Below are 44,707 nucleotides of genomic sequence, written 5' to 3' on the forward strand. Positions count from 1 at the left end.
CGGCAGGGTTTGGCAATGCATGCAGCGTTGCCGGCCAGCGGCCGCCACTACCGTGATGCCAGGTACAGCGTTGCCGGCCAGCGGCCGGCATTACCGTGATGCCAGGCGCTGTTTCACTTCCGCCGCCACCCGCGCGGTCTCGCGCAGTGGTTCGATGCGGTCGTACTGCCAGTCCAGCCAGTGCGCCTGCAACCGCCCACGTTCGCGCAGCTGCTGCTGGAAGCGCGCCAAGCGGCCCTGCGCTGTGTCGGCCAGCGCCACCATCACCGGCATGCGCGTGGCGCAGGCCTCCGAGAGCAGGTTCACCGAATCGGGCGAGACCACCACGCGGTTGGCCCAGCCGAGCAGGCCGCCATAGGGATTGGTACCGTCGCCACCATCGCCCCAGATCACGTGCGGCAGGTCGGCGAATTTCGCGCGCAGGATCTCCGCCAACGCCGGTGGGGTGCGTCGCGAGGTGGTGGCCAGCAGGCTGCCGCCTTCGCTGCGGATCTGCTCGGCCAGCGCCTGGAACACGCCGACCATCGCCGTCTCGTCCCAAGGCGCCAGCGGCGTCGGCCCACCGACCAGCAGTGCTGTGCGCGGGCCGGGCAGGGTGCTGAAGCCGGCGAACGCAGCGCGGCCCCAGGCCAGCCAGTCATCGTCCACCGGGTTGAGGCTGCCGAGCAGGGTGAGCACGTTGCTGCCGCGCAGGGCGTCGTGTTCGGGCACCACCACCACGTCCCAGTGGCGCGCGCCAATGCGCGGGTCGAGGATCTGCACCACCTGGGTGCCGCGTGCGCGCAGCACGCGCAGGGCGCCAGCGGCCTGGCGGCCACAGCCGATCGCCAGCGCCGGGGCGTCGGCAGCCAGCGTCGCGAAGGCCTCGCCGTAGCCGTTCACATCGCCGGGCAGGCGGCGCGGCGACAGCCAGCGCCAGGGCGCGCGCGGTTGCAGCAGCAGCGGTCGGTGGGTGCCCTGGCGCAGTGCCGAGGCCAGCGCAACCGCCTGGCGGACATTGCCCGCGCGGCCGTCAGTGACCGTCCAGGGCGCGCTCGATCGTTTCACCATTGGCATTAATTCGTTTCAGTCCTGCTGGGTGTTGCAACAGTCGCGACACTCTACACTGCGGCTCGTCGATTCGCCCCGCGCCGCCCGCGGGCACTGACTCCCTTTCGCCGCCCTGGAGATCCACCGATGTCCCACGCGCTCGACGCCGCCGCCCTCGATCAGCTGTTCCGCACGGCCCGCACCCAGAACGCCTTCCTCGACAAGCCGGTCCCCGAGAGCCTGCTGAAGGAACTGTACGACCTGGTGAAGTGGGGCCCCACCGCGGCCAACACCACGCCGGCCCGCTTCGTCTTCGTCACCTCGAAGGAAGCCAAGGACAAGCTGGCCCCGGCGCTGTCCGAAGGCAACCTGGCCAAGACCATGGCCGCGCCGGTCACCGTCATCATCGGTTTCGACCTGGACTTCCACGAGAAGCTGCCGTACCTGTTCCCGCACACCGATGCCAAGGCCTGGTTCGACGGCCCGCAGGAAGGCCGCCACGAAGCCGCCATCCGCAACGGCAGCCTGCAGGGCGCCTACCTGATCCTGGCCGCGCGCGCGCTGGGCCTGGATGCCGGCCCGATGTCCGGCTTCGACCCGGCCAAGGTCGACGAAGCCTTCTTCGCCGGCACCTCCATCAAGTCGAATTTCCTGGTCAACCTGGGTTACGGTGATCCGGCGGGCCTGTTCCCGCGCCTGCCGCGCCTGTCGTTCGACGAAGCGGCGCGCATCGCGTAAGTCGCTGTATCGGTTTCGGGCCCGCCGTCGTGCGGCGGGCTCTTGCTGCACCGTGTACCCACCCTACGATCCGGAGAGTTCCTCAGATGAGCGCCACCCGTAAACTGCTGCTGCCGCTGGCCCTGACCCTGGCCATCGCCGCCTGCTCCAAGCCGGCCGACACCGCTGCCCCGGCCGCCGATGCCGCCGCCCCGGCCACCACCGAGCAGGCCGCCACCCCGGCGGCTGATGCCGCTGCTGCCGCGCCGGCCGCCGAAGCGATCAAGATCGCCTCGGGCACCTACAAGCTGGATCCGAGCCACACCGACGTGCTGGCGCAGTGGAGCCACTTTGGCTTCTCCAACCCGAGCGCGCACTTCGGCAACGTCGAAGGCACCCTGGTGTACAACGCCGAAGACGTGACCAAGTCCACCGTGGAAGTGAAGCTTCCGCTGAGCGGCCTGAACAGCTTCACCGCCAAGTTCGACGAGCACCTGAAGAGCGCCGACTTCTTCGACGCCGCCAAGTTCGCCGATGCCACCTTCAAGAGCACCAAGGTGGAAGCGGCCGGCACCAACAAGCTGACCGTTACCGGCGACCTGACCATCAAGGGCATCACCAAGCCGGTCACCCTGGACGTCACCGTCAACGGCGGCGGCGAGCACCCGATGGCCAAGGTTCCGGCCGCCGGCTTCGATGCCACCACCACCCTGAAGCGCAGCGATTTCGGCGTCGGCGCCTACGCTCCGAACGTCAGCGATGAAGTGAAGATCCGCATCACCACCGAAGCCACCGGCGAAAAGCCGGCCGCTTGATGCACCCCGCTCACTCGTCGTGAGAAGGCAGAAGGCCCGCTGAAAAGCGGGCCTTCTTTTGGGGTGCCGGGGAACACGCGCTGGTTGACACACTGGCACTCCGCAGGCCAACCAAGGTTGGCCACTACCGGGTACGCGCCCTCAGCGCAACGCGCCCAGCCACGCCCCACATGCTTCGCTCGGGCTCTGCTTGGCCTTCACCGCCAGCCCGCTCACCCGCACGAACGTCTGCGCGGCCTGCGCCACCACCTGGCGCGCGATCAGCGCCGCCTGCTTGGTCGCGGCCTGTTGCTTGCGCAGCTGCACGATGTTGATCGAAGGCCGGCCCACCGGCGCGTACTTCTGGTCGCGGCGCAGCACGTCGGCCACCTGGGCCACTTCGAATTCGGCCTGCAGGTAGCGGTGCTGTGCCGCCACCAGCTCGCGCAGCGGCGCGCGCAGGTCAGCGGCGTCGGCGAAGGCGGCCAGCGCCGCATCGCAGGCGGCGTCATCGGCAAAGCGGGTACGCAGCGCATCCACGCTGGCCAGGGTCAGTTTGGCCATGTGGGCCTCGTTGCTGCAGGAAAGGAGCGCGATTGTCGCATTGCTTGGCGGCTGATGCGTTGAACCGGGTGTCGGAATCCGTGTAGAGCCGAGCCCACGCTCGGCTCATCGCGCGCAGCGCGAGGGTTTTCCGATGGCGGAGCGGAGAGCAGCCGAGCGTGGGCTCGGCTCTACAATGGCCCGCTGTATCAGCCACGGATGGAAGACCCATGCAGGACGCGCAGTACTGGTTGAACGAATTCTGGTCGGGCCTGAGCGTGCTCGATCTGCTGGGCGGCAGTGTGCTCGGTACGCTGCTTGGCCTGGTGCTGGGCATCCTCGGCTGGCGCTGGCTGCACAGCCGGGGTTGGTTGCAGCGGCGCAAGCGCTGGCATCACTGGCTGCTGGCCGGCTACGTGGTGCTGCTGCCGCTGGCCACGGCCTTCTTCGGGCTGCAGCTGGGCTTCACCGCCGGTGCGCACCGCGCGCTGTTCAAGCAGCTCGATCATTTCCAGCCGCACCTGCAGACCCTGGTGGAAGGCTGGAGCGAAGGCTTCACCGACTCGCTGGACGACCCGCGCATGCGCGAGGCGTTGCGCAGCCAGGGCACGGTGGGCGATGTGGCCGACACCATTGCCTCTGCCTACCTCAGCGAACATCCGTTGCCCGGCCTGGACCGTCTTGGCAACGGCCCGTTGGCGCGCGGTACCGGCTGGGTGATCGGCAAGGTGCGCGAAGGCCTGCTGCGCGGCATGGTGGAAGACACGCTGGTGGACAAGGCCGGCACCCTCGGCCTGGAACCCAAGGTGGTGCGCGAGGCGCTGACCATGCATGTGGATGAGCTGCTGCACACCCGTGGCGTGCTGCGGCTGGTGAAGGCGCAGATCAACGGCATGATGCCCGGCGTGTACTTCGGGCTGCTGTTGCCGCTGCTGGTCGTCGCACTGCTGGTGGCGCTGGAGATCTGGGCCGCGCAGCGGTTCGGGTGGACGCGGCAGATGGTAGTGCCGGCCGCGGTCCCTCCTGTAGGGCCGAGCCCATGCTCGGCTCATCGCGCGTAGCGCGATGGGTCCATCGGTGGCCGAGCGGAGAGCAGCCGAGCGTGGGCTCGGCTCTACACAGTCAAAGGCGTGCGGACCAACGGTCCGCACCCACCAGGCAGGTTCTGGTGCATGGGGTCAGATCCCTTTTCCACAGGAAAAGGGATCTGACCCCGAGCCGGTCAATCGCCGTCGGCTTCGTCCGGGTGGGCCTTCCAGTAGCCGGTCGAGCGGATCCAGTCGCGCGGCACGCCCAGGTGGCCTTCGATGAACTTGCGCATCATCCGCGCGCGGCGCGATTCGGTGGCGATCCAGTAGAAGACATCGCCGTCCGGGGCCTCGAAGTCGGTCAGCATGTCTTCCAGCAGCGTGCTGCTGGCCGCCGGGAAGCCGTTGCGCTCCAGCCAGTGGATGCGCACGTTCTCGTACTGCGGCAGGTCCTGGCGTTCGGCCTCGTCGCGCACTTCAATGAAGGCCTGCACCTCGGCACCGTCGGGCAGCACGTCCAGCCAGCGGGCGATGGCCGGCAGCGCGGTTTCATCGCCGATCAGCACGTAGGCGTCGTAGCTGTCGGCCACCACGAACGAGCCACGTGGGCCGCCGATCACCAGCGTGTCGCCCGGCTGCGCGCGCTCGGCCCACGGCCCGGCAATACCCTGGTCGTGCAGCACGAAGTCGATGGCCAGCTCGCCGGATTCGTGGTCCCACCAGCGCGGGGTGTAGTCGCGCGACGGCGAGGGCTCCTTGCCGGCCGGATAGCTGCGGCCTTCGGCGGTCAGCACCGGCAGCACCATCTCGCCGCTGGCGTTGGGGAAGAACAGCTTGATGTGGTCGTCGGCGCCGGGAGAATCGAAGCCGGTCAGATCGTCGCCACCCAGCACCACGCGGCGCATGTGCGGGGTGACTTCTTCGGTGCGCAGCACGGTCAGTTCACGGAAGCGCACATCCAGGCGCAGGCGCGTGTTGTTGTGTTCGGTCATGGGGGTTACCTGTAAAGGTGTCGCGCGGGGCGCGCGGCGTAGGGGAGACCTGGCTGGCGTCAGTCTGGCTGGGTCGTTGAAATCGGTGGTTGCTCGTTACCGGCGGTACCGTTGAGCAGGGCCGAGGCCCGCGTCAGTAGCGCCGCCACTTCGTCCGCCTCGCCCTCGGCCCAGCGGCCGTGGTGATGCACCAGCGCCCGCTTGAATTCGCGCAGGGCAGTGGCCAGCGTCGGCGGCAGCGAAGCCTTGGTGATCTCGCGGGCACGGTCGAAGGCACGCCGCTGCGCCAGGCGCACCTGGGTGCGCTGCACCTTCAGCTCGAACTCGCCTGCGGCGGTGATGCGGAAGATCCGCTTGCCATCCACTTCCTCGGCCTCGATCCAGCCAGCCTGTTCGAAGCTGGCCAGCAGCGGGTACATGGTGCCGGCGCTGGGCGTGTAGGCCTGCATGAACTGGTTGCTGATCAGCTGCATCAGCTCGTAGCCATGGCGCGGCTGCTCGCCGATCAGGGCCAGCACCAGCAGGCGCAGGTCACCGCGGCTCAGCACGCGTGGCTGGCCGTTGCGGCGGGGCACCGCCGGATCGGTGGAACGGGCTCTGGGGGAAGGGGGGCGGCTCATTTCGATATATCGGTAAACGAGTGTGCAAACGATATATCGATATATCGAATCCGGCAATCACCGATCCGGCCACAAGCAGGTCCGTTTTGGGCCACGGGCGGCCGCGTGCACAGCAAAAGGGGCGCCCCTTGCAGGGCGCCCCGGCGAACCGTGGAAGGGAGCAGGGCCGCCAGGCCCCTCACTCGCGGCCCACGCTGGACCCGCCGCCGGCACCGATCCAGAGGCAGATGCGACATGTTGTCGCCGGTTCAGTACCGTTGCCCGAACCGCCCCTACAGCGGTGCCGGAGTTGCCCTACAACCGTCATCGGCAGCGGTAACACTGCGTCCTGCACATGGGCGCAGCGGCCCGCAAGCGACAGCCCGCGCAGCCGCCAAGGCCCGCCGCAGGGCCGTCAGCGGGCGCGGCAAGCCCCTTGCGGACACTGGCCGGTTGCATCCATACGCCTGCGTAGCCAAGTGACGAAAGCCCTTGGTGCGCTACACTTTGCGGTCTAGAAATCTATACAACAGTCGCGCGCGTGCGTGCGGTTATGGGAGCGCTAATGAACTGGTTGAACGAGGTGCTGAACAACGACCCGAATCCTGTGGAAACCCAGGAGTGGATCGAGTCGTTGAAGGCCGTTATTGATGTCGAGGGCTCCGAGCGCGCGCATCAGCTGCTGGAAGGCATGGTGGAACTGACCCGTCGTTCGGGCGCCTACCTGCCGTTCTCTCCCACCACCGAATACGTCAACACCATCGAACCGCAGTTCGAGGCCAAGAGCCCGGGCAACGCCGAGCTGGAATGGCGCATCCGTTCGATCATCCGCTGGAACGCGATGGCCACCGTGGTGCGCGCCAACCGCAAGCCGGGTGACCTGGGCGGCCACATCGCCTCGTTCGCCTCCGGCGCCACCCTGTACGACGTGGGCTTCAACCACTTCTGGCGCGCCCCGAGCGAGAACCACCCGGGCGACCTGCTGTTCATCCAGGGCCACAGCGCCCCGGGCATCTACGCGCGTTCCTTCCTGGAAGGCCGCATCAGCGAAGAGCAGCTGGACAAGTTCCGCATGGAAGTGGACGGCGGTGGCCTGTCCTCGTACCCGCACCCGTGGCTGATGCCGGACTACTGGCAGACCCCGACCGTGTCGATGGGCCTGGGCCCGCTGGCCGCCATCTACCAGGCGCAGTTCATGCGCTACCTGGAAAACCGTGGCCTGATCGAGAAGTCCGACCGCAAGGTGTGGTGCTTCATCGGCGACGGCGAGAGCGACGAGCCGGAAACCCTGGGTGCCATCGCCCTGGCCGGCCGTGAAGGCCTGGACAACCTGATCTTCGTGGTGAACTGCAACCTGCAGCGCCTGGACGGCCCGGTGCGCGGCAACGGCAAGATCATCCAGGAACTGGAAGGCGTGTTCCGTGGCGGCGGCTGGAACGTGATCAAGCTGCTGTGGGGCGGTTACTGGGATGCCCTGCTGGCCAAGGACACCAACGGCGTCCTGAAGAAGCTGATGATGGAAACCGTCGACGGCGAATACCAGAACTGCAAGGCCTTCGGCGGCGCGTACACCCGCGAGCATTTCTTCGGCAAGTACCCGGAAACCGCTGCGATGGTCGCCGGCCTTTCCGACGACGACATCTGGCGCCTGAACCGTGGTGGCCACGACCCGCACAAGGTGTACGCCGCCTACCACCAGGCCGTGAACACCAAGGGCATGCCGACCGTCATCCTGGCCAAGACCGTGAAGGGTTACGGCATGGGCAGCGCCGGTGAGGCACTGAACCCGACCCACCAGACCAAGAAGCTGGACGACGAAGCGGTGCGCCACTTCCGCGACCGCTTCAACATTCCGGTGACCGACGCGCAGCTGGCCGACGGCCAGGTGCCGTTCTACCACCCGGGCCCGGATTCGCCGGAAGTGCAGTACCTGCAGGAACGCCGTGCCGCGCTGGGTGGTTACCTGCCGCAGCGCCGCCGCAAGGCCGACAAGACCTTCGTGGCGCCGAAGCTGGAAGCCTACGAGCGCCTGCTGAAGAGCAGCGGCGAGCGCAGCTACTCCACCACCATGGCCTTCGTGCAGAGCCTGAACATCACCCTGCGTGACAAGGAACTGGGCCCGCACATCGTGCCGATCGTGGCCGACGAAGCCCGTACCTTCGGCATGGAAGGCCTGTTCCGTCAGATCGGCATCTACGCGCCGTTCGGCCAGAAGTACAAGCCGGTCGACGCCGACCAGCTGATGTTCTACCGCGAAGACCAGAGCGGCCAGGTGCTGCAGCAGGGCATCAGCGAGCCGGGTGCGATCAGCTCGTGGATGGCCGCTGGTACCAGCTACTCGGTCAGCAACGTGCCGATGCTGCCGTTCTACATCTACTACAGCATGTTCGGCTTCCAGCGCGTGGGCGACATCGCCTGGCAGGCAGCGGACATGCGTACCCGCGGCTTCCTGCTGGGTGGCACCGCCGGCCGCACCACGCTGAACGGTGAAGGCCTGCAGCACGAAGATGGCTTCAGCCATCTGGTGGCCGGTGGCATTCCGAACGTGCGCAGCTACGACCCGACCTTTGGCTTCGAAGTGACGGTGATCCTGCAGCACGGCACCAAGCGCATGATGGAAGACCAGGTGGACGAGTACTACTACGTCACCCTGATGAACGAGAACTACACCCACCCGGAAATGCCGGAAGGTGCGGCCGAAGGCATCGTCAAGGGCATGTACCTGCTGACCGACGCCGGCAAGCCGAAGAAGGGCGAGCTGCGCGTGCAGCTGCTGGGTTCGGGCACCATCCTGCGCGAAGCCATTGCTGCTGCCGAGCTGCTGGACAAGGACTTCGGCGTGACCGCCGATATCTGGAGCTGCCCGAGCTTCAACGAACTGCGTCGCGATGGTTTCGACGTGGAACGTGCCAACCGCCTGCATCCGGAAGGTGAGCAGCGCAAGGCCTACGTGACCGAGCTGCTGGAAGGCCGCCAGGGCCCGGCGATTGCCGCCACCGACTACGTGCGTGCGTATGCGGACCAGATCCGCGCGTTCGTGCCGATGTCGTACACGGTGTTGGGTACGGATGGGTTTGGCCGTTCGGATACGCGTGCGAACCTGCGTCGGTTCTTCGAGGTTGACCGGTACTACATCGCGCATGCCGCGATTGCGGCGCTGGCGAAGGAAGGGAAGATGACCGCGAAGGATGTGGCCCGGGCGATCAAGCAGTACAAGATTGATCCGGAGAAGGCTAATCCTGTTGGGGTTTGATTCGAATTCTTGAGGACATTAGTGAATGGCGACCCTAGGTCGCCATTCTTTTAGTTGATAGTGCGATACGTACTTCTGCTTCGAGTGTGCTGTCAGGCGCTGAATAATAAGAGGAAATGGAATTATGGAAGAGCGCAAGTCCACTGCTAGTCCGTTGTTTATTCGGCGCATTGTCGTTGAGGGGCTTCATGGGCAAATGGATGTCGATATGACGCTGGGCCCAGGTCTGAATGTCATCTATGGCAAGAATGGTCGTGGCAAGACGACAATGCTGCACCTTCTGGCTAATCTTCTTGAGCTCGATTTCAACAGATTTAGATACATCAAGTTTCAGCGAATCTGCGTTTGGACGTCTGCAGATGACAAGGTCGAAATTGAAAGGGATGAGGATAGTTCGGCGATCAGAGTATCTGTTAACGGGGCTTTGACCGGATCTTCTATAGACGCGCTATCGCCGCTAGAGCTGACTTCTCTCAGAACTGTTCTCGGCGGCCGCGCGACATATCTTCCGGCTTTCCGCTCGGTTCTGGAGCGAACAAGGCGAGATGGATATGGTGTTGGCAGGTACAGTGAAGCACGATCTGAAGAATTGGAATCGCTTCAGAAATTGGAATTCATAGCCTTGAGGGAGGGTTCCAGAGAAAATCTGTCCCCCCGGCAGGTGCACGAGGAAGCACTCTCCTCGGTAGAAAAAACACTTGTTTGCCGCCAGTGGTTTGGCGAATTTGTTCCTGTTATTCGCTACCCAAGTATTTCAGATGTCGAGACTTCCTTAACTGAAGAGTGGCGCCGCGCGCAGTACGAAATAACTGCCAAAGAGCAGCGAATGTTCGAGGAAACATTCGTAAAGGTATTTAGAGTTAGTGCTGGGCTAGAAAGCACTGAATCCAAGGATTCCAATGAAGGTATTCTTCAGGAGATATCCGATCTTCTTGAGGCTCAGGAATTGGCTTCGGGTGTCGAGAATTCCAAAGAAATAAATCAGGACCTTCTGCGGTCCGCACGTCAGCTTGGCTCGTCACCTCAACCCTCTGGGGTCAATAGATATCTTCTTGATATTTATAGGAAGGCATTGTTGGAGCGAGAGGGGACTCGAAGAAATGCGCTTCGCAAAACGCGAGAGTTCGAGAATTCAGTTAACAAATTCTTGGATGGAAAACAGCTGAAGATTGGCAGGAACATTGAGGAAAAGCGGCCGACGAAAAGACTTGTTTCAATTTCGACCGGGGCAGGTCATTCATATGGAATGAATGCGCTCTCCTCGGGTGAGAGGCAAATTATAACGATGCTGTACTGCGCGAGCCGTACCAAGTTCACGTCTGGAATGTTCCTGATTGACGAGCCGGAGCTTTCGCTCCATATCGATTGGCAGCGCATAATTCTCAACGAGTTGACCCGCCAAGCACCGGATCGACAAATTGTCGTGTGCACTCACTCGCCTGAAGTTGGGGCTGAGCATTTGTTCGATGTTCAAGATTTTGAGCCTAATGCTTCTGCGCGAAAGCAGCCTTCACTTTTTGACGATGTTCAGCCTGATGACGTGGATGAGGCATAAGAAATGGGATCGAAATACAGCATAAATGGATTTATTAATGCAGCCCTGCGGAGGAGTGGCAAGACGCTCCTTGTAGAAGGGATATCCGACCGGAATGTTATTCTCAGGCTGCATGCTGAAAGGGATTGTGACGCAGTATTTACGGTTGATCAGGCCGGCATTCTTGAGGGTGAATGCTGTGCTGGAATGGGTAATAAAGAAAAAGTGAAGGAAGTGGTAAGAGTGGCGCAGCAGCTCGCGAATAATTTGCCGAGGATCAATGATGTGCTCGCGGTGCTGAAAGATCGGGAATGGGATGGATTGCCCCCGGGTGAGTTCCGACTTTCTAATGCTTGGGTCGCGCCTGTCCAGGGAGCCAGAGAATTCTCCACGCAAGGTCATTCTATTGAGAACTACAATTTTCGACGGGATCATGTCGTCGCCTATTTGAAGATGGCGTTTAGTGGGTCACTGAAGAATGGATTCTTCTCATTAATTAATGATGAATTTAAAAAAATCCTTGTAGTCTCCTCGTGTCTTTCGCTTGCACTGCAGGAGGAGGGGGTTTTATCAAGGGTAGGGGGGTTATTGAGGCACGAGCACTTTGAGCCCAATTCAGATCGTGTTGTGATCGCCACTTCCTTGATTTCTTCACTTGAAAGTCGAGGATGTGCCGAACCTCGAGCGAAAATGATCGTCGATCGTATAAATGGGCTTGTTGAGAATCATGAGGATTCCCTCAGCACAAATATCTCAATTCAATGGCTTCCTCATGGTCACGCGGGAGAGGAGTGTATCTGGGCGTGTATAGGTGCATACGCTCGCCTTTCGGGGGTTGATAGTGTGGTCTGTAACAGCATTGTGAGTTTTGGGCGGGATGAGCGGCAACGTTATATGGCAACTTTGTTGGCTAAAACAGTGCCTGAGGATATTTTCCCCCTGCCTGAGATAGTGGAATGGCTTGCGGCTTAGGTTTTGCCACACACGCTCCGTGTTTGCCAAGTTTCACACTTTGAGTCTGCAACGCTGTTCCTGCATCATTGCAGGCTCAATTGCCTCTTCCCATTGATTTTCCTCAACAATCATTTGGCTACATGTGTGCGTGAACGCTCATCTTTATCGGTGAACCTGCAATCGCTCAGCCACCTGCGCAGTCAACGCCACACACGCCATCTTCAACCCCTCCATCACCCGATCCCCCAGGTACTCCTCGGGCGCACCATTCTGCCTAGTCCGCTCCGCAGCCAGCATCAGCTCCGCCACCACACGCAGCCCCGCCAACGCGCAATCCGCATCCGCCAACTGAAGACATCGCCCAGGCAGTTGATGCCGTTCCGGCCAAGGCTGGCCATCCGCAGCCGCACCAGATCCGATACGGCGCAGCGTGGCGACGAAGGCGTTGGGATCGACGGACGGTTCGCGCTCGGGTTCGGCGTTGTCCGGATCGTATTGCGCGTGCAGGGAACGGAAGTCCGATGTGTTCATGGCAATGCTCCGTACAGGACAGATAGCAACGCCACCGATAGAGGCGGCGGACGGTGCGTGGTTCGAAAGCCGGACAGTAACCAAGCCGGTGGGTCCGAAGACCCCCACGCACCGCCCGCCATGGAACGCGAACGGATTGCCAGCCGGCGCCACCCCAAAGGTGACGCCGGCTGACAAGCGCAAAACACAAGGTTACTGAGCGGGCTTTCGAACCCCGCGCCACCCTTTCCCGGTGGCATGCCAAGGTGTACTCGCATGGTTGCGAGATGCCAAGAAACCGTAGACCTCAGAGGCCGTAAATGCTGACGCTTACGGCATTGTTGCATGGCGCAGGCGTGGCAGAACCCTTGCGGTGCCGCGGTTTCGGCCGATGTTAAGTTACCGCCCGAATGCGCATTGAAAAGCACGGTTTGCAGAGGGTCGGGGTCTCAAAAGCGACAGTCCGCCCGCAGGTCTGAGATCCGAAGCGTGCTGATTGCGACACAGCTTAACTTTCCGACGCCACGCCCGGCCGTGGCCACAGCGCATCGTCGCGCTCCAGGTCGTAGTCGCTGCCGAACGCCAGCGCCGCTTCGCGTGCCGGCAGGTCTGCGTAACAGCCCAGCAGGTACTCATCCATGCCTGCGTCGCCATGATCGATGGCGAACAAGTAGAGAAGCTCCTTGTCGAAAGCTTCCAGCCATGCAGGGTCGATCTTGGTCATGGTCATCCTCCCGAAGCAGGGGAGGATGATCTGGGGAGGTCTCAGGGGCTGCGACCTCTGGCCCCGAGGGAGGCTGCCTCAGCCTGCGCGATCAGCCCATGCGCATGGCGTGGCTTTGCTGTTCCTGCGCACGTGCATCCAGCGCCTGCTGCTCATCTTGGCGGGCGAGCTCGCGCTGATCGCCCACCACAGTCAGTTGCTGCAGCGACTCAGCCACCGGCGTTTGTGCAGCCACGGCAGTGGGCATTCCTGCACGCAGGTGGGCAGGGTCAGATAGCTCGCCTTGTACAACAAAGATGGTGTGCCCCGCCGGCTGATTGGCCGTGGCGTTGCTCAGCACCACATGGTCCACCTGTTCCAGACCCTGCTCGCGTGCCCTCACTGTCAGGCTGGCGGCGAGGTTCTCACTGGTCGCGTCGAAGGGGCGGCCGTGCTTCTCGTCCAGTGCAGCGACGCCCTGGCGGATCTGCTGATGGAGCGCGTAGTCCGGGCTGCCTGGCGCTATCGCTGCGATGCGGCGTCCTTCCGTATGGAGAGGCTCGGGTTCCTGCGTAGATACCACGCGTGGGCTCTTGGCGATCTCTCTGTAGGGATCTTCAGGATGAAACTGCTTCGCCTTGGTCTCGCGTTCCAAGCGAACTTCGCGGGTCTCGTTCAACGCGGAAATCTCGGCGGGATCGGTCTCTTTGGTTGTTCTATCCAGCGGGGGAACGCCCACTGTGTGGTTCCAGCTGCCGTCCTTGGGGTCGTAGCTGTGGTAGTCGAACTTGGTACCAATCACGTTCGGATCGACGGCGTCGCGCTGCAGGAGCGCTGCGCCCTCGAACTTGCTCAGCTCAACGAAGTAGAAATGCCCAGCGGGCTGCGGCATATCCAGGTGCACGCTGACTGCCGTCCTGCCGGCACGGAATGCGCCGGCAGCGCTGTTGTCGAGCATGTTCTGCCATACCTTTTCGGCTGCCTGCTCGCCGCGTTTGTGCTCCGTGGACACCAGCAGCAAGCGCGGCGTCCAGCAGTTCACATTGAGGTTGTTAGCTTCGAAGGAAACATCGTGGGACTTGAGCGTGCTCGTATAGGGCAGGTTGAGAGCAAGATCGGGCCTGCCGGCCTCCACCCAACTTCTGCGCTCCGCCAGGTCGTTTCTGATCAGATCCTGGCCGAAGGTTTCCTGCCTGCGTTCGGTGAACGCTACGTTCTTCTCGTTGCCGAACAGCGTGGCCTGTTGCTCGGCAACGGCGGTTGCAAAGCTGTTGGCCACCCGGCCGGGGAGGCTGTCGTTGCGCACAACACCCAACGCCAGCAGTCCATAGCCATCATTGTCGGGAAGCTGCGCGAGATAGTTCCAATACAGCTCGCGATTTCCCTCCTTCGCGTAGGAGGACAGGACACGAATATCCTTATCGGTAAGTCCGCTCATGATTCATCCTTGAGATGCGGTTTACGGCTGAACGCGATAGCGGCTCAGAAGATCACGCACGCTGGTTTCCAGACGCTGCCAGTCGCTCAGCATTACGCGTGCATAGTTCATCTCGATGGCGATGCTGTCGCCCACATCCACGATGGAATGGCGGCACATTGCGATCTGGCCTTCTCCGACGCGTTCAAGTGTCTTTCCCTGAGCTACAAGTCCGTCAGGAATGCGATCTGCCGGGTCGCAGCTGATGAACGTTGTCAGTTGCCCCTCCGCCGAGCGGGCCACATACCAGTCTGGCTCCATCCCCGGGTTGTGCACGTAAGGCCTGCCCAGCGCAGCCTCTGACTCCTTCGCATAGGCTTCCATCAACGATGGGTCGATCGAATAGGGCGTCAGGCCCCATCGCTCGGGTTGTGCAACGCGTAGCGCAAGATTCTCTACCGGGTCTCTTCGCTCCAGCGACCCCGGCGCGCTGGTGGCCTCACTGCTGGACCGACGTGCCAGATAGTTCTGGATGGGAACGCGATCGATGTACCTAAGCTCGACCAGTACCTGCCGCCGGCTGTCCTGCGTGCTGCGCACCGGGCGATCACCAGGAGGCGCTGCATCGAAATCAGGCCAGAACACAGTGAGCATGACGCCCCCATCGGCCAAGGGGCCCGTCTGGTTGTAGTAGAGGTTGGCCGGGAACATGAAGCGGTGCGGGCCAAGCCGAGCTTCCACCGGCTGCATTGTGTAGGTCTGTCCGCCCACCGTACGTGGGCTGGTTGCGGTTTCGGACATGGGGGTTCCGTTCGGGTCCTTTTCCGTGGATGGGGCCTTCGCGCAGGCGGTGGTGCTGAGCACGGCCACCAGGGCGAAGGAGGCAAGCCGGCAAGCCGGTGCTCTGCTCATGGGCGATTCCCTTGCATGATCGAAACGACTATAGAACGGTGGGATGGCAAGCTCCAGTCGCAGCCGGGACCGCGGCCACCGCGGGGTCATTACTGCATGCTGGCTCACATATTCAGCAAGTCGCGATCGGCGTCCTCTCTTCCTCCACCTGCCCGCCATCCCACCTATGCCATCATCCGCTCAGGACCGCAGTACCCAACAAGGCTGAGCAGGCATGGAGCAGGCAACACGCTACACCGCAACCCTTTATCTGGCCGCCCCCGGCACCCCGCTGAAAAGTGGAGGCGTCTCGCCGCGCGGCCATATGTACTTCCAAGTGGCCGCGGGCGACGAGGCCCACAGTTACGGCTTCGCACCGCCGCGCCAGGCGCCGGGCGAAACCCCCACCGGCGTGCAGTACGCGCAGGTGCGCCACGACGATGCCGATGAGCATCTGGACCCGTACTACAGCCGTACCCTGGAAATCACCGAAGAGCACTACGGCTGCCTGCGTGACTTCGCCGAGGAACCGGCCGAGTTCGAATTCGACGTTGATCGCCCGGCCACCATCAACCGCTGCAGCGATTTCGTCTGGGCGGCGCTGCACTACGCCGGCCTGCATCCGCTGCCGGCGCCGCTGGATGGCGGCAGCAACCTGGGCGAGTTCGCGGTGTTGTTCAACCTGCCGGAAATCCAGTGCATTGCCGCGCCGTTCCCGGGCAGCGATCTGAATGCCGAAACCCATCATGCGATGCCCGAGCGCGAGGCCGAGCACCATCGCCAGGGTGACCGCGCCAGCGATGAGCCGCCGCCGACGCCGATTGAAGTGGCCGGCACGCTGCTGGACCCTTCGCATCCAGACCATCGCCTGTTCTCGCAGCTGATCCAGAAAGTGGCCGAACTGGATGCCGCGCATGGCCGCCCGTTCGATGCGGCCAGCCAGCGCATCAGCGCCAGCCTGCTGGTGCTGGCCAAGCAGAACAATCTCTCGCGCGTGGACCACGTGCTGCTCAGCCAGCCGACCAAGAGCAGCCATGCGGCAGAGAGCATCTTCATCGTGCAGGGCGACCGCAACGACCCCGGGCACCGCCGCGCCAGCATCGCCACTGAAGTGGCGGCCAAGACCGATGTGGCCGATTCGCTGCGGTTGAAGGAGCAATGACGCGGCCACCGCGGCGGGGGGCCGTGGTACTGGCGGTGCTGGGCGCGCTGGCGGCATGCCGTGCGTCACCAGCGCCTGAGGTTGCGCCGCCCCTGCTGACGCGCGCACAGGCCGAGTCCCGCACGGTTGTGCCGTTCACGCGGGCCGTGCAGTTGCAGAAGGCCGGTCGGATTGCCGAGGTCACGTTTGATTTGCCGGCACCCCAGAAGCCGGCCATTCCGATTCTGAACATCGGGTTGCGGCTGCAGGATACCGACGCGCGACGGCTGCTGGATGCTTCGGAGAAGATCACTCTCGGACGTTTGCCAGCGCGGCTGCGCCTGGAGCGGATTGATGGCAGCTCGGCTCGTCATGTACAGCTCTGGCAGCGTACCCGCGATGGACGCGACTCGCAGAAGATCGCCGATGATGGCGTGGTCACAGACCTGACGACGGGGAGTGTGGACATCAGCAGCTTGGCCGAGGCCGGGTTGTACTCTGAAGACGTGCTCTATCGCACGCTGCAGCTGGCGCAGGTCGGAGGCATTGCACCCGGGCGCTACGTTCTGCTGGTCGACCTTGTGGAGGATCGACCCCAGCTGGATGGCCTGAAAGCAGAATTGATCGTTGGCTACCAATCACTAGGAAAGTAGACATGCACAAGGACGATGCCGAACGCTACAGCGTAACCATCCATCTGGCGGCCCCCGGCACGCCGCGCTACGGCCGTGATGCCGAGGGAAACAGGTTTCTGCTGGAGCCTTCGTTCGCGGGGCACATGTTCCTGTCGCTGCGCCGTTCGGGTGAAGCCTTGCCGGAGAGCATTGGTTTCACCCACGCAGGCACCAAGGACGAGCCGAACAGGGGCAAAGTCGATGACATGGACGTGTCGGTCTACGACAAGCCCCGCTTCGAGCGCACGATCGAGATCAGCAAGGCGCAGTACGACCGCATCCTCGAGTTCTCGGCAGACCCGAAGAAGCACGGCTTCGACATGAACTACGACTTCTTCTCCAACGCCTGCACCGATTTCGCCTGGGGTGCCCTGAACCACGCAGGCCTGCGCCCGGTCGGGCTGGCCGGGGAGATCACCAACTACGAGGGCGCCACCAGGGTCCTGGACAACATCCGCGCCGTCAACGCCATTCCGCAGCAGGTGAAGGGCAGCGAGCTGGACAGGGTGCAGTGGAACCCGATGCCGAAGCAGACGTTCCGCGAGTGGATGTTCACCGAGAACGGCGAGCAGTGGCGCGGCAACAGCACCCTCGCGGCAAGCGGCACGCCCGCAGACCCGGCGCACGGGGATCATGCCCGCCTCAACCAGATCCACCAGCAGGTGGCCGACCTCGGTGCTTTCGGTGCACGCAACGGCAATGTCAGTGCCAGCCTGCTCGCGCTGTCGAAGGAGCAGCAGTTCTCGCGTGTAGACGAAGTGGTGCTGGGCGAGCCACGCGGTGATACCGCGCCGAAGCTGTTCATCGTGCAGGGGGACCTCGGTGACCCGGCACACCAGCGCGCCAGCATGCCTGCGGAGCTGGCAGCGCAGGCACCAGTGGAGGCCTCGTTCGAACGGGTCGCGCAGTTGCAGCAGAACCCGCCGCAGCGCGATGTGCAGCGCCTGCAGGAAGAGCAGCAACTGCAACAGAGCCACGGCCCACGGATGGCATAGCCGGCGGACGCGGTTCCAAAGTCGAACGTCTGCCATGCCCGCGCCGGCGCACGCCACGCCCCCCCACCTGCTACCATTCCCCCGCAACCCCAGCCAGCCCACCCGCGCAGACAGATGCAGGTCGGGCCGTCGCAGTACGGCCCAGCGAGCCAGGACACCTTCCCGTGCCCATTCAAGGACGCTCGCATGTTCCGTAATCCTCTCTTCCGCTCGGCCGCCCTGGCCCTTGCTGTATCGCTCAGCCTCGGCGTGCCTTCGGCGTTCGCCGATAACGCGCCCGCCGCCAGCGCCACCACCGCCGTGCAGCGCCAGGCCGTGGCCAAGGGCCTGTACGAGCTGGCCTATAGCCCGAAACAGAACGCCGTGTTCGTGGCCTCCTCCGGCGGCTTCGGCGATGACGCCGGCCCGGCCCAGGTGCTGCGCCTGAACCCGGCCACGCTGGCCGTGGAAACCCGTATCCCGCTGGAGCGCAAGGCGTTCGGTGTGGTGCTGGATGACGCTCACAACCGCCTGTACGTAGGCAACACCGTGGACCTGTCGGTGACCGTGGTCGACACCGCGCAGAACAAGGCTGTCGGCACCATCCAGCTGATGGAGAAGAAGACCGGCAAGGATGGCAAGGCCGGCTACACCCACGACCTGCGCGAGCTGGTGGTCGACAGCGCGGCCAACCGCCTGTACGTGACCGGCCACAGCAGCCAGCCGGACGTGAGCAGCGTGCTGTTCGTGATCGATACGAACACGCTGAAGGTGATCAACACCATCGACGGCCTGGGCAATGCCAAGGCACCGGGCCTGGCGCTGGATGCCGCCAACAAGCGCGTCTACACCAGCAACCTGCTGGCCGACCTGGTGGTGGTGGGCACCGATTCGAACAAGGTGGTGGCGCAGCACAAGATCGCCGCCGAGCAGCCGATGAACATCGCGCTGGACCCGGCCGGCAAGCGCCTGTTCGTGACCGACCAAGGCTCGGAATTCCTGCGTGGCTACCAGGCCAAGAGCAGCGGCCTGGTCAGCAAGCATCCGGGCCAGCGCGTGCTGGTGCTGGACCGCAGTACCGGCAAGGAACTGGCCAGCATCCCGACCGATGCCGGCCCGCTGGGTATCCTGCTGGATGCACCGCGCAAGCGCCTGTACGTGACCAACCGCGAAGCCGGTACGGTGACCGCATACAACAGCGACAGTTACCAGAAGGTGGGCACCTACAAGGTACCGACCCACCCGAACAGCCTGGCGCTGGATGCGAAGAACAACGTGCTGTTCGTGAGCATCAAGAACGGCGAGAAGGATGACAAGGGCGCTGACGAGAGCGTGGCGCGCATCCAGCTGTAAGGCGCTGACGCAAGGCCCCGCGCCGTCGCGCGTCGCATGAGGAAGGCAGGGCGCAGGCTCTGCCTTTTTCTTTGCCCGGTTGCAGTGCAAGAGGCTGCCCGCTAGGGTTGAAGCCCATGGCAGGGAGCCAAAGGATCTGAATCATGCTGGGTATCCGCCGCTGGCTGCGCGTCGGCCTGGTCTTCACGCTGGTGGGTGCACTCGGCGCCTGCAGCAGCCGCGTACCGGATGCGCCGGAGCCGCTGGATCTGGTCAAGCCGATCAACGTGACCCGGTCTGGCCAAGCGGTGCGGTTCGAGTTCGAGACGAATGCCCGCAACTTCCACCCGGGTCGCACGTATGCGCTGGAGCTGGAGTTGCAGCGCCAAGAGACGCGAAAGCCCGACGAGCCTGACGTGGGCACAATGCGGATCCCGTTCGAGGTGATCCTGCAGCAATGGGGTGCTGATGCCTGGAAGGATGTTCCCACCTACGACAGCTATCAAGCCGGGGTGCTCAATGCTGGTGAGCAGCTTCCGGAATGGCATGCATCCAGCGAATGGCGGTATACGTCGCCGCACGTGGGCAGTGATGGCCAGTACACGCTGAGCCTGGTTGCTCTGCCACTGGAAATTGACTCCCGCTACCGCGTGGACGTGCGCACGGTGCAGAGGACCGAGGCACTGCAGGATTACTCGGCCCGTTTGCGGATCCATGCCGCCCGTCCCGCCGGAAAGTAATCAATCGCCTGGTTTCGGCGCCACTGGTCGCTCGCCACGATAGGTACTTCATGGCAGGACGCCAAAGGGTCTTCATCATGCTGGGTATCCACCGCTGGCTGCGCGCCGGCCTGATCTTCACGCTGGTGGGTGCACTCGGCGCCTGCAGCAGCCGCATACCGGATGCACCGGAGCCGCTGGATCTGGTCAAGCCGATCAACGTGACCGAGCCCAGCCAAGCGGTGCGGTTCGAGTTCGAGACGAATGCCCGCAGTTTCTATCCGGGGCGACCCTATGTGCTGGATCTTGAGGTGCAGCGACATGCTCCCGGGCCTGACAGTGGGCTTGACATGGACACTGTTCATGTTCCCTTCCAGCTGTCCCTGCAGCGCTGGGTCGCAGGTGCCTGGCAGGACGTTGCAACGTCTGATGTCTATCAGGCAAGGGCGCGCAATCTGGGTCAGCCGCTCCCCGAATGGCATGCATCGGCAGCCTGGCGCTACGCGCATCAGGTATCGATGGACGCCAGCCGATACAGGTTGAACATCGTCACCCTGCCGATGGAAACCGATGCCCGCTACCGCCTCGATGTGCGCACGGTGCAGCCCACCCTCTTGCTCCAGCATTACCCGGCACAGCTGCGGGTCCACGCGGACCCTCTGTCGGGAAAATGATCAGAGACTTGCGCCGCTCCGCCAACAACGCTGGAGGCGGCTCAGCCCAGACGGTGTGCCGGGTTCTGCTGCTGCTCCTGCTCACGGGCCTGCTGTTCGGGCACTAACCCCACGGCCGGCTGCTGCGGGGCCAACCCCAATTTCTGCATCGACTGCTCCACCGGCGTCTGTATCGCCACAGCCGTCGGCATCATCGCGCGCAGGTGCGCCGGATTGGCCGGGTCGCCCTGCACCACGAAGACGTTGTGCCCGGCCGGGTGCTGGGCCGTGGCGTTGCTGACCAGCACGTGGTCGACCTGCTGCAGGCCCTGCTCGCGGGCCAGCACAGTCAGGCTGGCGGTCAGGCGTTCGCTGGTCTGGTCGAACGGACGTCCATGCTGGGCGTCCAGTGCGGCCACGCCCTGGCGGACCTGCTGGTTGAGGCCGTAGTCGGGGTGGTTGGGGGTGATCTCTGCCATGGCGATCGAACGGTAGCGGTGGGTCGGGGTCAACCCCGCCAGTATAGGTCCGGCCGGTGAAGGGCGCCGGAAAGGTCAGTCCGCCGGCCGGTGGTCATAGCTGATCACCCGTTCGGCCAGCCAGTGCCCGTCCACGCGGCGCCAGACCTGGATGAAACGGGCCTGGCCGACCCAGTGCTCCACGCCGTCCTTGCCGCGCTCGTGGAAGCGGTGGTCGCCGATTTCCAGCGCCCGCTCGTCGTGCAGCGGGAATACCTGCAGCGAGGAGTCCACCAGCTCGCGCCGCAGGCGCCAGCCGTCCTTGCGCGCGTTGTCGCACAGGTTGGCCACGCTGCGGCGGAAATCCTCGCGGTTGCTGGCCGACTTGCCGTCCTTGTCATGGAAGAACTCCATGTCTTCGGTGGTCATCGCGGCGGCCTTTTCGGCGTCGCAGGCCTCGAAGGCCACAGCAAACAGCTGGGTATCGGCCTGGCGGATCTGTTCGCGCAGGTCATCGGCGGGCGACGGTGCGGTGGCGAGGCCGGCGGCCAGCAAGGGCAGGGTGAGCAGCAGCATGGCAAGACTCCCGGGGATGGTCTGCGCAGGCTGGCATGCCGGTGACCACGGCGGTACGGCGCTGCGACGAAACCGGGAAGGCGGGGTGCGAAGGCCGCGAATGCCGGTGCGGCTTCGCGTTGCGGCATGTGCAGGCGATGTCACGGGCGGGCGTGATTCCCTCACGGCTGCCACAGGACGCGGCCGCTAGCCTGCACTCCTCCCCTTCCACAGGAGCGCCCATGCCTGCTTCCCGCATCCGCCTGCATGTTGAAGATACCGGTGGCGACGGCCGCCCGGTGATCCTGATCCACGGCTGGCCGTTGTCCGCCGATGCCTGGAAGACCCAGGTTGCGATCCTGCGCGATGCCCAGTATCGGGTCATCAGCTACGACCGGCGCGGCTTTGGCCGCTCTGACAAGCCGACCGGCGGCTATGACTACGACACCCTGGCGGCAGACCTGGCGGGGGTGATCGAGGAACGTGACCTGCGCGATGTCACCCTGGTCGGTTTCTCGATGGGCGGTGGCGAGGTGGCGCGCTACGTGGCCAACCACGGCCAGGATCGCCTGCACAGTGTGGTGTTCGCTGCGGCGGTGCCGCCGTTCCTGCTGCGCAGTGACGACAACCCGGAGGGGCCGCTGACCCAGGACAAGGCCGATGAAATGCGCAGCGGATTGGAGAAGGACCGCGAGGCGTTCTTCGACGGCTTCACCCGCGACTTCTTCAGCGCCAATGGCCAGTTGATGGTGACCGAAGAGACGCGCCAGGCGGCGATCGCACTGTGCCATCAATCCGACCAGGCAGCGGCGCTGGGCTGCATGAAGGCGTTCGCCACCACTGATTTCCGGGATGACCTGAAGAAGATCACGGTGCCGACGCTGATCCTGCACGGTGACAGCGATGCCATCGTGCCGTTCGAGGGTTCCGGCCAGCGTACCCACAAGGCCATCAAAGGTAGCGAAGTGGTGATCCTGGAAGGCGCGCCACATGGCTGCAACACCAGCCACGCCGACCGCTTCAATCTGGCCCTGCTGAACTTCCTGAAGCGCTAAGCTGCGGCCATGCGCCAGACCAGAACACCCCCGTGGAAGAAGCCCAACCCCAAGGGCCAGACATCGCAACCGCTATCGGATGCGCAGAAGGCGGCGGCACGGCAACGTGCCGAGGAGAACGGGCGGCGCTATCCCAACCTGGTCGACAACATGTGGGCGGCGAAGCTGCCGCGTGGGTCGTGATTCAAAGGCTGGCTGTGGGCCTGGTGTAGCGCCGAGCCGATGCTCGGCTGGCGCGCGGGGCGCGTGCCAGCCGGAGAAGGGGCAAAGGGCAGCGGAGCATGGGCTCGGCGCTAAGGGCCGGGCAGTGGCTGCCAGCCCGACTCCCTCCATGGCGCAACCTCGCGTTGCTGTACGTCAATGGCCTCGATTGGCAACCCGGCCAGCCGTGCCAGTTCCGCACGCAGCATTTCGGTGTCCAACGGCAGCGCGATGGCCACCTGCAGGCGGTCGCCCTGCTGCCGGACCTGCACGGGCACGACCGCATGGGCTTCATGCTCACCGCCGGAGCGACCGATCGGGTAGCGCATCGCCGTGGGCCGCCCCAGCTGTGCGAGCGCGGGTTGCCATGCCTCCAGCACGACGGGCTGTGCGGCCACGGGAACCTGCGCCTCGACGACGGTTCCCGCATAACCGGTGAGATTGTCCACCATCACCTGCAAGCGTGCGCCATCGGGGATGACCAGCACGGTGGCGATCAGCGCCATCAGCGAGAGGATGGCCGCGGCGACGTGCCAGCTGCGGGGTGCGGTGGCGGCGCGGGTTGCCGTGCGCAGGCCCGGCTTGCGCCGCAGCTTGCGCGCGTAGATGCGTCGATCCTTCCTGCGGGGGCTGCTGCTGTGCTCCGGCAGGTTCAACGGGACGCGTGGCATCCGGGCGACGCGCGCATTGATCAGGCGCGAGAGCAGCCACCATGCGAGCACGAACGCCAGCAGTGGCAGCAGCGTTCGTACCACCAGATACAGCATCACCATCGGGAACATCCTGCTTGGCACACACGGATTCAATCAACCTCGTCATCGTAACGGCGCTGCGTGGTGCGTGTCGCATCCGCCAGCCGACACGTGCGAAGCGCTTGGTTAGGATGGCTCTTTGCTGTCATGGATGAACCGATGAGCGCCGCCACTTCCCGAATCCGCCGCATCTGTGGGCAGGGGCCGATCCTGTTGATGCTCCAGTGGGTCGCGCTGCTGTCTGTGGTGCTGGCTGCCGGCTTCTTCCATTACCGCGTGGAGCTGTTGCTGGAGCCGGTGACGGTGGCCTGTGGGGGCCCGGACGCGCAGGCGCGATTGCAGGTTGCCGAACAGGTGATGGCGCGTGCGGGCGCACTGGATGACTGGCAACCCCTGGGCTGGATTCCATGGGTAGGCCTGGTGCTGGCCTTGCTGGGGGCCATGGCGGTATGCGCAAGCCGTGCGCTGTGGCTGCGCGATCGGCTGCGCACGGCGAACGTGGCGCTTATGGTGCTCCACGGTGGCGCACTGGCTTTGGCCGGATGGGTGCTGCACCTGTACGAGAATGCGTGGAGCAATGTGGCGCGGCTGTCACCCACGGCGTGCCTGGTGGAGCTGGTGTCGGAGGGCGATGTACCGCTGGAGCAGGCGCAGCGCGTGGTGTTCCACATCCTGACGCGGGTGAACGCGCCACTGCTGCGTAATCCGGATGATCTGGCGCTGGTGTTGACGGTGCTGTTGTTGGCCGCGATGGCCGGCGGCGTTGCCCTGTGGCGTGCGATCGCGCGGGCCCGGGCGGGCTGAGCACGCTCGGCGGCGCGCGGCAATCGCGCTACAGTCGACGCCTCGCCACTCCAGGGAAGACCCGATGCGCTTGTTGCTGCGTGCGTTGCCGTTGTTGCTGTGTTCGCTGGCGGTACATGCCGCCGAGGTGGATCGCCGTATCGCGGTGACCATCGATGATCTGCCGTGGGCACGGCTGGACCAGATCGTGCCGCCGGACCTGCAGGCGCGGCATGAGGCGTTGATGGCCCAGCTGCGTCAGGCAGGCGTGCCGGTGGTCGGCTTCGTCAACGAGAACAAGCTTGAGGTTGATGGACAGGTGCAGCCGGCGCGGGTACAGATGCTGCGCGACTGGCGCGATGCCGGCTATGTGCTGGGCAACCACACCTACTCGCACATGGATCTGAATGCGAAGGGCCTGGCGGCGTTCCAGCAGGATTTCCTGCGCGGCGAGACGGTGCTGCGGCCGCTGCTGGCCGAGAAGGGGCAGGCGCCGCAGTGGATGCGCCACCCCTACCTGCGTGCCGGGCGCACCGCGGATGAGCGGGTGCAGATGGATGCGTTCTTCAAGCAGCATGGCTACCGCGTGGCACCGGTGACGGTGGACAACGGTGAGTGGGTGTGGGCGTTCGCCTATGCCAACGTGATGAACGAGCAGGCGGACTCGCCCGCGCGCGCGGCGACGCTGGCGCAGCTGCGCAAGGGCTACGTGCCGTACATGCTGAACAAGCTGGACTACTACGAGAAACAGTCGCAGGCGCTGCTGGGGTACGCGCTGCCGCAGGTGTGGCTGATGCACGCCAATGAGCTCAACGCGGCCACCTTCGCCGAACTGGTGGCGGCCACGAAGCGCCGCGGCTATCGCTTCATTTCGCTGGACGAGGCGATGCGTGACCCGGCCTACGCGCGGGGTGCCGAGGGCTACAACGGCCGCTATGGCCCTAGCTGGCTGCACCGCTGGGCGATGGCGGAGAACAAGCCGAAGGACTTCTACGCCGGCGAGCCCGAGGTGCCGGCGTGGGTGATGAAGCTGGCCAAGGTCGATTCGGAGTAAGGCTCAGCGCTTGACGGCCAGCACGCCGTCAAGCGCCAGTTCGGCCTTGAAACCAGCCTTTTCCAGGCGCTTGGCCACTTCGCGCGGCACGTCGCGGCCGCTGGTCAGCTTGTTCGGCGCACCGGTGTAGTGGAACAGGCGGCCGCCCTTGCGGATCACGCGGGCGAGGTGGTCGTAGAACACCTGTGAGTACAGCTCGCCGGCGATGCCGAAGCGCGGGGGGTCGTGCAGGATTGCGTCGACACTGTTGCTGGCCACCTGTTCGATCTGCTGCGAGACGTCACCGTGGCTGAACTGCAGGCGGCCACCGGCGGCAGCCGAGTCCGGATCCGGCGACCACGGGTTGAGCGTGCGCAGCCACATCACATCGGCGTTCTTCTCGAACGAGCGGATCTGGCCGACACCGGCTTCCAGCGCACAGGCGGCGAAGTAGCCGAGGCCACCGCAGGTATCGAGGATGACCTTGCCGGCCGGGGCGACCAGCTCCACCTTGCGGCGTGCATCCTCGAATGGCGACAGCTTCGAGGTCGGCAGCATCTTGATGCCGTCGATCTCGAAGGTCGGTGCGCCCCATTCGGTCGGCACCAGCTTGATCAGCGAGCCGCTGTAGCGCGAGATCGGCGCGAAGTCCTCGCCATCCCAGTAGTACAGCGTGCGGTCCTTCAGCTTGCCCGGCCAGGGATAGGGCTGGCCCCGGAAGTGGAAGCCGTCCGCGTCCAGCGCCACGCTGTCCTGGCTGCGCCCGAGGTCGAGCGAGCCCTGCCAGTCGGCGGCGCCTTTTTCATGGGCACGGCGCAGGGTATCGGCGCTGTCGCGGGTCAGCAGGGGACCGGTGTAATGGGGCACGGCGGGTACCGGGGCGGTTCGGGGGAGGGCATGGTACCGCAGCTGTTGTAGAGCCGAGCCTGCCCTAGGCTCCACCATGCCTGCATCCACGCATGGCGTGGATCTACTGCAAACGTAGCCGAGCGTGGGCTCGGCTCTACAGTTCAATCGCACTTCACCGCATACACCGGCCCAGCCCCGATCAGCATCAGCGCCATGTAGTCGCTGTCGCTGGCCTTGCCCTTCAGTGTCGCGCCCTTGTTGAAGTGGAAGATGCCGAAGCCGCCGGACATGCGGATCAGGGCACTGTCGATCTGGTCGGCGTCGTCGCGAAAGTAGCGGCTGATCTCGCTGGACGTGGCCTTGTGCAGGGCGTTCGGTTCGCGCTGCCACTGCTCGCCACGGCTGAAGGAAACGAAGTACTGGCCGCCTTCCTTGTCGATGCGGAAGTCGGCGGGCTTGCGCGCGCCGGTGGCGAAGCAGCCTTGTAATGGGTCGGCGGAGAAGGGAAGCCGCGCATCGTCGCCGCAGGCGGTGAGCAGCAGGAGGGCACCGGGCAGCAGCAGGCGGAGCGTGCGCATGGGATGTCCCTACAGGGCAGGTGCGGCTAGTGTAGGCAGCACGCGGGCGTGGCCCGTACAGAAATTCGGCAAGGACACAGGGGTTTTCGGATGGCGCAGGGAAAGGCACCGTGGTGCGGCGTGGCCAGTTGGCTGGGGATTGCTGTGGGGTGGGGCGCGGGCACCGTGGCGGCGCAGGCAGCGGTGGCGGCAGGCGGCAATGGCATGGCCGCTGGGCTGGGCGTGGGCGTGCTGGGCGCGGCCTTGGTGGGCGGCGGCCTGGCAGTGGCCGCGCGCGTGCGTGGTGAGCGCTGGCCGTGGATCGGCATCAGCGGTGCGGTGCTGAGCGCGCTGCCGCTGCTGATGTACCTGCTGCGGATGATGCTGAAGCTCTAGCGGTAGTGCCGGCCGCTGGCCGGCAACTGCAGGTGGCGTGCAGTGTTCATGGGGTTGCCGGCCAGCGGCCGGCACTACCTGGCGTGGATCACTCGCTGCGGTGGATCTCCACCGTTACATGCACCAGTTCTTCGTGGATGGCCAGCGCGTTGCGCACGGTATCGGCATCCAGCGTGGCGTCACTGGTGACCACGCTGGCGCTGACCGCGTACTTGCCGCGACCCACCTGCCAGACGTGCAGGTCGGCCAGGCGTGCCGGCCACGGGCCCTGTTCGATCACCTCGCGTACTTCGGCCACCACCGGCGCGTCCATCTGCGCGTCGAGCAGGATGCGGCCGCTGTCGCGCAGCAGGCCGACCGCCCACACCGTGACCAGTACGGCGCCGACCAGGCCCATCACCGGGTCCAGCCAGGTGAGGCCAAGCAGCTTGCCGCCGAGCAGGGCGACGATGGCCAGCACCGAGGTGGCGGCGTCGGCCAGCACGTGCACGTAGGCCGAGCGCAGGTTGAGGTCGTGACCGTGCGCATGCCCGTGGTCGTGGTGTTCGTGGCCATGCCCGTGGTCATGGCCGTGGTGATGATGCGCGTGGCCCGGGCTGTCGTGCAGCCACCAGGCACACAGCAGGTTCACGCCCAGCCCGACCGCCGCGATGGCGATGGCTTCGTTGTAGTGGATCGGTGCTGGTACCCACAGCCGCTCCAGCGACTGCACGGCCATCAGCGCGGCCACGCCGAGCAGGGCGATGGCGCTGGTATAGCCGGCCAGGATCTCGATCTTCCAGGTGCCGAAGGCGAAGCGCGGGTCGTGCGCGTAGCGGCGTGCGCAGCGGTACGCAAACACCGAGAGCCCGAGCGCCAGCGCATGCGAACTCATGTGCCAGCCGTCGGCGAGCACGGCCATGGAGTTGAACCACCAGCCGCCGACGATCTCCACGACCATCATGCTGACGGTGAGCCACAGGGCGCGGCGGGTATTGCGTTCGGCCAGCGGGTTGCCGTCGTCGAAGCGGTGTTCGTGGCGACGGGCGGCGGCAAGGGCGTCCAGGTGCATGGGGGCCAGCGGTGGAGTGGATACCCCCATAGGGTATATGATTCCTGCATGGCTCATGTACACAAGCATCGAAAGCAGTTGCTGACCCGGGTGCGCCGCATCGGCGGCCAGGTGGCGGCGTTGGAGCAGGCGCTGGACAGGCCGGAGGGTGAGGCCGGCGACTGTGCGGACGTGCTGGTGCAGGTTGCCGCCGTGCGCGGTGCCGCCCACAGCCTGCTGATGGAGCTGCTGCACGAGCACCTGCAGGAACACGTGGTGGGCGCCGAAGACCCGCAGCAGCGGGCGGCCGAGGCCGAGGTGCTGGTCGAGCTGCTGCGCCGCTACGGCAAATGACCGGGTAGTGCCGCGCGTTCCAGATGTGCGTGGCGGCCAGCAGCAGGCTGCCGGTGACCGTCATCGGTGTTTCCCAGTCGTGCGAGGGCAGCGCCAGCGCGCCGGCCAGCAGCAGGCCGAGCCCGGCGCCGGCGGTGGCCCAGGCCAGCACGGGCAACGGATGGCGGCGCTCGGCCCGCCACAGCGCGTAGCCGGTCAACGGCAAGGCGATGGCCACGAACAGCAGATGCACCCATTCCGCTTCGGCCCACGTGCCGAACAGCGGCAGCGTGGCGGCAAGCAGGGGCAGCGCCAGGCAGTGCAGCAGGCACAGGCTGGACAGGGCGACCGCGCCGGCATCAAGCAGGGCGGCAGAAGGCGACTTCATGGGGGAGGTTCCTTGCGCAGCAATTGTTATACAGTAACATTTCCCTTCCGCAGCCAACCCGCTCCGACATGAACACTGTTTCCCGCGCCGACCGTCGCCTTCCGGTCTCCGTGCTGTCCGGCTTCCTCGGGGCCGGCAAGACCACCCTGCTCAACCAGATCCTGCGCAACCGCGAGGGCTTGCGTGTGGCGGTCATCGTCAACGACATGAGCGAGGTCAACATCGATGCGCAGCTGGTGCGCGAGGGCGGCGCCGAACTGCGCCGCACCGAAGAGACGCTGGTGGAGTTCAGCAATGGCTGCATCTGCTGCACGCTGCGCGATGACCTGCTGCAGGAAGTGCGGCGCCTGGCCGATGCGGGGCGCTATGACTATCTGCTGATCGAGTCGACGGGCATCGGTGAGCCGATGCCGGTGGCGGCCACCTTCGCGGTACGCGACGAGCAGGGCTTCAGCCTGAGTGACATCGCGCGCCTGGACACGATGGTGACGGTGGTGGATGGCAGCGCGTTCCTCGCCGACTTCGGCTCGACGCTGCGCCTGGCCGAGCGTGGCCAGCAGGCTGGGCCGGATGACGATCGCGGCGTGGTCGACCTGCTGTGCGAACAGGTCGAGTTCGCCGACGTGATCGTGGTCAGCAAGGTCGATCAGACCGATGACGAAGTGCTGCAGGACACGCTGGCCGTGCTGCGTGGCCTGAACCGCGACGCGAAACTGCTGCTGTCCAGCTTCGGTGACGTGCCGCTGGCCGAGCTGCTGGACACCGGTCGCTTCGACTTCGAGCGTGCGCAACGTGCGCCGGGCTGGGTAAAGGAGCTGCGTGGCGAGCACACGCCGGAAACCGAGGAGTACGGCATCGCCAGTTTCGTCTACCGCTCGCGGCGACCGTTCCATCCCGCGCGTTTCGCCCGCGCGTTGCAGTCGGGCATGCCGGGCGTGATCCGCAGCAAGGGCTGGTTCTGGCTGGCCAACCGCATGGATTGGGTGGGCGAGCTGAACACCGTAGGTGCCGCGACGCGGACGCAGGCGGCGGGGTTCTGGTACGCCGCTCGCGATCGCGTGCGTGCCGGGCTGGAGGACACGCCGCCGTTGCTGCCGCCCACGCCGCTGCCGTACAGCGACCTGGGCTGGGCGCGGCAGCAGGCCGATTGCTGGAGCGCACCGTTGCCGGGGCTGGAAGACTTCCCGGATGCGGCCGCGCACTCGGCGATGCAACGCCTGTGGCACCCGTTGTGGGGGGATCGCCGCCAGGAGCTGGTGGTGATCGGCGTGCACATGGATGAGCGCGCAGTGCGCGCAGAGCTGGATGGCTGCCTGCTCAACGACCAGGAGCTGCGTGCGGGCCCGCTGCTGTGGCATCAGTTGCCGCAGGCGTTCCCGGTGTGGAAGCGGTGACGGTGCACTGAGGATCCGTGGGTTGCCGGCCAGCGGCCGGCACTACCCCCGGTCGATATGCCATGCGTGGATGGATGCATGGCGGAGTCGAGCATGGCTCGACTCTACAATGTGATCCGTCGCGGCCAATCCTGTAGAGCCGAGCCCATGCTCGGCTGCTGCAGTAGATCCACGCATGGCGTGGATCTACAAGGCGTCACGCCACTGCCAACCCTCGGTGCTCACCTGCAGCACCTGCGTCGGCCGCAACGCCTGCAGCAGATGCCGGTCGTGGCTGACCATCACCAACGCGCCCGGCCAGGCCACCAGAAGTTCTTCCAGCGCCTGCAGGGCACCCAGATCCAGCGCATTGCCGGGCTCGTCCAGCAGCAACAGCTGCGGTGCGGGGTCGGCATACAGCACGCTGGCCAGCGCGCCTTTCACCCGTTCGCCATCGCTGAGGTGATGGGCTGCACGCTGGATGCGCTGCGCGTCCAGCCCGAGCAGGGCCAGCCGTGTGCGCAGTTCACCGGTATTGGCCGCCGGGTTGGCAGCCTGCACGGTGTCGAGAATGCTGCGTTCGCCGGAGAGCCCCAGCAGCTGCTGGTCGAGCAGCGCCAGTGGTGCATGCCGTTGTACGTTGCCACTGCGTGCAGGCAACTGGCCGGCCAACACGCGCAACAGCGTGGACTTGCCACTGCCGTTGTCACCAACCACGGCGAGGCGCTGGCCGCGGCGGATGTCCAGCTGCAACGGCGCGCGGCAGCCATGCGGCAGCACCAGCGACTCCGCCTGCAGCAGGCGTGCGCTGCCGCGTTCCCCCTCGCCGGCAAACAGTGCCAGCTCCGGTGTGGCGTGAACCGCCGAGGCTGCAGCGCGCAGCTGGTCTGCGCTGGCCTGCAGGCGCTCGGCCTGTACCTGCTGTGCGCGGCCGTGGCTGGCCTCTGCACGTTGTTTCTGCCGGCCGAGCAGGATCGGTGCCTGGTTGGCCTGCTTTGCATCGCGATTGCCACGTGCCTGGCGTTGCTGTTGCCGTTCGTGCTGTTCGCGCGCACTGCGCTGCTGCTGCCGGTGCTGGGTGCGGGCGTGGTCGAGCTGTGCCGCGGCCGCTTCGCGTTCGGCGGCACGCGCGTCGGCGTAGTGCTGCCACGGCCCGCCATAGCGATGCAGCCCGCGCGCGTCGAGCTCGACGATCTGCTGCATGTGCGCCAGCAGTTCGCGATCATGGCTGATCACCAGCAGGCCGCCGCGCCACTGCTGCAACCGTTCGTACAACTGCTGGCGATGGCGGGCATCGAGGTGGTTGCTGGGTTCGTCCAGGATCAGCCAATCAGCGCCGCTGGCCCAGGCGCCGGACAGCGCCACCTGCATGGCCTGGCCACCGCTGAGGCGCGCGGCGGGTTGGGCGGGATCGAGGTCGTCGGGCAGCCGTAGCGCCTGCCATTGCTGCTGCAGGCGCTCGCGCAGGTCCCAACGGTCGCCGACGCAGGCGAAGTCGGCCTCGTCCACGCTGCCGGCTTCGATGCGTTGCAGTGCGGCCAGTTCAGCGCCAACGCCGGCCAGTTCACCGACCGTGCCAGCGGGTGGATAGCCGGGCGTCGGCAACAGGAACACGCGGCCGCTGCCGCGTACCTGCCCGTTCTCTGGCTGCACCCGGCCGGCGAGCAGGCGTGCGAGCACGCTCTTGCCAGCGCCATTCGCACCGACCAGGCCTGTGGCGACCGGATCGAAGGAAAACGTCAGATCGGAAAACAGCGGGCGGCCGTCGGCCAGTCGATACGACACGCGATCGAGCGTGAGGGAATGCGGGGTCATGCGACCTCCATGGATGCCGGGTTCTCCCCTGCGCGCAGGGGCGGGAAGAGTCAGGCCGTCTGATGGGAAGACGGCGGCATCAATGGCGCATCGGTCGCGATGCCTCTTGGAGGAATGAGGGGCCAGTATAGCTGCGCTGGCTGAATGGTTGCGTGCAGCTGTAGAGCCGAGCCATGCTCGGCTGACCTTAAGCATCCACGCATGGCGTGGATCTACGGCACGGTGTCCAGGCGGGCGCCGACGAAGTCGATGAACACCCGCAGCTTCGGCAGCACATGGCGGCCCGAGGGCCACAGCAGGTGGAAGGTGCCGCAGGAGTGCACATGATCCTCCAGCACGGTGACCAGGCGGCCGTCGGCCAGCGCATCGCGCACCGAGTGCACCGGAACGAAGGCCAGGCCGACATCACGCAGTGCCAGCGCCACCCGCGCCTCGATGGTGTTGGCCACCATGTGCACCGGAAGTTCCTGCGGTGCTTCGTCATCGGGCCAGTGGATCGGCCACGGCTCCAGCTTGCCGGTGCTGGGGAAGCGATAGTGCAGCAGCGTGTGCTGCATCAGTTCCGCCGGCATGCGCGGAACCCCGCGGCGCTGCAGGTAGCCCGGCGAGGCGATTACACGGCGCGGGAACACCCCCAGCCGGCGTGCGTTCATCCGCGAGTCGCTGGGTTCACCGACGCGCAGCACCGCATCGAAGCCTTCCTCGATGACATCGACCAGGCGGTCGCTGAAATCCAGGTCGAGGCGGATGTCCGGATACGCCGCCATGAACTCGGCCATCAACGGCAGGGTGAGATCGCCGACCAGCGGCAGGCTGATGCGCAGCGTGCCGCTGGGCGTGGCATGCGGTTGTGCCAGCTCGGTGCGTGCGGCATCGCGCTCGTCGAGGATGCGCCGGCAGCGCGCCAGGAACAGCTGGCCCTCGGCGGTGAGCGTGATGCTGCGCGTGCTGCGGTGGAACAGGCGCACGCCCAGTGCATGCTCCAGCCGGGCAACGCACTTGCCGGCGGCAGATGCGGAGATGCCCTGCAGGCGCCCGGTCTCGACGAAGCTGCGCGTGTCGGCGGCGTGCACGAAGGTCTGCAGGTTGGCGAGATTGTCCAGGACTGACATCGGCGTAGGGGCAATGAAAGCGGCAGGGTAGGGGCGGCGTGATCACGGCGGGCGGCGCCGCCACCGCAACACTGTGGTGCAGGGTGGGGGCGCCTGCTGTTACGGCCTTGCAGTTCCGGCCATCATGCCGATTGCGGACTGCACGGTCCATGATGCCCGGAGCGGCAACCGGCTTTTTGCGCCGCGCCGTGCTGCCTAACGTGGCGGGCCTCTCCCCACGGATCACCGCGATGAATGCCGCTCTTTCCCTCGAACCTGCACCGATGCTGCCTTCGGTGCAGCGGCTGCTGCAGCAGGTCCACCCGACGCGCCTGGTCGGTGCGGTGGTGCTGGTGTGCGAGCACGGCGTGCTGCGCCATGCCAGCGCGACCGGGCAGGCCGATCGCGAGTCGGCCCTGCCGATGCAGCGCGATCAGCTGTTCCGGCTGGCATCGGTCAGCAAGCCGCTGTTGAGCACGGTGATCCTGCGCCTGGTGGCCGAGGGCGTGCTCGACCTCGATGCGCCGGTGCAGCGCTGGCTGCCGGACTTCCGGCCGGCGCTGGCCGATGGCCGCAGGCCGCCGATCAGCCTGCGCCAGCTGCTCAGCCACAGCAGCGGGCTGGGCTACCGTTTCCTGGAAGCCGATGCGCACGGACCGTACGCCCGGGCCGGCGTCAGCGATGGCATGGACGCCAACCCGGTGTCCCTGGCCGAGAACGTGCGCCGTATCGCACAGGCGCCGCTGCTGTTCGAACCGGGCAGCCAATGGCTGTACTCGTTGGGCGTGGACGTGGCCGGTGCAGTGGCCGAAGCGGCGACCGGTGAAACGCTGCAGGTGCTGTTCCAGCGTTTGCTGGCTGCCCCCCTGGGCCTGCGCGATACCGCGTTCGCCACGCGCGCTGCCGCACGGCTGGCCACGCCCTATGTGAGCGGCACGCCGCAGCCGCATCGCCTGCAGGAAGGGGAGGTGGTCGCGCCGTTCGAGGGAACGGTGGGCATCGAGTACAGCCTTGCGCGTGCCCTCGATGCCAGCCGTTTCGCTTCGGCCGGCGCCGGCCTGGTGGGTACTGCCGATGACGTGATGTCGGTGCTGGAGGCGCTGCGTGACGTGCAGCGCTCCGGCCTGCTGCCGCCCGCGCTGGCGGCAGAGATGGCCAGCCCGCAGGTGGGCGAATTTGGGCCGCCGGAACCGGCCGGCTGGGGCTTCGGGCTGGGCTTTGCAGTACTGCGCGAGGCCGCTGCCAGCGGCACGCCGCAGCGCGAAGGCACCTGGCGCTGGGGCGGCGCTTATGGGCACAGCTGGTTCGTTGATCCGGCGCGTGGGCTGAGCGTGGTGGCGCTGACCAACACCCTGTACGAAGGCATGGATGGCGCCTTTGTCGATGGCCTGCGCGATGCGGTCTATGCAGACCTGGAGGCTGCGCGATGAGCGGCCACGCCATCGATGCGGCCAGCCCGGCCGGTGAGGCCACGCGCTTGCCGTGGGCGGGCCTGCTGGCGCTGGCAGGCGGCGGCTTCATCACCCTGTTGACCGAGACCCTGCCGGCCGGCGTGCTGCGACCGATGGGCGACAGCCTGGGCGTGAGTGATGCGGCGGTGGGCCAGCTGGTGAGCGTGTATGCGCTGGGCTCGGTGATGGCAGCACTGCCGATGACGGCGTTGACACAGCGCCTGCCGCGGCGTCCGCTCTTGCTGGCGGCCATCGCCGGCTTCGTGGTGGTCAACACGTTGACGGCGCTGAGCAGCAGCTATGCGCTGATCCTTGCTGCGCGTTTCCTGGCCGGCGTGAGCGGTGGCCTGCTGTGGTCACTGGTGGCTGGCTATGCCGCACGCATGGTGGTGCCGTCGCTGCAGGGGCGCGCGATCGCGGTGGCGATGGTGGGATCGCCGTTGGCGCTGTCACTGGGCGTGCCGGCCGGTACGTTGCTGGGCCAGCAGCTCGGCTGGCGCTGGGCGTTCGCGCTGATGAGCGTGCTGGGCGTGGGCCTGCTGGCGTACGCGCGCTGGGCACTGCCGGCGCTGCCAGCGGCCGGTGCCGGTCAACGTGCGTCGCTGGCCAAGGTCTGGCGCATGCCGGGCGTGCGCAGCGCGCTGCTGGTGATGGTGCTGTACGTTCTGGCGCACAACGTGCTCTACACCTACATCGAACCGTTGGCGGTGGAGGCGGGTGCCGGCCCGTGGCTGGACCGGCTGCTGCTCGCCTTCGGCGTGGCGGCGATTGCCGGCATCGGCATTGCTGGTTGGGGCGTGGATCGCCACCTGCGTGCGCTGGTGTGGGCGGCGGTGATCGGCTTCATCGTACCGGTGCTGGCCTTGCTGGTATGGCCCGGCGTGGCCAGCACGCTGCTGCTGGCGACGATCCTGTGGGGCGTGGCGTTCGGCGCGGTGCCGACCCTGTTCCAGACCGCCTTGGCACGACGCGCCGGGGCCGCTGCGGACCTGGCGCAGTCGATGCTGGTGACCGGCTGGAACCTGGCCATTGCGGCCGGCGGCGTGGCGGGCGGCGTGCTGCTGCAGGCCAGCGGCCCGAGCCAGCTGGGATGGTTGCCGCTGCTGTTGCTGGCGGTGACCGTCGCGTGGTTGCTGGCACGGCCGAAGGCGTGGGCGTAAGCGCCGATCAATGCTGGCGCGGTGCCGGCCAGCGGCCGGCACTACCGTGGGCCGCGCCATCCACGCATGGCGTGGATCTACCGAGTGCAGCGACCCGCGTTTGCTTTCTTCTGTTGATTCCGTGGTAGGACCGCCGCCGGAACCTGTCAGAGACCGTCCCGGCCAACGCCGGGATAGCTGTACGCGACCCACCACGAGGGGCTCTGCCGTTGGCCGTCCTACTCGATCCCTTCACGCTCGATCGGCACGCTGCGCGGGTTCTGCATGTGCTCGCGTGCAGCGCCGTACTGCTGCTGCCGCTTGTGGTGGAAGGCGACGAACTCATCACGCGGCAGCGGCCGCGAGAACAGCCAGCCCTGGCCGAATTCCACATGCCGGCTGTGCAGGTAGGCCAGCTGCGCTTCGGTTTCCACGCCCTCGGCCACCACCCACAGGCCCAGCTCCTTGGCCATGTCGATGATGTGCGGCGTGACCGGGCTGGTGGCGCTTTCGGTGCCGATCGCATCGATGAACGACTTGTCGATCTTCAGCGCATCCAGTGGCAGCTGCTGCAGGTACTGCAGGCTGGAGAAGCCGACGCCGAAATCGTCGATCGCCACGCTGTGGCCGGCGCGGCGGGCGGCGGCAAGCATGGTGCGCGCGCGGTCCAGGTCGAGGAAGCCACGTTCGGTGGCCTCCATCCAGATCTGCTGCGGCAGGATGCCGCTGCCGGCCATGTGCCGGGAAATCATCTTCAGGGCGCGGCCGCTGCTGATGTCTTCGGCGGCGAGGTTGATCGCGATGTGCGCGCTGCGGTCGGCCACCAGCAGCTCGCGCATGTCGCGCACCACGTTCTCGATCACCAGGTCGGTGACGTCGGCGATCATGCCGGCCTCTTCGGCCAGCGGAATGAACAGGTCCGGCCGCACCTGGGTGCCATCCGGGCGTTGCCAGCGCACCAGCGCCTCGGCGCCGACGCAGATGCCGGTGTCCAGTTCGATGATCGGCTGGTAATGCAGGTACAGCTCGCGGCGGCGGATGGCGGTGGCGAGCTCACCGCGCAGCGACAGGCGGCGCCGCGACAGCCAGATCACCAGGCCGGCCCCGGCGGCGGCCAGCAGCAGGCCGACCGGCACGTACAGCCATGCCTGCTGGCGGAAGGCGGCGGCCAGCGCGGTGCGCGGCGTGGTGGCGATGGCCAGCCATTCCTCGTTGCGCGCGGTGGCGAACAGCGTGGCGTGATCCAGGCCTTCGCCGGGGTCGCGCAGCAGTGCCTCCAGCAGGTCCGGATCCAGGCCGGGCTGTTTGGCCAGCAGGCGTCCATCGGGGCTGGCCAGCGCCAGCCGCACGTTCGGGTCGGCAATGACATCGACGAAGCGGCGCGGGTCCACCAGTGCGTCGTAGGACCCATACAGGACCGCCAGCACCTGGCGGCGGCCGCTGATTTCCGGGCGCACATCCACTGCAATGCCTGCGCCGTCGCTGGTGACGTGGTCCGGCGTGGGTTGATCCACATCGGACAGGAACGGACCCCACGAGGTGCAGCGCAGCTTGCCACCTTCGAAGTAGCCCATCTGGTCGATCGATGGGGTGGTCATCACCAGGGTCTGCATGCGCCGGATGTGTTCGGGACTGCAGGGTACGTAGGCGCCGGCCTCGGCCGATTTCAGTGCCGCCAGCGCTTCCTGGTAGGACAGGTCGGAGCGGCGCAGGGTGCGATCGGCGATGTCGCGCAGGCGCTGCTGTTCGACGCTGATCGCGCGGTCCCAGGTGGCGTAGGCCATGACCGCGATCGGCAGCGCAGCGGCCAGCAGGGCCAGGGCGGTGCCGCCGATGATGACGCGCAGCCGGCTCATGGCCGGGGCTCCAGCGGGGCGGGCGGGGCAGGGCGCATGGTGGGCCGGTCCTTGGGCAGGTGCGGCTATCTGAGCATGGCGCCGGGCCGGGCGGAATGGGATCAATACGGTATTCGGTCACATTGTGGTGAAAGCGGCCCGCTTTGACGCAATAGGTCCGTTTGGCGCTGGCGCTCGGCGCCGCGGAGGACTACCGTCGAATGCTTCGCCCGCCCCTTTTGCCCGCGCCCATGACCGAGCCCGCAACGCCCCCCGAGCACCTGCGCCGCAGCCTGTCCAACCGCCACCTGCAACTGATCGCCATCGGCGGTGCCATCGGCACCGGCCTGTTCATGGGATCGGGCAAGACCATCAGCCTGGCCGGCCCCTCCATCGTCTTCGTCTACCTGATCATCGGCGCGATGCTGTTCTTCGTGATGCGCGCGATGGGCGAACTGCTACTGTCCAACCTGCAGTACAAATCCTTCATCGATTTCTCCACCGACCTGCTCGGCCCGTGGGCCGGGTTCTTCTGTGGATGGACCTACTGGTTCTGCTGGATCGTCACCGCCATCGCCGATGTGATCGCCATTGCCGCCTACGCGCAGTTCTGGTTCCCCGGGCTTGAAGCTTGGAAACCGGCGCTGGCCTGCGTGATGCTGCTGCTGGCATTGAACCTGGTGACGGTGAAGCTGTTCGGCGAAATGGAATTCTGGTTCGATCTGATCAAGATCGTGGCGATCTGCGCGCTGATCATCACTGGCGCCGGGCTGGTGGCGTGGGGCTTCACCTCACCCAGCGGCCACACCGCGTCGCTGTCGAACCTGTGGAATGACGGCGGCATGTTCCCGATGGGGCTGGTCGGCTTCTTCGCCGGCTTCCAGATTGCGGTGTTCGCCTTCGTCGGCATCGAGCTGGTCGGCACCACCGCCGCCGAAACCGCCGACCCCGAGCGCAACCTGCCCAAGGCGATCAACTCGATCCCGGTGCGCATCATCATCTTCTACGTGCTGGCGCTGATCGCGATCATGGCGGTCACCCCGTGGCGCCAGGTGGTGCCGGACAAGAGCCCGTTCGTGCAGCTGTTCGTGCTGGCCGGCATTCCCGCCGCCGCCAGCCTGATCAACTTCGTGGTGCTGACTTCGGCCACGTCCTCGGCCAACAGCGGCATCTTCTCCACCAGCCGCATGCTGTACGGCCTGGCCGAAGAGGGCCACGCCCCGCGCGGGCTGTCGAAACTGTCGCGCGCCGCAGTGCCGGCCCGTGGCCTGCTGTTCTCGTGCCTGTGCCTGCTGGGCGGCACGCTGCTGATCTACCTGATTCCCAACCTGGTGACCGCCTTCACCCTGGTGACGACGCTGGCGACGGTGCTGTTCATCTTCGTCTGGTCGCTGATCCTGGTGGCCTACATGGCCTATCGTCGTCGCTATCCGGAGCGCCATGCTGCATCGATCTTCAAGATGCCCGGCGGCGTCGCGATGTGCTGGGCCTGCCTGGTGTTCTTCGCCGCCGTGCTGGTGCTGCTGAGCCTGCAGGGCGACACCCGCCAGGCGCTGATCGCCAGCCCGGCGTGGTTCGTGCTGCTGGGCGTGGGCTATTGGGTGCGTCGGAGGACCGCGAAGTGATCCGAAGTGGGGTCAGATCCCGTTGCTCAGCAACGGGATGTGACCCCGGCAGGTCGCGGGAGGTTGCCGGCCAGCGGCCGGCACTACCACGGGTGCAGGACGCCGCCCTGCCGGCCCCCATTCACCCAACATTAGCGGGCACGGCCGGATCATCCGGCCGCCATGTCCCCTCGCCCCGTCCTGCTCGCGCTGTTGCTGCTGCCCAGCCTGTGGCCCGGGCTGGCCGCCGCGCGCACCGTCTACCGCTGCGTGCAGGGCAACACCGTCAGCCTGGCCACCGCGCCGGAGCCGGGATCGCGGTGCACGCCGAAGGAGATCGACGACAACGCCGTCCAGACCCCGAACCTGTGGGGCAACATGGGCGTGTTCAGCGGCGTGCTGTACGAGCGCGAACAGGACGGGGCGCTGGTCTACTCCACGCGCAACCTGCCCGGCTCGCGGGTGTTCCTGAAGTTCACCGTGGCCACGCCGCCAGGCGAGCCGGCGCACGAAGGCCTGGGCAAGGTCGGCACGCCGCAGCTGGCGCAGCACGCCAGGCAGTTCAAGGCCGCGTCCAGGGCCACCGGCGTCGATGATGCCTGGCTGCGTGCCATCGCCCACGCCGAAAGCAATTTCGACGCGCTGGCGGTATCCAGCAAGGGCGCACAGGGCGTGATGCAGCTGATGCCCGAAACCGCGCAGGAATACGGGGTGAGCGATCCGTTCTCGCCGCAGCAGTCGATCGAGGGTGGCGCGCGCTACATGCGCGCGCTGCTGCGCCGCTACAACGGCGACCGCCCGTTGGCGGCGGCCGCCTACAACGCGGGCATCGGTGCGGTCACCCGCTACAAGGGCGTGCCGCCCTACGCCGAAACCCTGGCCTACGTGGACAAGGTAATGGCGCTGTACGCACGCTACCGCGAAGCGATGGGCATCCGCACCGAAGTGCCGGCGCGCTAGCGGACGGTGCTGCCTGCACGTGGCGTTGTAGAGCCGAGCCGATGCTCGGCTGCGCCAATTGCAGCCGAGCATCGGCTCGGCTCTACACAAAAGCCGCTCAGCGCGAGGTGGAGGTGCTGACCAGGTCGTAGCGCTCGATGCGGCCGACGCGTGCCACCTCGGCCTGCACGTCGGCACGCTGCTTGAGTGCACGCCACGCGGCATCGATGCGCACATCGCCCGGCAATGACGGATAGGTTCGCATGTCCTGCAGGCTGGCCAGGGTTTCCCCGCGTTCGATGGGCGAGCGCAGCTGTTCGATCAGCACGGCGGCGGCACCGTCCAGGTTGCCTTCCTCCAGCAGCATTTCGCGATGGAACAGGCGGGCATCCTCGCGCTGGGCCAGGATCACCGCGCGTGCTGCGTCGCGCGCCTTGGCGTCACCGCGCTCGCGGGCGGCGGCGAACTGCAGCAGCGCCTGCGCGGCCTTGCCGTAGCCGGCGAGGCCCGGCATGTCATTCACTGCCTGCGCAGCGTCCTGCATGCGCCCCAGCGAACTGAAGACGAAGCCCACATTCATCTGATGCTCGACACCATCCGGGCCGAGCGCGCCGATGCGTTGGGCCTGTTGCGCCGTGGCCAGTGCCTCATCGGTGCGGCCCAGCCGGCGCAGTGCGGTGAGCCGGCTGTTGAGCAGCCAGGCCACCCATTCCGCTTCGGCGGCGGCAGGTGATTCGCCGTTGCTCGCGGCACCGGCCATGCCCTCGGTCAACGACAGCACTTCCTCGTTGCGGTCCAGCATGAGCAGGGTGGTGCTGAACTCGGCCATGCGCGCGTCCAGTGCACGGTCGAGCAGGCCGGAGACGCGCAGTTCATCGAGGTGGCGCTGCGCCGCCTGCACCGGATCGAAACGCGCATCGCCGCGATCGACATAACGGTCGAAGCGCTTGTCGCTGCGCAGGCGGATGATCTCGGCCGGGCTGTCGATGCGGGCCAGCGTGGCTGGAATGCCGTCGCCACGGCCATTGTCGGCCTGCAGCGTGGCCAGTGTCAGCCACAGCCCGGTGGGTTCCAGGCCGGCACTTTTCCAGCCGTTGTCAAACAGCGCCTGCAGCAGGTCCATGCGCTTCATCGGCTGGTCACGCAGGCGGTACTGCAGGTAGTTGATGGCATGGTGATCGACCGGCAGCGGCGCGTCGGCATGCTGCAGTGCCTTCACCAGGAAGGTGGTGGCTGCGGCCGGCTGGTTGTCCGACAGTTCCACCGACACCTGGGTAAGCAGGATCTGTGCATCCTCCGGCAGGGCCTCCTGCGCCCGCTGCAGGTAGCGGCGGGCCAGGGCCGGCTTCTTCTGCATCAGTGCGGTCCAGCCAGCGACCTGCGAGGCGCGGCCACGATGCTCGGCATCGAAGTCGTCCAGCAGGGGATCCTCCATCAGCCGTTCCATGCTGATCAGCGCGCCCAGCGTGTTGCCGCCACGCGCCTGCTGGATGGCTTCATCCCAGCGCGTGGCATAGGCCTGATGCATCGCATCGGCGGTGATTGACGGCTTCTGCGGCGCCACCGTGATCGAAGCAGTGGCGGATGTGCTGGCCAATGCGGCCAGCAGCAGGGCGGTGAGCGGGAGAACGCGGGGCATGGAGAATCTCCATCCGTGGGAACCGCATTGAACCTGCTGCAGCCAGCGAGGACAAGCACGACGAAGCGAATTCTGGCGTTCAGCCGCACAATCGGCCGTGGCGGATCGCACGCGCAGCGTCTATTGTCGGTGCCTCTTCAGACAGCAGGCAGGCAGCACAGCACGATGGCACGGTGGCAATGGATGGCGGCAGGCGTAGCGTTGGCGACGGTAGTGGCATTGGCTGCGACCTGGTGGGAGACACCGCTGCATACGCTGGCTGAACCGGCGGGTCCGGCTCCGACGCCGTTGGCGTGGACCGCGCAGATCGAACCGCTGGCCGGCGATGGCCACCCGGGTGACCGTGATGGCGCGTCCGCGCAGGCACGCTTCGCCGATCCGTACGCGTTGCTGCGCAGTGCCGATGGCAGCGTCTATTTCACCGATGCCGGCGACAACAACCGGATCCGTCGCCGCCTTCCCGATGGCCGCGTTGAAACGGTGGCCGGGCAGGGCGAGGGACGTGTCGATGGCCCTGCACTGCAGGCCAGTTTCAACACGCCTTCGGGCATTGCCGCCGACGCGCAGGGCAACCTGTATGTGGCCGACACCGGCAACCATGCGATCCGCCGCATCAGCACCGATGGCCAGGTGACCACGCTGGCCGGTGGCGAACAGGGCCACGCCGACGGCCCTGCCGCGCAGGCCCGCTTCGATGCGCCGATGGGCATCGCCGTGGATGCGCAGGGCCAGGTTTACGTGGCCGATACGTTCAACGATCGCATCCGGGTGATCGGTACGGATGGCAGCGTGCGCACCCTGGCCGGTGGTGATCGGCCGGGCCTTGCCGATGGCGTGGGCGCCGCTGCGCGCTTCGATACGCCGGTGGCGCTGGCCTTCGACGCGCAGGGCGCGTTGCTGGTGGCCGACCTGTTCAACAACGCCGTGCGCCGGGTGGGTGCCGATGGTACGGTCAGCACCGTGGTCGCCGCCGGTGGCGTGATCAATGGGCCGCTGTCGTTGGCCACCACCCATGACGGCGTGCTGTACGTGGGTGATCTCGATGGCCGCATCGTGCAGGTGACGCCGCAGGGCCATCAGATCGCGCTGGTCGGCAATGGCCGCCTGCCGCGCCTGGCCCGCCCCAGCGGATTGGCGCTGGATGCCGATGGCAGCGTGCTGGTGGCCGACGCCGCCAGCTACCGCCTGCATCGCCTGCGCCCGCTGCCGGTGGGCGACCTGCCGGCACCGGCACTGGTCGGCCCGGCTGCCGATGCCGCGCTGCCGAAGACCGGGGGCCGTTGGCCGCTGGCACCGCAGGACGGCTGGCACGAAGTGGTCGGCACCCTGGGCGAGGTGCGCGGCAACTTCACCGGTGAGAGCCGCCACCACCTGCATGGCGGCTTCGACGTGCGCGGTGATGTGGGCCAGACCGTGCTGGCGATCGCCGAAGGCAAGATCAGCAGCCCGGTGGCCGCCTGGAACCTGGGTGAGCAGGCCGAGGGCCTGGTCGTGGATCGCCTCAAGTACATCCACATGCGGGTCGGCCGCACCCCGCGCGACGAACCCTACGATGCGCGCTGGCAGGCGCTGTACGACGAGCAGGGCAGGCTGGAGCGGATGCGCGTGCGCCGCGGCATGCGCATCCACGTCGGTGACCGCCTGGGCAGCATCAACAACCAGGCGCACGTGCACCTGGCGGTGGGTACCGGCGGCTTCGAGACCAACGCGGTGGCGCTGGGCTTCCAGGGCTACGCCGACCACTTCGCGCCGCGCATCACCGATGTGGCCCTGCTGGATGACAACGACCAGCCGATGGCGGCGGGCGGCGATGGCGTGGTGATGGTGGCGCGCCAGGGCCGCGGCGTGCAGATCGTGGTCGAGGCCTGGGACCAGGTCGACAACAACCTGCCGCGCCGCCGCCTGGGCATGTACCAGGTGGGCTACCAGATCCTCGACGCCGATGGCCGAGCGCTGCAGGGCTATGAACAGCCACGCTGGAACATCGTGTTCAACCGCATGCCGCCGCAGAAGGAAGCGGTGCGGGTGGCCTACGCCCCCGACAGTGGTATCACCGTGCACGGCAGCGCGGTGACCCGGTTCCGCTACCTGGCCACCAACACCGTGCGCGACGGCCTGATGGAAACCGGGCGCTGGCAGCCGGCGGCGCTGCCGCCGGGCGAGTACATCGTGCGCGCCAGCGTGCGCGACTACAGCGGCAACGAAGGCGTCGGCCCGCGCGAGATCAGGGTACGGCTGCTGCCATAGCCGCAGCCGGGGCGCCGCAGCGTTCGCGCTCGGCGTCCATGTCTTCCAGCGGCCGCACTTCGATGCTGCCGAAGCGCGCCCACGGGAAGTCGCGGGCGATGCGCATGGCTTCGTCGCGGTCGCGGGCGACGATCAGGTTGAAGCCGGCCAGCAGTTCGCGGGTTTCGGCGAACGGGCCATCGAGAACACGGCTGTTGCCATCACGCACGCGCAGGGTCTGTGCAGTGTCGACCGGCTGCAGTTTCTGCGCGGCCAGCAGCGTGCCTTCGGCCTGCAGCTTGTCGGCGTGGGCCAGGCAGTCGCGCATCAGCGCGTTGAATTCTTCGATGGGCAGGGCCTGCAGCAGGGCAGGCTCGATGTAGATCAGAAGCAGGTACTGCTGCATGGCACGGTCCTGGCGGGGGCGGGGTGCCCATGATGGCGCAGGATGGCGCATGGGCATGTTGCAGCGCAGAAGCGCGCCTTCGGCGGGGACGGCGAACGGCGGAGCCCCTCCGTGGTGGCGCTACAACGTGATGCTGGGGCTTGGCCGGGTGGGTAGGCGGGTCGGGGGACGCCGTAAACCCATCCATGGGGGCTTGGCCGCGGCATCCATGCCGCGGACACCCCCGCCCCGCCAACCCACCCGGCCCTGGACAGTTTCCTGCGGCGTCCACCCCGGAAAATCACAAACAAGAGCAAAAGCGGGTCGCTTCGCTCGCAAAGCTGAGCCCGCCAGCCAACCCCC

General features: G+C 66.2%; 43 protein-coding genes and 1 pseudogene. 24 read left to right on the top strand and 20 right to left on the bottom strand.

Going from position 1 to position 44,707, the window contains the following annotated elements; genetic code table 11:
- Nucleotides 1-90: 90 nt before the first annotated feature.
- Nucleotides 91-1,050, bottom strand: coding sequence for a mitochondrial fission ELM1 family protein (locus VG556_RS21705; RefSeq protein WP_100449279.1), 960 nt, complete (start codon nt 1,048-1,050; stop codon nt 91-93).
- A gap of 126 nt (nt 1,051-1,176) precedes the next feature.
- Here VG556_RS21705 and VG556_RS21710 point away from each other — a divergent pair, with 126 nt between their 5' ends.
- Together VG556_RS21710 and VG556_RS21715 are read left to right on the top strand one after the other, a co-directional pair.
- Nucleotides 1,177-1,767, top strand: a complete 591-nt coding sequence (locus VG556_RS21710; RefSeq protein ID WP_005415046.1) for a malonic semialdehyde reductase — start codon at nt 1,177-1,179, stop codon at nt 1,765-1,767.
- 86 nt (nt 1,768-1,853) lie between these two features.
- Nucleotides 1,854-2,561 (top strand): YceI family protein, encoded by a 708-nt coding sequence (locus tag VG556_RS21715; protein WP_005415047.1) that lies wholly within the window; start codon nt 1,854-1,856, stop codon nt 2,559-2,561.
- A gap of 141 nt (nt 2,562-2,702) precedes the next feature.
- Here the strand turns inward: VG556_RS21715 and VG556_RS21720 are convergent, their stop codons facing one another.
- Nucleotides 2,703-3,104 (bottom strand): hypothetical protein, encoded by a 402-nt coding sequence (locus VG556_RS21720; protein WP_100449280.1) that lies wholly within the window; start codon nt 3,102-3,104, stop codon nt 2,703-2,705.
- A 209-nt stretch (nt 3,105-3,313) separates the two neighbouring features.
- Here VG556_RS21720 and VG556_RS21725 point away from each other — a divergent pair, with 209 nt between their 5' ends.
- Nucleotides 3,314-4,144, top strand: a complete 831-nt coding sequence (locus VG556_RS21725; RefSeq protein ID WP_100449281.1) for a hypothetical protein — start codon at nt 3,314-3,316, stop codon at nt 4,142-4,144.
- A 161-nt stretch (nt 4,145-4,305) separates the two neighbouring features.
- On the opposite strand, the gene VG556_RS21730 is transcribed toward VG556_RS21725, so the two are convergent.
- The gene (locus tag VG556_RS21730) at nt 4,306-5,103 is read right to left on the bottom strand and encodes a siderophore-interacting protein (RefSeq protein WP_100449282.1); all 798 of its coding nucleotides are present in this window, start codon (nt 5,101-5,103) and stop codon (nt 4,306-4,308) included.
- 59 nt (nt 5,104-5,162) lie between these two features.
- Nucleotides 5,163-5,723, bottom strand: a complete 561-nt coding sequence (locus VG556_RS21735; protein WP_100449283.1) for a PadR family transcriptional regulator — start codon at nt 5,721-5,723, stop codon at nt 5,163-5,165.
- A gap of 544 nt (nt 5,724-6,267) precedes the next feature.
- Between VG556_RS21735 and aceE the strand changes: the two genes are divergently transcribed.
- The 3 genes from aceE to VG556_RS21750 all read left to right on the top strand — a co-directional run bounded on the left by aceE (nt 6,268) and on the right by VG556_RS21750 (nt 11,461).
- A complete protein-coding gene (aceE, locus tag VG556_RS21740) occupies nt 6,268-8,955 on the top strand; it encodes a pyruvate dehydrogenase (acetyl-transferring), homodimeric type (RefSeq protein WP_012478970.1) in 2,688 nt (895 codons plus the stop codon).
- Between the two features lie 124 nt (nt 8,956-9,079).
- On the top strand, nt 9,080-10,510 hold the full coding sequence (locus VG556_RS21745) for an AAA family ATPase (RefSeq protein ID WP_100449284.1): 1,431 nt from the start codon (nt 9,080-9,082) through the stop codon (nt 10,508-10,510).
- A gap of 3 nt (nt 10,511-10,513) precedes the next feature.
- Nucleotides 10,514-11,461 (top strand): hypothetical protein, encoded by a 948-nt coding sequence (locus VG556_RS21750; RefSeq protein ID WP_146257714.1) that lies wholly within the window; start codon nt 10,514-10,516, stop codon nt 11,459-11,461.
- A 144-nt stretch (nt 11,462-11,605) separates the two neighbouring features.
- Here the strand turns inward: VG556_RS21750 and VG556_RS21755 are convergent, their stop codons facing one another.
- From VG556_RS21755 to VG556_RS21770, 4 genes are all read right to left on the bottom strand, one after another.
- A complete protein-coding gene (locus tag VG556_RS21755; RefSeq protein ID WP_100449285.1) occupies nt 11,606-11,974 on the bottom strand; it encodes a hypothetical protein in 369 nt (122 codons plus the stop codon).
- 487 nt (nt 11,975-12,461) lie between these two features.
- Nucleotides 12,462-12,677, bottom strand: a complete 216-nt coding sequence (locus VG556_RS21760) for a hypothetical protein (protein WP_181452930.1) — start codon at nt 12,675-12,677, stop codon at nt 12,462-12,464.
- 91 nt (nt 12,678-12,768) lie between these two features.
- Nucleotides 12,769-14,094 (bottom strand): XVIPCD domain-containing protein, encoded by a 1,326-nt coding sequence (locus tag VG556_RS21765; RefSeq protein ID WP_111144197.1) that lies wholly within the window; start codon nt 14,092-14,094, stop codon nt 12,769-12,771.
- Between the two features lie 21 nt (nt 14,095-14,115).
- The gene (locus VG556_RS21770; protein ID WP_088435684.1) at nt 14,116-14,985 is read right to left on the bottom strand and encodes a hypothetical protein; all 870 of its coding nucleotides are present in this window, start codon (nt 14,983-14,985) and stop codon (nt 14,116-14,118) included.
- Nucleotides 14,986-15,199: 214 nt separating this feature from the next.
- Between VG556_RS21770 and VG556_RS21775 the strand changes: the two genes are divergently transcribed.
- The 6 genes from VG556_RS21775 to VG556_RS21800 all read left to right on the top strand — a co-directional run bounded on the left by VG556_RS21775 (nt 15,200) and on the right by VG556_RS21800 (nt 20,478).
- Complete coding sequence (locus tag VG556_RS21775) at nt 15,200-16,126, top strand: XVIPCD domain-containing protein (RefSeq protein WP_100449288.1); 927 nt, start codon at nt 15,200-15,202, stop codon at nt 16,124-16,126.
- A gap of 35 nt (nt 16,127-16,161) precedes the next feature.
- Nucleotides 16,162-16,758 (top strand): hypothetical protein, encoded by a 597-nt coding sequence (locus VG556_RS21780; RefSeq protein ID WP_238381404.1) that lies wholly within the window; start codon nt 16,162-16,164, stop codon nt 16,756-16,758.
- 2 nt (nt 16,759-16,760) lie between these two features.
- On the top strand, nt 16,761-17,774 hold the full coding sequence (locus tag VG556_RS21785; protein WP_100449290.1) for an XVIPCD domain-containing protein: 1,014 nt from the start codon (nt 16,761-16,763) through the stop codon (nt 17,772-17,774).
- Between the two features lie 186 nt (nt 17,775-17,960).
- Nucleotides 17,961-19,106 carry a YncE family protein gene (locus VG556_RS21790; protein WP_100449291.1) on the top strand — a complete coding sequence of 382 codons (1,146 nt, stop codon included), beginning with the start codon at nt 17,961-17,963 and terminating at the stop codon, nt 19,104-19,106.
- A gap of 143 nt (nt 19,107-19,249) precedes the next feature.
- Nucleotides 19,250-19,825: a hypothetical protein gene (locus VG556_RS21795; RefSeq protein ID WP_100449292.1), complete on the top strand. Its 576-nt coding sequence runs from the start codon at nt 19,250-19,252 to the stop codon at nt 19,823-19,825.
- 77 nt (nt 19,826-19,902) lie between these two features.
- Nucleotides 19,903-20,478 carry a hypothetical protein gene (locus VG556_RS21800; RefSeq protein ID WP_100449293.1) on the top strand — a complete coding sequence of 192 codons (576 nt, stop codon included), beginning with the start codon at nt 19,903-19,905 and terminating at the stop codon, nt 20,476-20,478.
- Between the two features lie 41 nt (nt 20,479-20,519).
- On the opposite strand, the gene VG556_RS21805 is transcribed toward VG556_RS21800, so the two are convergent.
- Nucleotides 20,520-20,936, bottom strand: a complete 417-nt coding sequence (locus VG556_RS21805) for an XVIPCD domain-containing protein (protein ID WP_100449374.1) — start codon at nt 20,934-20,936, stop codon at nt 20,520-20,522.
- 75 nt (nt 20,937-21,011) lie between these two features.
- Nucleotides 21,012-21,491 carry a nuclear transport factor 2 family protein gene (locus tag VG556_RS21810; protein WP_100449294.1) on the bottom strand — a complete coding sequence of 160 codons (480 nt, stop codon included), beginning with the start codon at nt 21,489-21,491 and terminating at the stop codon, nt 21,012-21,014.
- Nucleotides 21,492-21,712: 221 nt separating this feature from the next.
- Here VG556_RS21810 and VG556_RS21815 point away from each other — a divergent pair, with 221 nt between their 5' ends.
- Nucleotides 21,713-22,525 (top strand): alpha/beta fold hydrolase, encoded by an 813-nt coding sequence (locus tag VG556_RS21815; protein WP_100449295.1) that lies wholly within the window; start codon nt 21,713-21,715, stop codon nt 22,523-22,525.
- A gap of 9 nt (nt 22,526-22,534) precedes the next feature.
- On the top strand, nt 22,535-22,708 hold the full coding sequence (locus VG556_RS21820; protein ID WP_005415066.1) for a hypothetical protein: 174 nt from the start codon (nt 22,535-22,537) through the stop codon (nt 22,706-22,708).
- A 110-nt stretch (nt 22,709-22,818) separates the two neighbouring features.
- On the opposite strand, the gene VG556_RS21825 is transcribed toward VG556_RS21820, so the two are convergent.
- Entirely contained in the window at nt 22,819-23,499 is a 681-nt protein-coding gene (locus tag VG556_RS21825; protein ID WP_100449375.1) for a hypothetical protein, read from the bottom strand.
- 138 nt (nt 23,500-23,637) lie between these two features.
- On the opposite strand from VG556_RS21825, the gene VG556_RS21830 reads away from it, so the two are divergent.
- Nucleotides 23,638-24,282 (top strand): hypothetical protein, encoded by a 645-nt coding sequence (locus tag VG556_RS21830; protein WP_100449296.1) that lies wholly within the window; start codon nt 23,638-23,640, stop codon nt 24,280-24,282.
- A 64-nt stretch (nt 24,283-24,346) separates the two neighbouring features.
- The gene (locus VG556_RS21835) at nt 24,347-25,315 is read left to right on the top strand and encodes a polysaccharide deacetylase family protein (RefSeq protein ID WP_100449297.1); all 969 of its coding nucleotides are present in this window, start codon (nt 24,347-24,349) and stop codon (nt 25,313-25,315) included.
- Between the two features lie 3 nt (nt 25,316-25,318).
- Here VG556_RS21835 and VG556_RS21840 read toward each other — a convergent pair whose 3' ends face one another.
- On the bottom strand, nt 25,319-26,239 hold the full coding sequence (locus VG556_RS21840; RefSeq protein ID WP_258010663.1) for a class I SAM-dependent methyltransferase: 921 nt from the start codon (nt 26,237-26,239) through the stop codon (nt 25,319-25,321).
- A gap of 65 nt (nt 26,240-26,304) precedes the next feature.
- Entirely contained in the window at nt 26,305-26,721 is a 417-nt protein-coding gene (locus VG556_RS21845; protein ID WP_014645757.1) for a hypothetical protein, read from the bottom strand.
- A 90-nt stretch (nt 26,722-26,811) separates the two neighbouring features.
- On the opposite strand from VG556_RS21845, the gene VG556_RS21850 reads away from it, so the two are divergent.
- Nucleotides 26,812-27,096: a hypothetical protein gene (locus VG556_RS21850; protein WP_032961769.1), complete on the top strand. Its 285-nt coding sequence runs from the start codon at nt 26,812-26,814 to the stop codon at nt 27,094-27,096.
- An 88-nt stretch (nt 27,097-27,184) separates the two neighbouring features.
- Here VG556_RS21850 and dmeF read toward each other — a convergent pair whose 3' ends face one another.
- Nucleotides 27,185-28,147, bottom strand: coding sequence for a CDF family Co(II)/Ni(II) efflux transporter DmeF (gene dmeF, locus VG556_RS21855; protein ID WP_046428557.1), 963 nt, complete (start codon nt 28,145-28,147; stop codon nt 27,185-27,187).
- Nucleotides 28,148-28,195: 48 nt separating this feature from the next.
- Between dmeF and VG556_RS21860 the strand changes: the two genes are divergently transcribed.
- Nucleotides 28,196-28,480 carry a metal-sensing transcriptional repressor gene (locus tag VG556_RS21860; protein WP_021204443.1) on the top strand — a complete coding sequence of 95 codons (285 nt, stop codon included), beginning with the start codon at nt 28,196-28,198 and terminating at the stop codon, nt 28,478-28,480.
- A gap of 7 nt (nt 28,481-28,487) precedes the next feature.
- On the opposite strand, the pseudogene VG556_RS21865 reads toward VG556_RS21860, so the two are convergent.
- Nucleotides 28,488-28,847 (bottom strand): annotated as a pseudogene (locus tag VG556_RS21865) (MerC domain-containing protein); the annotation flags it as partial.
- A 68-nt stretch (nt 28,848-28,915) separates the two neighbouring features.
- Between VG556_RS21865 and VG556_RS21870 the strand changes: the two are divergent.
- Nucleotides 28,916-30,241: a GTP-binding protein gene (locus tag VG556_RS21870; protein WP_100449298.1), complete on the top strand. Its 1,326-nt coding sequence runs from the start codon at nt 28,916-28,918 to the stop codon at nt 30,239-30,241.
- A gap of 186 nt (nt 30,242-30,427) precedes the next feature.
- Here the strand turns inward: VG556_RS21870 and VG556_RS21875 are convergent, their stop codons facing one another.
- Both VG556_RS21875 and VG556_RS21880 read right to left on the bottom strand, forming a co-directional pair.
- On the bottom strand, nt 30,428-32,035 hold the full coding sequence (locus tag VG556_RS21875; RefSeq protein ID WP_049406921.1) for an ATP-binding cassette domain-containing protein: 1,608 nt from the start codon (nt 32,033-32,035) through the stop codon (nt 30,428-30,430).
- 212 nt (nt 32,036-32,247) lie between these two features.
- Nucleotides 32,248-33,147: a LysR family transcriptional regulator gene (locus VG556_RS21880; protein WP_111144198.1), complete on the bottom strand. Its 900-nt coding sequence runs from the start codon at nt 33,145-33,147 to the stop codon at nt 32,248-32,250.
- A 230-nt stretch (nt 33,148-33,377) separates the two neighbouring features.
- Between VG556_RS21880 and VG556_RS21885 the strand changes: the two genes are divergently transcribed.
- On the top strand, nt 33,378-34,556 hold the full coding sequence (locus tag VG556_RS21885; RefSeq protein WP_049406916.1) for a serine hydrolase domain-containing protein: 1,179 nt from the start codon (nt 33,378-33,380) through the stop codon (nt 34,554-34,556).
- The gene (locus VG556_RS21890; protein WP_049406914.1) at nt 34,553-35,737 is read left to right on the top strand and encodes an MFS transporter; all 1,185 of its coding nucleotides are present in this window, start codon (nt 34,553-34,555) and stop codon (nt 35,735-35,737) included. Before VG556_RS21885 ends, VG556_RS21890 begins: the two co-directional genes overlap by 4 nt.
- Before the next feature lie 218 nt (nt 35,738-35,955).
- Here the strand turns inward: VG556_RS21890 and VG556_RS21895 are convergent, their stop codons facing one another.
- Complete coding sequence (locus tag VG556_RS21895) at nt 35,956-37,572, bottom strand: EAL domain-containing protein (RefSeq protein ID WP_049406911.1); 1,617 nt, start codon at nt 37,570-37,572, stop codon at nt 35,956-35,958.
- A 230-nt stretch (nt 37,573-37,802) separates the two neighbouring features.
- Here VG556_RS21895 and cycA point away from each other — a divergent pair, with 230 nt between their 5' ends.
- Nucleotides 37,803-39,176 carry a D-serine/D-alanine/glycine transporter gene (cycA, locus tag VG556_RS21900; RefSeq protein ID WP_423180044.1) on the top strand — a complete coding sequence of 458 codons (1,374 nt, stop codon included), beginning with the start codon at nt 37,803-37,805 and terminating at the stop codon, nt 39,174-39,176.
- Between the two features lie 162 nt (nt 39,177-39,338).
- The gene (locus tag VG556_RS21905; RefSeq protein ID WP_049406906.1) at nt 39,339-40,115 is read left to right on the top strand and encodes a lytic transglycosylase domain-containing protein; all 777 of its coding nucleotides are present in this window, start codon (nt 39,339-39,341) and stop codon (nt 40,113-40,115) included.
- A gap of 97 nt (nt 40,116-40,212) precedes the next feature.
- Here VG556_RS21905 and VG556_RS21910 read toward each other — a convergent pair whose 3' ends face one another.
- Nucleotides 40,213-41,733, bottom strand: a complete 1,521-nt coding sequence (locus tag VG556_RS21910) for a hypothetical protein (protein WP_049406903.1) — start codon at nt 41,731-41,733, stop codon at nt 40,213-40,215.
- Between the two features lie 165 nt (nt 41,734-41,898).
- On the opposite strand from VG556_RS21910, the gene VG556_RS21915 reads away from it, so the two are divergent.
- Nucleotides 41,899-43,980: an NHL repeat-containing protein gene (locus tag VG556_RS21915; protein WP_049406900.1), complete on the top strand. Its 2,082-nt coding sequence runs from the start codon at nt 41,899-41,901 to the stop codon at nt 43,978-43,980.
- Here VG556_RS21915 and VG556_RS21920 read toward each other — a convergent pair.
- Nucleotides 43,958-44,365, bottom strand: coding sequence for a YciI family protein (locus tag VG556_RS21920; RefSeq protein WP_012479004.1), 408 nt, complete (start codon nt 44,363-44,365; stop codon nt 43,958-43,960). The two genes, VG556_RS21915 and VG556_RS21920, sit on opposite strands and share 23 nt — an antisense overlap.
- Between the last annotated feature and the right edge of the window lie 342 nt (nt 44,366-44,707).

It is taken from the genome of Stenotrophomonas sp. CASM106 (assembly GCF_049384825.1).
GTDB classification, from domain to species: domain Bacteria; phylum Pseudomonadota; class Gammaproteobacteria; order Xanthomonadales; family Xanthomonadaceae; genus Stenotrophomonas; species Stenotrophomonas muris.

Bases quoted from the DNA above. Each gene is read 5' to 3' on its own strand.
- VG556_RS21705 (WP_100449279.1), bottom strand. From the start codon at position 1,050: ATGGTGAAACGATCGAGCGCGCCCTGGACGGTCACTGACGGCCGCGCG.
- VG556_RS21710 (WP_005415046.1), top strand. From the start codon at position 1,177: ATGTCCCACGCGCTCGACGCCGCCGCCCTCGATCAGCTGTTCCGCACG.
- VG556_RS21715 (WP_005415047.1), top strand. From the start codon at position 1,854: ATGAGCGCCACCCGTAAACTGCTGCTGCCGCTGGCCCTGACCCTGGCC.
- VG556_RS21720 (WP_100449280.1), bottom strand. From the start codon at position 3,104: ATGGCCAAACTGACCCTGGCCAGCGTGGATGCGCTGCGTACCCGCTTT.
- VG556_RS21725 (WP_100449281.1), top strand. From the start codon at position 3,314: ATGCAGGACGCGCAGTACTGGTTGAACGAATTCTGGTCGGGCCTGAGC.
- VG556_RS21730 (WP_100449282.1), bottom strand. From the start codon at position 5,103: ATGACCGAACACAACAACACGCGCCTGCGCCTGGATGTGCGCTTCCGT.
- VG556_RS21735 (WP_100449283.1), bottom strand. From the start codon at position 5,723: ATGAGCCGCCCCCCTTCCCCCAGAGCCCGTTCCACCGATCCGGCGGTG.
- aceE (WP_012478970.1), top strand. From the start codon at position 6,268: ATGAACTGGTTGAACGAGGTGCTGAACAACGACCCGAATCCTGTGGAA.
- VG556_RS21745 (WP_100449284.1), top strand. From the start codon at position 9,080: ATGGAAGAGCGCAAGTCCACTGCTAGTCCGTTGTTTATTCGGCGCATT.
- VG556_RS21750 (WP_146257714.1), top strand. From the start codon at position 10,514: ATGGGATCGAAATACAGCATAAATGGATTTATTAATGCAGCCCTGCGG.
- VG556_RS21755 (WP_100449285.1), bottom strand. From the start codon at position 11,974: ATGAACACATCGGACTTCCGTTCCCTGCACGCGCAATACGATCCGGAC.
- VG556_RS21760 (WP_181452930.1), bottom strand. From the start codon at position 12,677: ATGACCAAGATCGACCCTGCATGGCTGGAAGCTTTCGACAAGGAGCTT.
- VG556_RS21765 (WP_111144197.1), bottom strand. From the start codon at position 14,094: ATGAGCGGACTTACCGATAAGGATATTCGTGTCCTGTCCTCCTACGCG.
- VG556_RS21770 (WP_088435684.1), bottom strand. From the start codon at position 14,985: ATGAGCAGAGCACCGGCTTGCCGGCTTGCCTCCTTCGCCCTGGTGGCC.
- VG556_RS21775 (WP_100449288.1), top strand. From the start codon at position 15,200: ATGGAGCAGGCAACACGCTACACCGCAACCCTTTATCTGGCCGCCCCC.
- VG556_RS21785 (WP_100449290.1), top strand. From the start codon at position 16,761: ATGCACAAGGACGATGCCGAACGCTACAGCGTAACCATCCATCTGGCG.
- VG556_RS21790 (WP_100449291.1), top strand. From the start codon at position 17,961: ATGTTCCGTAATCCTCTCTTCCGCTCGGCCGCCCTGGCCCTTGCTGTA.
- VG556_RS21795 (WP_100449292.1), top strand. From the start codon at position 19,250: ATGCTGGGTATCCGCCGCTGGCTGCGCGTCGGCCTGGTCTTCACGCTG.
- VG556_RS21800 (WP_100449293.1), top strand. From the start codon at position 19,903: ATGCTGGGTATCCACCGCTGGCTGCGCGCCGGCCTGATCTTCACGCTG.
- VG556_RS21805 (WP_100449374.1), bottom strand. From the start codon at position 20,936: ATGGCAGAGATCACCCCCAACCACCCCGACTACGGCCTCAACCAGCAG.
- VG556_RS21810 (WP_100449294.1), bottom strand. From the start codon at position 21,491: ATGCTGCTGCTCACCCTGCCCTTGCTGGCCGCCGGCCTCGCCACCGCA.
- VG556_RS21815 (WP_100449295.1), top strand. From the start codon at position 21,713: ATGCCTGCTTCCCGCATCCGCCTGCATGTTGAAGATACCGGTGGCGAC.
- VG556_RS21820 (WP_005415066.1), top strand. From the start codon at position 22,535: ATGCGCCAGACCAGAACACCCCCGTGGAAGAAGCCCAACCCCAAGGGC.
- VG556_RS21825 (WP_100449375.1), bottom strand. From the start codon at position 23,499: ATGGTGATGCTGTATCTGGTGGTACGAACGCTGCTGCCACTGCTGGCG.
- VG556_RS21830 (WP_100449296.1), top strand. From the start codon at position 23,638: ATGAGCGCCGCCACTTCCCGAATCCGCCGCATCTGTGGGCAGGGGCCG.
- VG556_RS21835 (WP_100449297.1), top strand. From the start codon at position 24,347: ATGCGCTTGTTGCTGCGTGCGTTGCCGTTGTTGCTGTGTTCGCTGGCG.
- VG556_RS21840 (WP_258010663.1), bottom strand. From the start codon at position 26,239: ATGGTGGAGCCTAGGGCAGGCTCGGCTCTACAACAGCTGCGGTACCAT.
- VG556_RS21845 (WP_014645757.1), bottom strand. From the start codon at position 26,721: ATGCGCACGCTCCGCCTGCTGCTGCCCGGTGCCCTCCTGCTGCTCACC.
- VG556_RS21850 (WP_032961769.1), top strand. From the start codon at position 26,812: ATGGCGCAGGGAAAGGCACCGTGGTGCGGCGTGGCCAGTTGGCTGGGG.
- dmeF (WP_046428557.1), bottom strand. From the start codon at position 28,147: ATGCACCTGGACGCCCTTGCCGCCGCCCGTCGCCACGAACACCGCTTC.
- VG556_RS21860 (WP_021204443.1), top strand. From the start codon at position 28,196: ATGGCTCATGTACACAAGCATCGAAAGCAGTTGCTGACCCGGGTGCGC.
- VG556_RS21870 (WP_100449298.1), top strand. From the start codon at position 28,916: ATGAACACTGTTTCCCGCGCCGACCGTCGCCTTCCGGTCTCCGTGCTG.
- VG556_RS21875 (WP_049406921.1), bottom strand. From the start codon at position 32,035: ATGACCCCGCATTCCCTCACGCTCGATCGCGTGTCGTATCGACTGGCC.
- VG556_RS21880 (WP_111144198.1), bottom strand. From the start codon at position 33,147: ATGTCAGTCCTGGACAATCTCGCCAACCTGCAGACCTTCGTGCACGCC.
- VG556_RS21885 (WP_049406916.1), top strand. From the start codon at position 33,378: ATGAATGCCGCTCTTTCCCTCGAACCTGCACCGATGCTGCCTTCGGTG.
- VG556_RS21890 (WP_049406914.1), top strand. From the start codon at position 34,553: ATGAGCGGCCACGCCATCGATGCGGCCAGCCCGGCCGGTGAGGCCACG.
- VG556_RS21895 (WP_049406911.1), bottom strand. From the start codon at position 37,572: ATGAGCCGGCTGCGCGTCATCATCGGCGGCACCGCCCTGGCCCTGCTG.
- cycA (WP_423180044.1), top strand. From the start codon at position 37,803: ATGACCGAGCCCGCAACGCCCCCCGAGCACCTGCGCCGCAGCCTGTCC.
- VG556_RS21905 (WP_049406906.1), top strand. From the start codon at position 39,339: ATGTCCCCTCGCCCCGTCCTGCTCGCGCTGTTGCTGCTGCCCAGCCTG.
- VG556_RS21910 (WP_049406903.1), bottom strand. From the start codon at position 41,733: ATGCCCCGCGTTCTCCCGCTCACCGCCCTGCTGCTGGCCGCATTGGCC.
- VG556_RS21915 (WP_049406900.1), top strand. From the start codon at position 41,899: ATGGCACGGTGGCAATGGATGGCGGCAGGCGTAGCGTTGGCGACGGTA.
- VG556_RS21920 (WP_012479004.1), bottom strand. From the start codon at position 44,365: ATGCAGCAGTACCTGCTTCTGATCTACATCGAGCCTGCCCTGCTGCAG.